This window comes from Pseudomonas sp. P106(2024) (assembly GCF_057480815.1).
In genome coordinates, this window is sequence record NZ_JBLIYU010000003.1 from 1 (window position 1) to 56245 (window position 56245).

General features: G+C 64.3%; 51 protein-coding genes and 2 rRNA genes (1 of these 53 cut by a window edge). 30 read left to right on the forward strand and 23 right to left on the reverse strand.

Going from position 1 to position 56245, the window contains the following annotated elements:
• From AC25M7_RS06135 to AC25M7_RS06165, 7 genes are all read left to right on the forward strand, one after another.
• Positions 1 to 1025: ribosomal RNA gene (locus tag AC25M7_RS06135) — 23S ribosomal RNA — on the forward strand; the annotation flags it as partial.
• 129 nt (positions 1026 to 1154) lie between these two features.
• A 5S ribosomal RNA gene (gene rrf / locus AC25M7_RS06140) occupies positions 1155 to 1270 on the forward strand.
• A 409-nt stretch (positions 1271 to 1679) separates the two neighbouring features.
• The gene (locus AC25M7_RS06145; protein WP_028692242.1) at positions 1680 to 3323 is read left to right on the forward strand and encodes an acetolactate synthase large subunit; all 1644 of its coding nucleotides are present in this window, start codon (positions 1680 to 1682) and stop codon (positions 3321 to 3323) included.
• A 163-nt stretch (positions 3324 to 3486) separates the two neighbouring features.
• The gene (locus AC25M7_RS06150; RefSeq protein ID WP_062363504.1) at positions 3487 to 4041 is read left to right on the forward strand and encodes a UPF0149 family protein; all 555 of its coding nucleotides are present in this window, start codon (positions 3487 to 3489) and stop codon (positions 4039 to 4041) included.
• 162 nt (positions 4042 to 4203) lie between these two features.
• Positions 4204 to 4833, forward strand: coding sequence for a glutathione S-transferase family protein (locus AC25M7_RS06155; protein ID WP_486970843.1), 630 nt, complete (start codon positions 4204 to 4206; stop codon positions 4831 to 4833).
• Between the two features lie 18 nt (positions 4834 to 4851).
• Positions 4852 to 6867: a pyridoxamine 5'-phosphate oxidase family protein gene (locus tag AC25M7_RS06160; RefSeq protein WP_486970844.1), complete on the forward strand. Its 2016-nt coding sequence runs from the start codon at positions 4852 to 4854 to the stop codon at positions 6865 to 6867.
• Between the two features lie 46 nt (positions 6868 to 6913).
• Positions 6914 to 7813 (forward strand): LysR family transcriptional regulator, encoded by a 900-nt coding sequence (locus tag AC25M7_RS06165; RefSeq protein WP_486970936.1) that lies wholly within the window; start codon positions 6914 to 6916, stop codon positions 7811 to 7813.
• A 46-nt stretch (positions 7814 to 7859) separates the two neighbouring features.
• Here the strand turns inward: AC25M7_RS06165 and AC25M7_RS06170 are convergent, their stop codons facing one another.
• The 3 genes from AC25M7_RS06170 to pdxR form a co-directional block, all read right to left on the reverse strand.
• Positions 7860 to 9278: an aminotransferase-like domain-containing protein gene (locus AC25M7_RS06170; protein ID WP_062363498.1), complete on the reverse strand. Its 1419-nt coding sequence runs from the start codon at positions 9276 to 9278 to the stop codon at positions 7860 to 7862.
• 17 nt (positions 9279 to 9295) lie between these two features.
• Entirely contained in the window at positions 9296 to 10726 is a 1431-nt protein-coding gene (locus AC25M7_RS06175; RefSeq protein ID WP_486970845.1) for an L-lactate permease, read from the reverse strand.
• 277 nt (positions 10727 to 11003) lie between these two features.
• Positions 11004 to 12485, reverse strand: a complete 1482-nt coding sequence (pdxR, locus tag AC25M7_RS06180; RefSeq protein WP_486970846.1) for a MocR-like pyridoxine biosynthesis transcription factor PdxR — start codon at positions 12483 to 12485, stop codon at positions 11004 to 11006.
• Positions 12486 to 12843: 358 nt separating this feature from the next.
• Here pdxR and AC25M7_RS06185 point away from each other — a divergent pair, with 358 nt between their 5' ends.
• On the forward strand, positions 12844 to 13314 hold the full coding sequence (locus tag AC25M7_RS06185) for a GNAT family N-acetyltransferase (protein ID WP_486970847.1): 471 nt from the start codon (positions 12844 to 12846) through the stop codon (positions 13312 to 13314).
• A gap of 258 nt (positions 13315 to 13572) precedes the next feature.
• Positions 13573 to 13893 carry a helix-turn-helix domain-containing protein gene (locus AC25M7_RS06190; protein WP_069017428.1) on the forward strand — a complete coding sequence of 107 codons (321 nt, stop codon included), beginning with the start codon at positions 13573 to 13575 and terminating at the stop codon, positions 13891 to 13893.
• Between the two features lie 39 nt (positions 13894 to 13932).
• On the opposite strand, the gene AC25M7_RS06195 is transcribed toward AC25M7_RS06190, so the two are convergent.
• From AC25M7_RS06195 to AC25M7_RS06210, 4 genes are all read right to left on the reverse strand, one after another.
• Complete coding sequence (locus tag AC25M7_RS06195; RefSeq protein ID WP_486970848.1) at positions 13933 to 14472, reverse strand: BRO-N domain-containing protein; 540 nt, start codon at positions 14470 to 14472, stop codon at positions 13933 to 13935.
• Positions 14473 to 14892: 420 nt separating this feature from the next.
• A complete protein-coding gene (locus tag AC25M7_RS06200; RefSeq protein WP_486970849.1) occupies positions 14893 to 15696 on the reverse strand; it encodes a hypothetical protein in 804 nt (267 codons plus the stop codon).
• A 61-nt stretch (positions 15697 to 15757) separates the two neighbouring features.
• Entirely contained in the window at positions 15758 to 17008 is a 1251-nt protein-coding gene (locus AC25M7_RS06205; RefSeq protein WP_050704266.1) for a ribonucleotide-diphosphate reductase subunit beta, read from the reverse strand.
• A 637-nt stretch (positions 17009 to 17645) separates the two neighbouring features.
• Positions 17646 to 20525 (reverse strand): ribonucleoside-diphosphate reductase subunit alpha, encoded by a 2880-nt coding sequence (locus AC25M7_RS06210; protein WP_062363798.1) that lies wholly within the window; start codon positions 20523 to 20525, stop codon positions 17646 to 17648.
• 782 nt (positions 20526 to 21307) lie between these two features.
• On the opposite strand from AC25M7_RS06210, the gene AC25M7_RS06215 reads away from it, so the two are divergent.
• Both AC25M7_RS06215 and AC25M7_RS06220 read left to right on the forward strand, forming a co-directional pair.
• A complete protein-coding gene (locus tag AC25M7_RS06215) occupies positions 21308 to 22003 on the forward strand; it encodes a response regulator (protein WP_028690938.1) in 696 nt (231 codons plus the stop codon).
• The gene (locus AC25M7_RS06220) at positions 22000 to 23604 is read left to right on the forward strand and encodes an ATP-binding protein (protein WP_062573114.1); all 1605 of its coding nucleotides are present in this window, start codon (positions 22000 to 22002) and stop codon (positions 23602 to 23604) included. The genes AC25M7_RS06215 and AC25M7_RS06220 overlap by 4 nt, the downstream gene beginning before the upstream one ends.
• Here AC25M7_RS06220 and AC25M7_RS06225 read toward each other — a convergent pair.
• Together AC25M7_RS06225 and AC25M7_RS06230 are read right to left on the reverse strand one after the other, a co-directional pair.
• On the reverse strand, positions 23601 to 24302 hold the full coding sequence (locus AC25M7_RS06225) for a 4'-phosphopantetheinyl transferase family protein (RefSeq protein WP_207851694.1): 702 nt from the start codon (positions 24300 to 24302) through the stop codon (positions 23601 to 23603). The genes AC25M7_RS06220 and AC25M7_RS06225 overlap by 4 nt on opposite strands.
• 124 nt (positions 24303 to 24426) lie before the next feature.
• Positions 24427 to 25218, reverse strand: a complete 792-nt coding sequence (locus AC25M7_RS06230) for a dienelactone hydrolase family protein (protein ID WP_207851692.1) — start codon at positions 25216 to 25218, stop codon at positions 24427 to 24429.
• A 123-nt stretch (positions 25219 to 25341) separates the two neighbouring features.
• On the opposite strand from AC25M7_RS06230, the gene AC25M7_RS06235 reads away from it, so the two are divergent.
• The 4 genes from AC25M7_RS06235 (at position 25342) to AC25M7_RS06250 (ending at position 29788) form a co-directional block, all read left to right on the forward strand.
• Complete coding sequence (locus tag AC25M7_RS06235; protein WP_028690934.1) at positions 25342 to 25947, forward strand: outer membrane protein; 606 nt, start codon at positions 25342 to 25344, stop codon at positions 25945 to 25947.
• 84 nt (positions 25948 to 26031) lie between these two features.
• Positions 26032 to 26709 (forward strand): response regulator, encoded by a 678-nt coding sequence (locus AC25M7_RS06240; protein WP_028690933.1) that lies wholly within the window; start codon positions 26032 to 26034, stop codon positions 26707 to 26709.
• Entirely contained in the window at positions 26706 to 28046 is a 1341-nt protein-coding gene (locus AC25M7_RS06245) for an ATP-binding protein (RefSeq protein ID WP_028690932.1), read from the forward strand. The genes AC25M7_RS06240 and AC25M7_RS06245 overlap by 4 nt, the downstream gene beginning before the upstream one ends.
• A gap of 419 nt (positions 28047 to 28465) precedes the next feature.
• Positions 28466 to 29788, forward strand: coding sequence for a dicarboxylate/amino acid:cation symporter (locus tag AC25M7_RS06250; protein ID WP_028690931.1), 1323 nt, complete (start codon positions 28466 to 28468; stop codon positions 29786 to 29788).
• 107 nt (positions 29789 to 29895) lie between these two features.
• Here the strand turns inward: AC25M7_RS06250 and AC25M7_RS06255 are convergent, their stop codons facing one another.
• Together AC25M7_RS06255 and AC25M7_RS06260 are read right to left on the reverse strand one after the other, a co-directional pair.
• Positions 29896 to 30390, reverse strand: a complete 495-nt coding sequence (locus AC25M7_RS06255; RefSeq protein ID WP_486970850.1) for a SprT family zinc-dependent metalloprotease — start codon at positions 30388 to 30390, stop codon at positions 29896 to 29898.
• Positions 30391 to 30530: 140 nt separating this feature from the next.
• Entirely contained in the window at positions 30531 to 31130 is a 600-nt protein-coding gene (locus tag AC25M7_RS06260; RefSeq protein WP_028690929.1) for a Yip1 family protein, read from the reverse strand.
• A 263-nt stretch (positions 31131 to 31393) separates the two neighbouring features.
• Here AC25M7_RS06260 and ttcA point away from each other — a divergent pair, with 263 nt between their 5' ends.
• Positions 31394 to 32218 carry a tRNA 2-thiocytidine(32) synthetase TtcA gene (ttcA, locus tag AC25M7_RS06265; RefSeq protein ID WP_011532643.1) on the forward strand — a complete coding sequence of 275 codons (825 nt, stop codon included), beginning with the start codon at positions 31394 to 31396 and terminating at the stop codon, positions 32216 to 32218.
• Between the two features lie 4 nt (positions 32219 to 32222).
• A complete protein-coding gene (locus tag AC25M7_RS06270) occupies positions 32223 to 32894 on the forward strand; it encodes a DNA-3-methyladenine glycosylase I (protein ID WP_486970851.1) in 672 nt (223 codons plus the stop codon).
• Positions 32895 to 32924: 30 nt separating this feature from the next.
• On the opposite strand, the gene AC25M7_RS06275 is transcribed toward AC25M7_RS06270, so the two are convergent.
• The 3 genes from AC25M7_RS06275 to arsC are packed head-to-tail and all read right to left on the reverse strand — an operon-like array spanning position 32925 to position 34286.
• The gene (locus tag AC25M7_RS06275; protein WP_028690927.1) at positions 32925 to 33338 is read right to left on the reverse strand and encodes a DUF2069 domain-containing protein; all 414 of its coding nucleotides are present in this window, start codon (positions 33336 to 33338) and stop codon (positions 32925 to 32927) included.
• On the reverse strand, positions 33331 to 33936 hold the full coding sequence (wrbA, locus tag AC25M7_RS06280; protein ID WP_486970852.1) for an NAD(P)H:quinone oxidoreductase: 606 nt from the start codon (positions 33934 to 33936) through the stop codon (positions 33331 to 33333). The genes AC25M7_RS06275 and wrbA overlap by 8 nt, the downstream gene beginning before the upstream one ends.
• A complete protein-coding gene (arsC, locus tag AC25M7_RS06285; RefSeq protein WP_028690925.1) occupies positions 33933 to 34286 on the reverse strand; it encodes an arsenate reductase (glutaredoxin) in 354 nt (117 codons plus the stop codon). Before arsC ends, wrbA begins: the two co-directional genes overlap by 4 nt.
• An 86-nt stretch (positions 34287 to 34372) precedes the next feature.
• Between arsC and AC25M7_RS06290 the strand changes: the two genes are divergently transcribed.
• On the forward strand, positions 34373 to 34840 hold the full coding sequence (locus AC25M7_RS06290; RefSeq protein WP_062363789.1) for a TlpA disulfide reductase family protein: 468 nt from the start codon (positions 34373 to 34375) through the stop codon (positions 34838 to 34840).
• A gap of 119 nt (positions 34841 to 34959) precedes the next feature.
• Here AC25M7_RS06290 and AC25M7_RS06295 read toward each other — a convergent pair whose 3' ends face one another.
• From AC25M7_RS06295 to AC25M7_RS06310, 4 genes are all read right to left on the reverse strand, one after another.
• The gene (locus AC25M7_RS06295) at positions 34960 to 35364 is read right to left on the reverse strand and encodes an META domain-containing protein (RefSeq protein ID WP_062363787.1); all 405 of its coding nucleotides are present in this window, start codon (positions 35362 to 35364) and stop codon (positions 34960 to 34962) included.
• Positions 35365 to 35799, reverse strand: a complete 435-nt coding sequence (locus AC25M7_RS06300; RefSeq protein WP_028690922.1) for a hypothetical protein — start codon at positions 35797 to 35799, stop codon at positions 35365 to 35367.
• A gap of 31 nt (positions 35800 to 35830) precedes the next feature.
• Complete coding sequence (locus AC25M7_RS06305) at positions 35831 to 36820, reverse strand: 2-hydroxyacid dehydrogenase (RefSeq protein WP_486970853.1); 990 nt, start codon at positions 36818 to 36820, stop codon at positions 35831 to 35833.
• A gap of 68 nt (positions 36821 to 36888) precedes the next feature.
• Positions 36889 to 39645: a response regulator gene (locus AC25M7_RS06310; RefSeq protein ID WP_062363783.1), complete on the reverse strand. Its 2757-nt coding sequence runs from the start codon at positions 39643 to 39645 to the stop codon at positions 36889 to 36891.
• Between the two features lie 219 nt (positions 39646 to 39864).
• Here AC25M7_RS06310 and AC25M7_RS06315 point away from each other — a divergent pair, with 219 nt between their 5' ends.
• The 7 genes from AC25M7_RS06315 (at position 39865) to AC25M7_RS06345 (ending at position 48181) form a co-directional block, all read left to right on the forward strand.
• The gene (locus AC25M7_RS06315) at positions 39865 to 40581 is read left to right on the forward strand and encodes a response regulator transcription factor (RefSeq protein ID WP_062363781.1); all 717 of its coding nucleotides are present in this window, start codon (positions 39865 to 39867) and stop codon (positions 40579 to 40581) included.
• Positions 40582 to 40584: 3 nt separating this feature from the next.
• A complete protein-coding gene (locus AC25M7_RS06320) occupies positions 40585 to 41979 on the forward strand; it encodes a histidine kinase sensor domain-containing protein (protein WP_486970854.1) in 1395 nt (464 codons plus the stop codon).
• Between the two features lie 81 nt (positions 41980 to 42060).
• On the forward strand, positions 42061 to 42960 hold the full coding sequence (gene cysM / locus AC25M7_RS06325; protein ID WP_486970855.1) for a cysteine synthase CysM: 900 nt from the start codon (positions 42061 to 42063) through the stop codon (positions 42958 to 42960).
• Entirely contained in the window at positions 42960 to 44318 is a 1359-nt protein-coding gene (gene rlmD / locus AC25M7_RS06330) for a 23S rRNA (uracil(1939)-C(5))-methyltransferase RlmD (RefSeq protein ID WP_088851794.1), read from the forward strand. The genes cysM and rlmD overlap by 1 nt, the downstream gene beginning before the upstream one ends.
• A gap of 99 nt (positions 44319 to 44417) precedes the next feature.
• On the forward strand, positions 44418 to 46658 hold the full coding sequence (relA, locus tag AC25M7_RS06335) for a GTP diphosphokinase (RefSeq protein ID WP_028690916.1): 2241 nt from the start codon (positions 44418 to 44420) through the stop codon (positions 46656 to 46658).
• A gap of 122 nt (positions 46659 to 46780) precedes the next feature.
• A complete protein-coding gene (gene mazG / locus AC25M7_RS06340; protein ID WP_028690915.1) occupies positions 46781 to 47614 on the forward strand; it encodes a nucleoside triphosphate pyrophosphohydrolase in 834 nt (277 codons plus the stop codon).
• Positions 47615 to 47641: 27 nt separating this feature from the next.
• The gene (locus AC25M7_RS06345) at positions 47642 to 48181 is read left to right on the forward strand and encodes a DUF2058 domain-containing protein (protein WP_028690914.1); all 540 of its coding nucleotides are present in this window, start codon (positions 47642 to 47644) and stop codon (positions 48179 to 48181) included.
• Positions 48182 to 48227: 46 nt separating this feature from the next.
• On the opposite strand, the gene AC25M7_RS06350 is transcribed toward AC25M7_RS06345, so the two are convergent.
• The 4 genes from AC25M7_RS06350 to purM all read right to left on the reverse strand — a co-directional run bounded on the left by AC25M7_RS06350 (position 48228) and on the right by purM (position 51025).
• Positions 48228 to 48410, reverse strand: coding sequence for a hypothetical protein (locus AC25M7_RS06350; RefSeq protein ID WP_028690913.1), 183 nt, complete (start codon positions 48408 to 48410; stop codon positions 48228 to 48230).
• A gap of 193 nt (positions 48411 to 48603) precedes the next feature.
• Complete coding sequence (locus tag AC25M7_RS06355) at positions 48604 to 49314, reverse strand: DUF3108 domain-containing protein (protein ID WP_028690912.1); 711 nt, start codon at positions 49312 to 49314, stop codon at positions 48604 to 48606.
• A gap of 8 nt (positions 49315 to 49322) precedes the next feature.
• Complete coding sequence (gene purN, locus AC25M7_RS06360; RefSeq protein WP_028690911.1) at positions 49323 to 49967, reverse strand: phosphoribosylglycinamide formyltransferase; 645 nt, start codon at positions 49965 to 49967, stop codon at positions 49323 to 49325.
• Positions 49967 to 51025 (reverse strand): phosphoribosylformylglycinamidine cyclo-ligase, encoded by a 1059-nt coding sequence (gene purM, locus AC25M7_RS06365; protein ID WP_028690910.1) that lies wholly within the window; start codon positions 51023 to 51025, stop codon positions 49967 to 49969. Before purM ends, purN begins: the two co-directional genes overlap by 1 nt.
• A gap of 342 nt (positions 51026 to 51367) precedes the next feature.
• On the opposite strand from purM, the gene AC25M7_RS06370 reads away from it, so the two are divergent.
• The 5 genes from AC25M7_RS06370 (at position 51368) to AC25M7_RS06390 (ending at position 55862) form a co-directional block, all read left to right on the forward strand.
• Positions 51368 to 52423 carry a DUF2066 domain-containing protein gene (locus AC25M7_RS06370; protein WP_088851795.1) on the forward strand — a complete coding sequence of 352 codons (1056 nt, stop codon included), beginning with the start codon at positions 51368 to 51370 and terminating at the stop codon, positions 52421 to 52423.
• Positions 52424 to 52434: 11 nt separating this feature from the next.
• The gene (locus AC25M7_RS06375) at positions 52435 to 53508 is read left to right on the forward strand and encodes an AI-2E family transporter (RefSeq protein ID WP_028690908.1); all 1074 of its coding nucleotides are present in this window, start codon (positions 52435 to 52437) and stop codon (positions 53506 to 53508) included.
• 208 nt (positions 53509 to 53716) lie between these two features.
• Positions 53717 to 54421 carry a DnaA regulatory inactivator Hda gene (gene hda, locus AC25M7_RS06380; RefSeq protein ID WP_028690907.1) on the forward strand — a complete coding sequence of 235 codons (705 nt, stop codon included), beginning with the start codon at positions 53717 to 53719 and terminating at the stop codon, positions 54419 to 54421.
• Positions 54422 to 54546: 125 nt separating this feature from the next.
• Positions 54547 to 55182, forward strand: coding sequence for a C40 family peptidase (locus AC25M7_RS06385; RefSeq protein WP_028690906.1), 636 nt, complete (start codon positions 54547 to 54549; stop codon positions 55180 to 55182).
• 146 nt (positions 55183 to 55328) lie between these two features.
• Positions 55329 to 55862, forward strand: a complete 534-nt coding sequence (locus AC25M7_RS06390) for a C40 family peptidase (protein WP_028690905.1) — start codon at positions 55329 to 55331, stop codon at positions 55860 to 55862.
• 53 nt (positions 55863 to 55915) lie between these two features.
• Here the strand turns inward: AC25M7_RS06390 and AC25M7_RS06395 are convergent, their stop codons facing one another.
• Positions 55916 to 56245, reverse strand: the 3' portion of a protein-coding gene (locus AC25M7_RS06395) for a hypothetical protein (protein ID WP_028690904.1). The gene runs 249 nt beyond the window's last position; the window shows 330 of its 579 coding nt (coding positions 250-579); its start codon lies off the right edge, out of view; the stop codon is at positions 55916 to 55918.

Here is a 56245-nt window from a genome sequence, read left to right on the forward strand (position 1 = left end):
TCTTGATCGAAGCCCCGGTAAACGGCGGCCGTAACTATAACGGTCCTAAGGTAGCGAAATTCCTTGTCGGGTAAGTTCCGACCTGCACGAATGGCGTAACGATGGCGGCGCTGTCTCCACCCGAGACTCAGTGAAATTGAAATCGCTGTGAAGATGCAGTGTATCCGCGGCTAGACGGAAAGACCCCGTGAACCTTTACTATAGCTTTGCACTGGACTTTGAGCTTGCTTGTGTAGGATAGGTGGGAGGCTTTGAAGTGGGGACGCCAGTTCTCATGGAGCCATCCTTGAAATACCACCCTGGCAACCTTGAGGTTCTAACTCAGGTCCGTTATCCGGATCGAGGACAGTGTATGGTGGGTAGTTTGACTGGGGCGGTCTCCTCCCAAAGAGTAACGGAGGAGTACGAAGGTGCGCTCAGACCGGTCGGAAATCGGTCGTAGAGTATAAAGGCAAAAGCGCGCTTGACTGCGAGACACACACGTCGAGCAGGTACGAAAGTAGGTCTTAGTGATCCGGTGGTTCTGTATGGAAGGGCCATCGCTCAACGGATAAAAGGTACTCCGGGGATAACAGGCTGATACCGCCCAAGAGTTCATATCGACGGCGGTGTTTGGCACCTCGATGTCGGCTCATCACATCCTGGGGCTGAAGCCGGTCCCAAGGGTATGGCTGTTCGCCATTTAAAGTGGTACGCGAGCTGGGTTTAGAACGTCGTGAGACAGTTCGGTCCCTATCTGCCGTGGACGTTTGAGATTTGAGAGGGGCTGCTCCTAGTACGAGAGGACCGGAGTGGACGAACCTCTGGTGTTCCGGTTGTCACGCCAGTGGCATTGCCGGGTAGCTATGTTCGGAAGAGATAACCGCTGAAAGCATCTAAGCGGGAAACTTGCCTCAAGATGAGATCTCACTGGAGCCTTGAGCTCCCTGAAGGGCCGTCGAAGACTACGACGTTGATAGGTTGGGTGTGTAAGCGCTGTGAGGCGTTGAGCTAACCAATACTAATTGCCCGTGAGGCTTGACCATATAACACCCAAGCAATCTGCTACGCAGATTGTGGTGGTGAAGACGAAAGACCCGAAAGTTCGTAAGACCACAAATTCACATATCCGAATTAGCCAAGAGTGTTCCTAAGACATTCTGGCAACAGAATTTCTTGACGACCATAGAGCATTGGAACCACCTGATCCCATCCCGAACTCAGCAGTGAAACGATGCATCGCCGATGGTAGTGTGGGGCTTCCCCATGTGAGAGTAGGTCATCGTCAAGATTCATTTCGCAAAACCCCTATCTGCGCGAGCAGGTAGGGGTTTTGTCTTTTCAGCCCTGGTAAAGAAATCTGACGTGGGAGCGGGCTTGCCCCGCGATGGCGCATGCCCGGATAACATCACGGCCTGATTCGGCCTTATCGCGGGGCCAGCCCGCTCCCACGGTATCTTGTTCCTACACGGCATCCGTTTGCTGACGATCACGCAAATATCCTTTGCTCGTCGGCTACCTCACATCGCCCCGTCGCAGGTGCGACAATATTGCCGTCACAATTACGTGACTTCCCCGTACCTACCCTGCGTCAAGGCTTAGGTTCGGGGCAATCCTGGCACCCGGACCGAGCGATGCCAGCGTACCGTGCTGCGCATTTCTGGACTTTCACCGTCCTATTACTTGAGGTTAGAAGCAAGATGGCCAAGGCCGCCGATGTCGTTGTGCAATGCCTGGAAAACGAAGGTGTCGAGTATGTGTTCGGCATTCCCGGTGAGGAAAACCTCGACTTGCTCGAGTCCCTGCGCAAGTCGAAGATCAAGCTGGTACTGACCCGCCACGAGCAGTCCGCGGGCTTCATGGCCGCCACCTACGGCCGCCTGACCGGCAAGACCGGCGTCAGCCTGTCGACCCTCGGCCCTGGCGCGACCAACCTGGTGACCGCCAGTGCCTACGCCTACCTGGGCGGCATGCCGATGATGATGATCACCGGTCAGAAGCCGATCAAGAAGTCCAAGCAGGGCCGTTTCCAGATCATCGACGTGTGCGGCATGATGGACCCCATCACCAAGTACACCCACCAGTTCGCCTCGGCCGACAACATCCCAGCGCGCATGCGTGAAGCCTTCCGCCTGGCCGAAGAAGAGAAGCCAGGCGCCGTGCACCTGGAGCTGCCGGAAGACATCGCCGCCGAGCAGACCGACGCCTTGCCGATCCCGCGCAGCCTGCACCGTCGCCCGCTGGCCGAGCACGTGGCTATCGAAGCCGCCGTGCAGAAACTGCAGAACGCCCGCAACCCGATCCTGGTGATCGGTGCCGGCGCCAACCGCAAGATGACCGCCAAGGTCCTCAAGCAACTGATCGACAAGACCGGCATCCCGTTCATCACCACCCAGATGGGTAAAGGTGTGGTCGACGAGCGCCATCCGCGCTTCCTCGGCAACGCCGCGCTGTCCTCCGGTGACTTCGTGCACCGCGCCGTCGAAGCCGCCGACCTGATCGTCAACATCGGCCACGACGTGATCGAGAAGCCACCGTTCTTCATGGTCCGTGGCGGCACCGAGGTCATTCACGTCAGCTTCCGTTCGGCCGAGGTAGACGCCGTGTACTTCCCGCAGGTGGAAGTGATCGGCGACATCGCCAACGCCGTGTGGCAGATCAGCGAAGCGCTGACCGACACCAGCCACTGGGACTTCACCCGCCTGATGGCCATCCGTGAAGCGAACGAAGCACAGATCGCCGAAGGCGCCGACGACGACCGTTTCCCGGTCTACCCGCAGCGCATGGTCGCCGACATCCGTCGCGCCCTGCCGTCCGAAGGCATCGTCGCCCTGGACAATGGCATCTACAAGATCTGGTTCGCCCGCAACTACAAGGCCCACAAGCCCAACACCGTGCTGCTGGACAACGCCCTGGCGACCATGGGCGCCGGCCTGCCATCGGCCATGGCCTCGCACCTGGTGTACCCGGATCGCCCGGTCATCTCGGTATGCGGCGACGGCGGCTTCATGATGAACAGCCAGGAGCTGGAAACCGCGGTACGTCTGGGCATGCACATCACCGTGGTGATCCTGCGAGACGACGGCTACGGCATGATCCGCTGGAAGCAGGCCAACATGGGCTTCACCGATTTCGGCCTGGACTACGGCAACCCGGACTTCGTCAAGTACGCCGAAGCCTACGGTGCCAATGGCCACCGCGTGGAAAGCGCCGAAGGCTTCCTGCCGCTGCTCGAGCACTGCATCAAGACCCCAGGCGTGCACGTGATCGACTGCCCGGTGGACTACAGCGAGAACGACCGCATCCTCAACAGCGAGCTGCGTGAGCGCGCGCTGGCGGTCTAAACCGTAGCATTCTCATCGCGGGGCAAGCCCGCTCCCACGTTGTTCCTGCACAACGTGGGAGCGGGCTTGCCCCGCGATCGTTTTATTGGCACGGTGAATGCGTGTACCGCTTTTCCCATGTGTTAGGGTGCTCCCATATTTTGTTTCCTCAGGACTCCTACCCATGCTCCCCGCGCTCAGCGAAAAAGAACTCGACCGTCTCGAAGACCTGCTGATCACCTACGGCAACGATTATTCGGTGCTCAACCTCGCCGAGCTCAACGGCTTCTTCACCGCTTTGGCCAGCTCCCCCAACAAGGTCAACCCTGAGCAATGGCTGCCTTCTGTCGCCGGTGGCAAGGTGCCGAAGTTCAAGAAGCCCGCCCATGAAGAGGCCTACACCGCGTTGATGCTGCGTTACGCCAGCCAGGTGGCGCAAGAGCTGGCCAACGACCTCGAGCACTTTGAACCGCTGTTCGAGGAGAGCGAAGGAGAGGAAGGCCCGGCGATCATTCTCGAGGAATGGTGCTTCGGCTACATGCGCGGTACCCAGGTGGCCGAGTGGAGCGAGCTGCCGCCGGAGCAGGATCGTCTGCTCAAGGCCATTTCCCTGCATGGGCTGGAAGACAATTTCGAGCTGCTCGATTCGATGAGCTTCGATGAGCGCCAGGCCTGTGTGCCGCTGGTGGTCGAGGCGGCGCGGGGGTTGTATCAGTACCAGAAGCAGCACCGTCATTGAGATCGCCATCGCGGGCGCGTGGAAGCGGGCTGGCCGCACGACTGTAATTATTCCACCTACCGTAATACCGAATTGCTCCCAGCACTGATTCTGCTGTCGGGCGATCCAGTGCAGCATGTCCTCCAGCAGCGCCACTCCCGGCGCTGATCCGGAGCCCCGCACATGCCAAGCCCGATCAAACTCTACAACTTCCCCAAGTCCGGCCACGCCCACCGCATCGAGCTGATGCTGTCGCTGCTCGAACTGCCCACCGAGCTGGTCTTCGTCGACCTGGCCAAGGGCGAGCACAAGCAGCCAGAGTTTCTCGCCATCAACCCCTTCGGCCAGGTGCCGGTGATCGATGACAACGGCATCGTCATCGCCGATTCCAACGCCATCCTGGTCTACCTGGCCAAGGCCTATGGCGGTGAGCGCTGGTTGCCTGCGGATCCGGTCGGTGCCGCCCGAGTGCAGCGCTGGTTGTCGGTCGCGGCGGGTCCCCTGGCCTTCGGCCCGGCAGCGGCACGTCTGGTGACGGTGTTCGGTGCCTCGTTCAACACCGATGAAGTCATCGGCCGCGCCCACACCCTGCTCAAGGTGATCGACGCCGAACTGGCCAAGGGCCCGTTCCTGGTCGGTGACCGGGCCACCATCGCCGATATCGCCAACTACTCGTACATCGCCCACGCGCCGGAAGGCAACGTGTCGCTGGAACCGTACCCCAACGTGCGCGCCTGGCTGGCCCGTGTCGAGGCGCTGCCGGGCTTCGTGCCGATGCCACGTACGGTCATCGGTTTGCAGACCACCCTCTGAGTCCCGAGGAATGCCGCCATGCAATCGCCCTGGCATGCAGGTGAAAAACGGCTGCAGGAGCACGTCGGTGTTGCCGAGCGCATGGAGGCGTTCGGGCAGAAGGTCATCCGTGACTTCATGCCCGACCAGCATCGCACCTTCTACCAGCAGTTGCCGTTCATGGTGGCCGGTGCCGTGGACGCCGCAGGCAAACCCTGGGCGACGCTGCTCGAAGGCCCGGAAGGCTTCGTCAGCTCGCCCGATCCACGGCAACTGTTGATCGGCGCCGATCTCGCCAGCGACGATCCGGCCACGCCGGGCCTGGTGGCGGGTGGCGCCATCGGCCTGCTGGGGATCGAGCTGCACACGCGGCGGCGCAATCGCCTCAATGGCCTGATCCGCGGGGCCAGCGCCGGTCAGTTGGCGGTGGTGGTCGAGCAGTCGTTCGGCAACTGCCCGCAGTACATCCAGCTGCGCGAGTACACCCGCGTCGACGAGCCGCCGCAGGCGCGTCGGGATTCATCGGTACTCGATGCCGCGACCCGCGCCATGATCGAAAACGCCGACACCTTCTTTGTCGCCAGTTACGTCGAGCAGGAAAATGGCCAACGTGCCGTGGACGTGTCCCACCGCGGTGGTCGCCCCGGTTTCGTCAGGGTCGAAGGCAATCGCCTGACGATTCCTGACTACGCCGGCAACCTGCATTTCAATACCCTCGGCAATCTGCTGGCCAACCCGGTTGCCGGCCTGTTGTTCGTCGACTTCACCACGGGCGATGTGCTGCAGGTTTCCGGGCGCACCGAGGTGATTCTCGATAGCCCGCTGATCAGCGCCTTCGAAGGCGCTGAGCGGATCTGGACCCTGGACATCGAGCAGGTGGTAGTCCGCCCGGCTGCGGTGTCGTTGCGTTGGGCCTTCCAGGAGTACGCCCCCACCAGCCTGATGACCGGCACCTGGAGTGAAGCCGAAGAGCGCCTGCAACAGCGTGAGCGCCAACGCCAATGGCTGACCTGGCGCGTGCTGCGTATCGAGCAGGAAAGTCGCGATATCCGTTCGTTCTACCTGCAACCCGAGGAAGGTACGGCGGTGGCCTTCGCGCCCGGCCAGCATATTCCCGTGCGCCTGCAGGTGGATGGTGAGGCACCGCTGATCCGCACCTACAGCCTGTCCAGCGCGCCGTCCGATGGCCACCTGCGCATCAGCGTCAAGGCGCAGGGGCCGGCGTCACGCTATTTGCATCAACAGGTGAAGGTTGGCGATCGGCTGGAGGTGCGTCAGCCCATGGGCAGCTTTACCCTGGATCAGCAGAGTGAGCGGCCCCTTGTGCTGATCGGCGCGGGCGTCGGCATCACCCCGTTGATCGCCATGCTCCGCGAGCAGCTGGCCAAAGGGCAGGGGCGGCGCATCCATCTGTTCCATGGCGGGCGCACACTGGCCGACCTGCCGTTCCAGCAGGAGCTTGCCGCACTCCAGCAACACGCCAATGGCTTGCTGAGCATCCATCGTGCCCTGAGCCAGTCCGAACCCCAGGCCGTGCTGGGTCATGACTACCAGTTCGCCAGCCGCCTGGGCATCGAGCAGATCAAGGCCACGCTGGCATTGGACGACTACGACTTCTACCTCTGCGGTCCGGCCAGCTTCACCCAGGATCTGTACGAAGGCCTGCGCGGCGTGCATGTGCCCGACGCCCGCATCCATGCCGAAGCCTTCGGCCCCTCGACCCTGCGCCGCCACACCGATGACAACCAGCCGACGCTGCAGCAGCCCCCACCCGCCAGCGAACCGGTGCCGGTGTACTTTGCCAGCTCTGCCAAGGAAGCGCGTTGGGCGCCGGACAGCGGCACCCTGCTGGAGCTGGCGGAAAGCCGTGGCCTGTCGCCGGATTTCAGTTGCCGAGGCGGCTCCTGCGGTACCTGCAAGACCAAGCTGGTCAGCGGCCAGGTCCACTACCCGAACCCGCCCGCCGAACTGCCCGAGCCTGGCAGCGTGCTGATCTGCTGTGCCATCCCCGCCCAGGCCGAGGGCGGCGTGCAGCCCCTGGTACTGGAGCTCTAGCGTGACCACGGCGATAATCGCCCCACGACAACGCGTGGGGCGCGGCATGGACCAGATCCACCTGATGAAAGTGTTCGTGGCTGTTGGCGAGCTGGAAAGCTTCGCCGCCGCCGCCCGCCGCCTGGCCATCTCGCCGGCGGCGGTGACCCGCGCGGTCACTGCCCTTGAGGAACAGCTCGGGGTCAAGCTGCTGCTGCGCACCACCCGCAGCGTGCGCCTGACCGAGGCCGGCGGGCGCTACCTGCAAGACACCCGGCACATCCTCGCCAGCATCGTCGAGGCCAACGAAGCCGCCGCCGGCATCAACGCCGCGCCCAAGGGCGACCTGGCGGTGACCGCGCCGATCCTGTTCGGCAAGAAGTTCGTCATGCCGTGCATCGTCCGTTACCTGCAGCAGTACCCCGAGGTGGATGTGTCGGCGTACTTTCTCGACCGCGTGGTGAACCTGGTGGAGGAGGGCATGGACGTGGCGGTGCGAATTGGCCAGTTGCCCGATTCGGGCCTCAAGGCGTTACGCGTGGGCAAAATGCGCCGGCTGCTGTGCGCCTCGCCCGAATACCTGGAACGCCACGGCACGCCGCGCCATCCCTCGGAGTTGCAGAAGCACGAAGTGATCGCCGCCGGGACCCTGTCACCGCGCACGGACTGGCGCTTCGGCGCCATTGACGACCCGACGCTGATCCGCATGAAGCCGCGCCTGACCGTGACCAGCAACGATGCCGCCATCGCCGCGGCCAGCGCCGGGCTCGGGATTGCACGGCTGCTGTCGTACCAGGTGGCGGATGAAGTGGCGGCCGGGCGCTTGCAGGTGATCCTGGCCGAATACGAAGAAGCGCCGTGGCCGATCCATATCCTGCATCGGGAGAGCAAATATGGCTCGACCAAGGTGCGGACCTTTATCGATATGTTGGCCGAGCATTTGCGCAGCCAGGCACATCTGGCTTGATTCCGGACCTTGGGGCGCAAAGCGCCCCCAAGTACCTTGAACGCAATCAACACCTCGAAAGCGCCGTACACTCCGCCAGCACCCTCAACCCGCCCATCACCTGCGGCGTAATCACCCGCCCCAGGCACACCCGCAACCCAGTGCCACACTCCCCATCGGCAAAGAACATCCCGCTGGCGCCGACATTGCAGCCACGCTCCGCGGCAAGCCGTTGCAGCGCCACCATGTCCGTCCCTTCCGGCAATTCGATCCAATGGATGAAGCCGCCCTGCGGCGCCGCATACCGCGTCCCCGGCGGAAACGCCGAGCGCACCAGCGCCTCAATCACTCCGGCCTGCGCCGCCAGCCGGCCGCGCAGCTTGGCGCAGTGCTCCTCCATGTACCCCCGGCCGATGAACTCGTCCAGCACCCGCTGGGCCAGGCTCGACACCGCCAGGTTGCGCGAAAACAATTGGGCCAGGATCGCATCCCGATACCGCCCCGCCACGCACCAGCCCACCCGGTACCCCGGCGCCACGGTCTTGGAGAACGACGAGCAATAGATCGTCTGCCCGGTCTCGTCGTAGTGCTTGATCGCCTTGGGCCGCTGCGCCTCATCCACCAGGTCGAAGAAGATATCGTCCTCGATGATCGGCACATCCGCTGCCTGCGCCAACTGTGAGAGCCGTGCCCGCGCTGCGTCGGGCATGATGAAGCCCCGTGGGTTCTGTAGCGTCGGGTTGAGGAACACCACATCGACCTTGCCGCGCTTGAGCGCCCATTCCAGGTGCTCGAGGTCCATGCCGCTGTCGGCGTGGGTGCGGATGGGCAGGGCGCGCATCCCCAGGCGTTCGATGGTCTGCAGGATGCCGTAGTAGGTAGGTGTTTCGATCGCTACCGTGGCGCCCGGCCGGGCTACGGCCTCGAGGGCCAGCTCCAGGGCCACGGTGTCGCCCGAGGTCACCAGGATTTCATCCGGGCCGCAGGCCACGCCGCGCTGCAGCATCAGCCCGGCAATACGTCGGCGCAGCGAGGCCAGGCCAGGCGGGGCGATCAAGCCGGCCAGCGGCTGATCGGCCTTGCTGGCCAGGGTCGTCAGGCATTTGTTCAGCAGCACCTGGGGCGTGAGTTCGTCATGCAGCACCGCCGAGCTTAACGACAACCCGCCGTTGCTGGCGGCCTGAGCGAGCATGGCGACCACCGCGTGGTTGACGTTGACGCTGACACTGGCGAGGTCAAAGCCCTGCACCTGGGCCGCGCCCTTGGCGACGAAGTACCCCACCCGGGGCGTGGCTTGCACATAGGCATTGGCCTCCAGCTCCGCCAGGGCCCGTTGCACCGTGGCCAGGCTGCTGTCGAACAGCCGCGCCAGTTCGCGCACCGAGGGCAGCTGCGTGCCGGTAGGCCATTCGCCGCTGTCGATCTGGCGCAGCAGCCAGGCGTTGACGGTGTGCCAGCGTTTGTCGGGCTTGGGGTTGCGATCCATGGCGGCCTTGTGTGGTGTCAAGCGGGGGCCCCGGAAAGGTAGAGCAAAACCGTGCCCGTTGCAGCCACGATGACGATGTTCAGCAGCACCAGGACGAAGCCGAAGCGGATCAGCCTGTGTTCTTCCTCACGGTCGGCCCCGGCCAGCCCGATGACCAGCGACAGGATCGACAACGAGCCCAACGCGCCATGCCCCGCGGCGCTGTTGGCCATGGCTGCCAGCCAGGGGCCGTGGGCGATGGATAATGCCGCAATGGACGGCATCACCAGCGTGGTGCCGCCGACATTGGAGCCTGTCACGTAACCGGCCAGCCCGGCCAGCAGCGACACCGTCGACGCCAGCGACACACCCGACATTGCTTGCAGCGCGCGTTGCGCCTCGACCAGGAAGCCGGCCTTGACCATCACCTGGGAGAGCAGCAGAAACAGGAAGATCGTTGCCACCGGGAACCGCGCCCGCTTGACCAGCGCCTGCCAGGGGAAACCCGCACCTTGGCGCGCGGCCATCATCAGCACCACCAACAGCAAGGCCAGCCCCGGCGACGCCAGCGGCTTCCACGACACGTTGTTGCCATGCACCACCCACAGCCCGTCCCAGCCCGACAGCAGGAACAGCCCCCGCGAGGCGATGATCACCCCCAGCAAGGCCAGGTATGGCCATGCCGTCTGCGGCCAGCGCACCAGGGCCCCGCGCCGCGCCCAGGAAAGCCCCAGGCCGACGCACACCACCGTCAACCCGGCCAGTACCCCAGCGGCTTCGGGGCCTATCCAACGGTTGATTACATACAGCACCGCGCTGAACAACAGCGAAACCAGCCCCAGGCCAAGCCACGCCTGTACGCTGCGAACCTGTGCCAACGCCAGTGCCACCGCCGCGAGGGCGAGGAACACCGGAGCGCTGACCAGTGCCGAATGGCTGCCCAGCTCCTGCGCCGGCACATGGGCCAGCAGCGCGCCGATCACCGTGGCAAGCCCCAGAGTGCCCCAGGGCATCACCACCATGCCGGCCAGGGCCATCTTCATGCCGACCTGGCGGGAAAACAGTCCCATCAGCAGCGGCACCGTGGCGATCAGCGATACGCCGAACCCGGTCATCGCCTCCAGCAGCGGCGCCAGGCCCAGCACGATGAAGATCACCTGCATCGGCGGCGTCCAGCCCAGCTTCCGCACCCAGGCGCCGATCGCCTGCGGGGCGTTGGCGCGTTCGACCAGGATGACGAAGGCCAGCCCCGGAACGATCACGCAGGCGGTGCTGAGGAACAGGATCAACGTGTCTTGCAGGATGGCGCCGGACACCGCCGCCGACAGCGGCTGCGCGGCGCCCAGCCCCCACAGCAGCAGGACACCGGCCACGCCGGCCAGCGCGGCCTGCACGGGTGGGCGGCGCAGCAGCAGGATCAGGGCGATCACCAGGCCAATGGGGGACATTTGCAGCAGCAGGGCAGCCATGATGCGGGTTCCTTTAGCCATCCAGAGGAGTGTGGAAGGGATGGTGGAGGGAAGGGCGGGACTGCAACAGATACAGGGGGTGGGGGATTTTCAATACAGCCCCTGGCGCGTGGCATTGGAGGCACTTGTTCGCACCACCTCTCACGCCAATGCCTGGATTTCTGGGCGCTGACGGCGATATTGGCTGTTAATGCCTGCAATCCGAGGCATTACGTGGATCGGGCATTCTGGTCGCATTCCGCATGGGTTTTGACCGTACTGCTTGCACGCAGCGTGGCTATCTGGCCAAACCTGCCAGCACCTTCTCCAGTTTCACCACCGCCTCCCTCATCTCAGCGGGTGTCAGTGCCGCAAAGCCCATCAGCAAGCCGGCATCGTTCCTCGGCACCGCGTACAAACTGCCCAGCCCCAACAGATCGATGCCTACCCCGCGTGCCGCCCTGACCACGGCGTCTTCAGACAGGCCCTGCACGAAATGGCAGGGCATCTGCAGCCCGCCGGCGGGCACCTGCGGCACGAGAAACGCCCCCAGGTGCCTGCGCAGCAGATCCGCCAGCACATCCCGCCGCTCGGCGTAGAGCGCGCGCATGGCCCGTACATGGGCGTTGAAGTGCCCGCCTTCCATGAACCGGGCCAGGGTCAGCTGGGCGATGGAGGCGTTATGCCCGTCCTGCAGCGTGCGGGCGGCGGTCATCGGCGCGACGAGCTGGGGCGGCAGCAGCAGGTAGCCGATGCGCAGACCGGCGAACAGCGATTTGGTGAAGGTGCCGATGTACAGCGTGCGGTCGTGTGGGTCGAGGCCCTGCACGCAGGCGGTGGGGCGGCCGGCGTAGTGGAACTCGCTGTCGTAGTCGTCCTCAATGATCCAGGCGCGTTGCTGGCGCGCCCATTCGATCGCCAGCAGGCGCCGGTCCAGCGCCAGGGTCGCGCCGGTCGGGTACTGGTGCGAAGGGGTGAGGAACACCGCCCGGGCATCCGGCGCCAGCCGGGCCATGGCGTCCACCTGCAGGCCGTGCGCGTCCACCGGAACCGGCACGCCTGCCAGGCCGGCGGCGGTGACGGCCTTGCGGGTGCCTTGGTACAGCGGGTCCTCGACCAGCACCTGGTCGCCTGCGTCCATGAGCACCTGGGCGCACAGGCCAAGGGCCTGCTGCGAGCTGGTGAGGATCAGGATGCGCTCGGCGGATGCCTGGGCCCCGCGCTCGAGGTTGAGGTAGTCGGCGATTGCCCGGCGCAAGGGGGCCATGCCCTGCGGCTCGCTGTGTTCCAGCGCCCGCGTGCCGTATTCCTTGTACACCTGCCGCTCCAGCTTCTCCCAGATGGCCAGGGGGAAGTGCCGGGTTTCGGCCACGCCCGGGGCGAAGGGGCGGGGCGACTGGAAGTTGTGGACGCCACCGTTGTGTAACAGCGCTTCACCACGGCGGCTCAACTGCACCGGGGCTTGCTGATGTGCCGGACGCTGGCGCTTGCGCGACGGCAGACAGCGCGCCCGTTGCGACACGAAGCTGCCGCTGCCCACGCGCCGCTCGATAAAGCCTTCGGCGTGCAACTGGCTGTAGGCCGACTCCACGGTATCCCGCGAGACGCCCAGGGACTGGGCCAGCGGGCGCGAGGCGGGCAGCGCCTTGCCCACCGGCAGTGCGCCGTCGAGGATCAACTGGCGGATCGCCCGTTGGATACGCACATGCAAGGCCAGCGCGCCATGGGCGGGGTCGTTGATCCAGGCTTTCACCGATTCCAGCTGCGCGTGTTTGAACATTGGCCTGATTCCCTGGCTGGTAGATTTGATTAATGGCTGCCAATGCCGGGGCCGCTTCGCGCCCCTTTCCGACCGGTCCAGCGCTCCGGCAAGGCCCGCTCCCACAGGCGACCGCGAACCCCTGTGGGAGCGGCCTTGTGTCGCGAAAGGGCTGCAAAGCAGCCCCGGCAATCTCAAGCCTAACGCTCATCCAGAACCCCAAAGTGGTCTGGCCATTACCGAGCAATTGGCAGGTAAAAACCAACCATTTATCCGCTATAAAACCCAAGCCCGCAAGCAACCACCAAGGAAGGCAAGCGCTACGGGCAGGCCGGCCCCTCACTAATTCACGCAGTCTTGTCCCAAAGGGGTTCCAACCATGACCACCACCCAACCACCCGTCTTCATCCGCGAAGTGAAGCAAACCGACCTCCAGCCCTGGCACGACTACTGGTCGCAATACCAGGCCTTCTACCAGGTAGACCTGGGCCCAGCCATTACCGAGCGCACCTGGGCCCGCTTCTTCGACCCGACCGAACCCATGCACTGCGCCGTGGCCACCGACGGCGAACGGCTCTACGGCTTCGTCCACTATGTGTTCCACCGCTCGACCTGGGGGCGCAACGACTTCTGCTACCTGGAAGACCTGTTCGTGTGCCCGAGCGCCCGAGGGCGGATGATCGGCAAGCAACTGATCGAGTTCGTCCAGGACCAGGCCCGGCAGCAGCAGTGCGACCGGTTGTACTGGCATACCCAGGAGACCAACCGGACTGCGCAGCGGTTGTATGACTGGATTGCCGAGAAGCCGGGGGTGATCGAGTACCGGATGCCGCTGGATGTTGCTCACTAGGGCCATTGTGCTAAGTCCATTGTGAGCAGATAAGGGCGTGGGAGCGGGCTTGCCCCGCGAAGGGGAGCACTGGCTTTGCGGTGCAATCTCCTGCGGCGCCGCGCCGCTCCCACGCCCCAGTCATCAGAAATCTTCCTTCGAAATCTGCCTGAGTATTACGGCGTTGTCAGACCATTCAGAAAGATGAACCCCTCCCTGGCAGAGGAATACTTAATCCAATATTTTGTGCCTTAACTGCGATTTATTGAGTTAACACACATGAAGTTGGATTTAAGTCTTACCAAACCCAGCGAACTCATGAGGGCCTTGTGCGAGCGCTTGCGCACCGAGCGGCTCGCTCAACAGATGTCGCAAGCGGAAGTGGCTGCTCGTGCCGGCATCGGCACCAATACCGTGTCCAACCTTGAAACGGGACGAAATGTCGGTTTTGAAAATCTGATCCGAGTGGCGATGGTTCTAGGTCGAAGAAAAGAGCTTGAGGCGCTGTTTTTGCCGAAGGTGGAGTGCATAGCCGACATCGCTCGTTATGAGCTTGGTGCCAAGCGCCAGCGTATCCGGAAGAAGTCAGGGCAGGATTGAACAGGGCTGCATGGCAGCCCTTTCAGTGGATCGCAGGGTTCAATCGCCAACCCCATGCAACCGCAACGCCCGCTGCGCACATTCCTTCCAGCTCAACTTACGCCGCTCGGGCACCACCACGGGCCTCTCCGCCGCCATCACCACCGGCATATCCCGCATCCGTACCCAAGGCTCACTCTGCCAATACAACAGACTCGCCGTATGCCCACCCGGCCAGCACATCCTGCCCAGGCGCGGCAGGTCTTCCAGCGCCGAATCCTGCCCATCGCGCAGCACCGCCACCACCTCATGGGTCAGCCAATGGCGCAGGTGGCGGTTTTCCGGAATGTGATGATGGGCCAGCAGGGTATAGGCACCGGACTCGCTGACCATGGTGGTCTCGCTGTACTGGCCGTAGCGCAGCAACTGCACGGTGCGATGCTGGTCCGGGTCTAGCTTACGGATGCAGTGCTCGTCGAAGAAGCGCCCGGTCATCCGACCGAGTTCGTGGGCGCAGAACCAGGCTTGGGATTCGAGCCAGAGGGTGTGGAGAGGGCGGTTGTGGCGGGTGAAGAGGATGGAATCGTGGAGGTCAGTCATGGCTGGCCTCCGCGGTCCTAGATAACTTGAAATGGCTAGGCGTACGTGCGAGTGGCACGTTATTGCTAGGCTTGATAGGCATTTCCTTTACCTCTACGTGGATTCAGCTTTCTTAGGGCTGGGTGTCGGGAGCTAAGAAATCCCACGTAGCGGACCGGACGTATTCCCCTTGCGGGTCTTGTATTAGTCCGCTCCCGACATAACACGTTTTCTGCGCGCAGGATTAAACCACAGGCAAAAAAATGCCGCATCTGTCGGGGCGGATTGACCGCTACGTGAGGCGTTTCTTAGGCGCCGCTGAGAAAGGTAATTCCATCAGACGAGCCAGTCAAACATAAAAGCTGTAGTCCGTTTCTGAAATTTTTTGTCAGACTTTATTTGTCGTTGTGGTTCTGATTCCTTGGGCGGGGGAGGGGCGGTCTAAGATTCAGTTTCCAAATTAGAGCTGGATGAGCGCTCAATCAACGCCCCTGATCTGCCATATGTAACAAACTCAAAGTTTGCGTTTCCAATCCCCTTGATTTCGGTTTTTGCTCGATCGTCAAGATCCTGTTTGACTAGTGAGTTTACCTTTGCAATTTCAGCCTCAGTCTCATCTATAGTTTTCTTTAAGGCTTCAAAAGCACTGCCTAGAACGGGGATCTTTCCCAGTTCTTGCCACAGATAGTTGTTCAAAAAGCTGGTCACGAAAGCCCAGGCACCGTTGACTGAAAAGTAGGAGCCGCTGCTGCATTTCTTAATTGTAGCTATGACCTTTGCGAGTGCCTCAATCATGCTGCGGCTGTCAACGTCCCCACTATCCTTAATGCTTTCGAGTATTTTTACAATTTCCGAAAATAGCTCGGGTAGCCTGCTTTCTTTTCTGTAAAGCTCGAAAACTCCGTCGAAGTCTATTGCCGAACTTTTATTGTCGTTGAGGCTCCAGGTGTGCCCGTTTAGAGCTGGGAGGACCGGTATTAGGTTGTGCAGTAGTGTAGAACTCCTCCAATTTGGTCCTAACTGTGAGCTGATGAGGTTAATAATGCTCTGTAGCCAGATTGGTAGGTCTGTGGAGGGGATTACGAGTTTAAGATTTTCAGCTGCAGATAGTGCTTCTTGAGCAGCTTTCTTCTTGGTGGCTAAATCTTCGCCTGCCAATGCTTTAAGGAGGAAGGCTACCTTGTTTTGCAGTTCGCTATTTCTTTCGTTGAGTAGCTTTAAAAATAGATCGATCATACCGTTCAAATTATTTGACCTCGATTTATTTTCTCAAAAAAAGGGCTGCCTCTTGGCAGCCCTTTGGATGTTAATCCCAGCTCAACGCCCCACCAGTCTGATACTCAATAACCCGAGTCTCAAAGAAGTTCTTCTCCTTCTTCAAGTCCATGATCTCGCTCATCCAAGGGAACGGGTTAGTAGTCCCCGGATACTCTTCCTTCAACCCAATCTGGGTCAGTCGACGGTTGGCAATGAACTTGAGGTAGTCCTCCATCATCGCCGCATTCATGCCTAGCACGCCGCGTGGCATGGTGTCACGGGCGTATTCGATCTCCAGCTGGGTACCCTGCAGGATCATCTGGGTAGCCTCTTCCTTCATCGCGGCATCCCACAGGTGCGGGTTCTCGATCTTGATCTGGTTGATCACGTCGATGCCGAAGTTCAGGTGCATGGACTCGTCGCGCAGGATGTACTGGAACTGCTCGGCGACGCCGGTCATCTTGTTGCGGCGACCCATCGACAGGATCTGGGTGAAGCCGCAGTAGAAGAAGATGCCTTCCAGGACGCAGTAGTAGGCGATCAGGTTGCGCAGCAGCTCTTTGTCGGTCTCGACGGTGCCGGTGTTGAACTCCGGATCCGAGATGGCGCGGGTGTACTTCAGGCCCCAGGCTGCCTTTTTGGCGACCGACGGGATCTCGTGGTACATGTTGAAGATCTCGCCTTCATCCATGCCCAGCGACTCGATGCAGTACTGGTAGGCGTGGGTGTGGATCGCCTCTTCGAAGGCCTGGCGCAGGATGTACTGGCGGCACTCCGGGTTGGTGATCAGGCGGTATACGGCCAGGGCCAGGTTGTTGGCCACCAGGGAGTCGGCGGTGGAGAAGAAGCCGAGGTTGCGCATCACGATGCGGCGCTCGTCTTCGGTCAGGCCGTCCATGCTCTTCCACAGGGCGATGTCGGCGGTCATGTTGACCTCTTGCGGCATCCAGTGGTTGGCGCAGCCGTCGAGGTACTTCTGCCAGGCCCAGTCGTACTTGAACGGTACCAGCTGGTTGAGGTCGGCTCGGCAGTTGATCATGCGCTTTTCATCGACCGCGACACGGGCCGAGGAGCCTTCCAGCTCGGCCAGGCCTTCAGCGATATCCAGGGCGTCCAGCGCAGCCTTGGCGCGCTTGACGGCGTCGGAGTCGGCGGCGGTGGCGGCGCGAGCTTCCAGGGCGGCGGCACCGCCGGCGCTGTCGAGCTTGTCGAGGGTGGTGGCGGCTGCGGCCTGCGCGGGGGTGTTGCCTTTGGCGGCGACTTCACCGTCTTCTTTGTCGAATTCGTCCCAGCTCAGCATGGTCCTGGCTCCTGCTAGAGGGTTGCGCGGGGCAACCGGTTGGATTTTGAAGTGATGCCTGTACGGCGCTACGCCAACGGGCGCTGCGGCAGGCAGTGAGAGCGGGCTCTCGTCACGTTTGAAGGTGTTCGGGTCGGCGCCTGGCCTGCACTCGGGCGAGGGGGCAGGGCACCTGGAAGCTGTACGGCAACGATAAAACCTGCGGTGTGGCCCCGGGGGCTTGCTTCACGCAGTCGATCATTGGCTCATCCCTTTTTGGGGCCGCGAAGTATACCGGAAATCACTTTGGATCGGGGCGGCGCAGGGGGCGCAGGGCGGTAAATTTTCGACCTGCATTACGTGCTTCCGTTCACTGGATACCGGTGGTTCGTCACGGGGTAAGAGTCTAGCCCTAAATGGGATTAGATCCTATATGTAGTGTGATTTTTTTTGTTTGGCGCTACATATGGTGTTTTGATCTTGGTCAGGGCCTAGGGGGTGTATTGCCTGTAGGGGCCCTATCGCGGGGCAAGCCCGCTCCCACGTGCCGTTCCCACGCACCGCTCCCGCAGGGGGATGTCGGGGCGCAAAAAAATGCCGCCTCAGCCACCCGTGAGGGCGATTGAGGCGGCATGTTCAGCTCAGCGCTGCGAAGGCCTTATTGGCAGGCTTCGCAATCCGGCTCGTCGATGGCGCAGGCCTTCGGTACCGGGGCAGGGCCCGCGGCCTGGACCGGGGCGCTGTCGCCGCCGCTCGACACGGCGTTGAGCTTGCCGGTGTTGATGGTCGACTTCTCGGTGCTGGTCGCGGCCAGGGCACGGAGGTAGTAGGTGGTCTTCAGACCACGGTACCAGGCCATGCGGTAGGTCACGTCCAGTTTCTTGCCCGAGGCGCCGGCGATGTACAGGTTCAGCGACTGGGCCTGGTCGATCCACTTCTGGCGACGGGAGGCGGCATCGACGATCCACTTGGTCTCGACTTCGAACGCGGTGGCGTACAGGTCCTTCAGCTCTTGCGGGATACGCTCGATCTGCTGCACCGAACCGTCGTAGTACTTCAGGTCGTTGATCATCACCGAGTCCCACAGGCCGCGGGCTTTCAGGTCGCGGACCAGGTACGGGTTGATCACGGTGAATTCGCCCGACAGGTTCGATTTCACGTACAGGTTCTGGTAGGTCGGCTCGATGGACTGCGACACGCCGGTGATGTTGGCGATGGTCGCGGTCGGCGCGATGGCCATGATGTTCGAGTTACGAATACCTTTCTTGACGCGCTCGCGCACCGGTGCCCAGTCCAGGCTCTCGGTCAGGTCGACGTCGATGTACTTCTGGCCACGGGCCTCGATCAGGATCTGCTGGCTGTCCAGCGGCAGGATGCCCTTGGACCACAGCGAACCCTGGAAGGTCTCGTAGGCGCCGCGCTCGTCGGCCAGGTCGCAGGAAGCCTGGATCGCGTAGTAGCTGACCGCTTCCATCGACTTGTCGGCGAACTCGACGGCAGCGTCCGAACCGTACGGGATGTGCTGCAGGTACAGCGCGTCCTGGAAGCCCATGATCCCCAGGCCGACAGGGCGGTGCTTGAAGTTCGAGTTGCGCGCTTGCGGCACCGAGTAGTAGTTGATGTCGATCACGTTGTCGAGCATGCGCACGGCGGTGTTCACGGTGCGTTGCAGCTTGGCGGTGTCCAGCTTGCCATCGACGATGTGGTTCGGCAGGTTGATCGAGCCCAGGTTGCAGACCGCGATCTCGTCCTTGTTGGTGTTCAGGGTGATCTCGGTGCACAGGTTCGAGCTGTGGACCACGCCCACGTGCTGCTGCGGGCTGCGCAGGTTGCACGGGTCCTTGAAGGTCAGCCATGGGTGGCCGGTCTCGAACAGCATCGACAGCATCTTGCGCCACAGGTCTTTGGCCTGGATGGTCTTGAACACCTTGATCTTGTTGTACTCGGTCAGGGCTTCGTAGTACTCGTAGCGCTCTTCGAAGGCCTTGCCGGTCAGGTCGTGCAGATCAGGCACTTCCGACGGCGAGAACAGGGTCCACTTGCCGTCATCGAAGACGCGCTTCATGAACAGGTCAGGGATCCAGTTGGCGGTGTTCATGTCGTGGGTACGACGACGGTCATCACCGGTGTTCTTGCGCAGCTCGATGAATTCTTCGATGTCGAGGTGCCAGGTTTCCAGGTAGGCACACACGGCGCCCTTACGCTTGCCACCCTGGTTTACGGCGACGGCGGTGTCGTTGACCACTTTCAGGAACGGCACGACGCCTTGCGACTTGCCGTTGGTGCCCTTGATGTACGAGCCCAGCGCACGTACCGGGGTCCAGTCGTTGCCCAGGCCACCGGCGAATTTCGACAGCATGGCGTTGTCGTGGATCGCGTGGTAGATGCCCGACAGGTCGTCCGGCACGGTGGTCAGGTAGCAGCTGGACAGCTGCGGACGCAGGGTACCGGCGTTGAACAGGGTCGGGGTCGAGGCCATGTAGTCGAAGGACGACAACAGGTTGTAGAACTCGATCGCACGGGCTTCTTTATCTTTCTCTTCCAGCGCCAGGCCCATGGCCACACGCATGAAGAACACCTGCGGCAGCTCGAAGCGCACGCCATCCTTGTGGATGAAGTAGCGGTCGTACAGGGTCTGCAGGCCCAGGTAGGTGAACTGCTGGTCACGCTCGTGGTTGATCGCCTTGCCCATGCGCTCCAGGTCGTAGCCTTTCAGCGCCGGGTCGAGCAGTTCGAACTCGACGCCTTTCTCGACGTAGGCCGGCAGGGCCTTGGCGTACAGGTCGGCCATCTCGTGGTGGGTGGCGCTGTCGGCCACGCCCAGGAAGCCGAGGCCTTCGGCGCGCAGGGTGTCCATCAGCAGGCGGGCGGTGACGAACGAGTAGTTCGGCTCGCGCTCGACCAGGGTACGGGCGGTCATCACCAGGGCGGTGTTGACGTCTTTCAGGGCCACGCCGTCGTACAGGTTCTTCAGGGTTTCGCGCTGGATCAGCTCGCCATCGACTTCGGCCAGGCCTTCGCAGGCTTCGCTGATGATGGTGTTCAGGCGGGCCATGTCCAGAGGCGCCAGGCTGCCGTCGGCCAGGGTGATGCGGATGCTTGGGTGCGGCTCGACCACTGCGTCGGTGTTGGCGCGGGTGGCGCGCTCTTTGGCACGCTGGTCGCGGTAGATCACGTAGTCGCGGGCGACTTTCTGCTCGCCGGCGCGCATCAGGGCCAGTTCGACCTGGTCCTGGATTTCTTCGATGTGGATGGTGCCACCCGATGGCATGCGACGCTTGAACGTGGCGGTGACCTGCTCGGTCAGGCGCGCGACGGTGTCGTGGATGCGCGACGAGGCGGCGGCGGTGCCGCCTTCAACTGCGAGGAACGCCTTGGTGATGGCAACGGTGATCTTGTCGTCGGTGTAGGGGACGACAGTGCCGTTGCGCTTGATCACGCGCAGTTGGCCAGGCGCGGTGGCTGCCAGATCCTGATTGGAATCGGCGGCCTGCGGCGCTTTGCCCTGCGGGTTCTCGCGAGTTGTGTCGGTTTGCATGGGTGGGTGTCTCCACAGTTTCTAGTTTGTTCAGGCGCCTTGTTGGGGCGCCCACCGTTCCGTCCACTTGCTCGATGGCCCGGGCGGGGAGGCGTCATGCACGCGCATACGCCCGCTCGGGCTTACCGACTTCGGGACAGACTCAGGAATAAGGGGCAATAACCTGCCGCTCCCTGGCCGAAGTCAAAGGTTCTGGGCGTACCCAAAATCTGTTGCTGATGAGTGGCGAGGCCCTGCCTGCAACACTCATACCCGAACAAGGCCATCTGCGGCTTGCCTCGGTCGCCCTCCGCAGGAGCGGTTTGGCTGTTGGAATCACGTTAAGTTCAGTCGGTAAATTCGCTTGAATTTGCCAGGCGACTTGTGTTTGTGATTTTGCGCGAAACCCAATATCTAGTGGTTCGCTGCGACAGGGATACAAGATAATGCGGTCTTGGGGGCTTTGCAAGGTGAGCGTCTGTGGATAACTTGTGGGTACTTTGTGAGTGATCCGTGGGTATTCGCTGTAGGCCTTGTCCCAAGAGGTTTGCACTATTTTTTGGCTGTGCTACGTCGCCGCGCAGATTTTTTCGGGCGCGAACCCTATCACAAAAAACGGTTCAGTTATGGGACGTTCTGGGGTGGTTGGCAGGGGTGGGGGCGGGACGTAGTATCCGGGGCTGATGTTGCGCTTTGGTGAAGGTGGATTTTCGCTGGAATCAAAGGGTTGTACTGGCTTGCCCCGCGATGAGGCCGCTACAGCCAACAGCAAGGCCCGACAAAAACAGAAGAAGGGTAAGGCCATGGACCAGCCAATCAACCGCATCCTCATCGTCGAGGACGACCAGCGCCTCGCCGAGCTCACCGCCGAGTACCTCCAGGCCAATGGCTTCGAGGTGGCGGTGGAGGGCGACGGCGGCCGTGCCGCCCGGCGTATCATCGACAGCCAGCCGGACCTGGTGATCCTCGACCTGATGCTGCCCGGCGAGGACGGCCTGAGCATCTGCCGCCGGGTGCGCGGCCAGTACGCCGGCCCCATCCTCATGCTCACCGCCCGCAGCGACGAACTGGACCAGATCCAGGGCCTGGACCTGGGCGCCGACGACTATGTCTGCAAGCCGGTGCGCCCGCGCGTGCTGCTGGCGCGCATCAACGCCCTGCTGCGCCGCAGCGAGGCCCCGGAGCGACGACAGGAGCTGACGTTCGGCCCGCTGCATATAGACAGCCGCCAGCGCGAGGCGCGTCTGAGCGGCCAACTGATCGAGCTGACCGGCGCCGAGTTCGACCTGCTCTGGCTGCTGGCCAGCAACGCCGGGCGGGTGCTGTCCCGCGAGGAGATCTTCACCTCGCTGCGCGGCGTCGGCTACGACGGCCAGGACCGCTCCATCGATGTGCGCATTTCCAAGATCCGCCCCAAGATCGGCGACGACCCGATCACCCCGCGGCTGATCAAGACCCTGCGCAGCAAGGGCTACCTGTTCGTCGGCGAGGCGCCATGAACTCGATCTTCCTGCGCATCTATGGCGGCATGCTCGCGGTGCTGGTACTGGTAGCCGTGCTCGGCGTGCTGAGCCTGCACCTGGTCAACGAGATCCGTGCTGGCCAGCACCGCGAGCGTCTGGCCCAGGGCACCTTTAGCCTGATGGCCGACAACCTGGCGCAGCAGAACGCAGTGGAGCGCACCCGTTCGCTGGTGATCTGGGAGCGCCTGCTCGGCGTGCCGCTGGACCTGCAGCCGCTGTCGGCGTTCACCCTCGACGGTGGGCAGCGGGCGCGGCTGTACCGCGACCTGGTGGTGGTGGAGAAGACCGGCCCGCATGCCGCCCGGGTGTTGCGCCGGGTTGGTCACGAGGACCTGCTGCTGGTGGCCGAGGTCAAGCAGATCAGCGAGCAGTTGGCCCGCGCCACGCTTTACCTGTTGGCCGACGAACTGGTGCGCTATCCGGTGACCGAGCAGCAGGCGCGCCTGGCGCAGCTGCGCCAGAGCAAGGGCTTCGGCTTCGACATCGCCCTGCAGCGTATCGAGCGCGCCGCCCTGGACGACGACCAGCGCCGCCGGGTGGAGGAGGGCGACACGGTGATGGCCCTGGGCCGGGACGGAGATTCGATCCGCGTGTTCTCGGGGCTGTCCGGCTCGCCCTGGGTCCTGGAGATCGGCCCGCTGTACCAGCTCAACCCCTATCCGCCGCAGTTGCTGATCCTGATCGCCTTCCTCGGCCTGTGCCTGATCGGGCTGGTGGTTTACCTGCTGGTGCGTCAGCTGGAGCGGCGCGTGTCGGGCCTGGAGGTGGCGGCCACGCGCATCGCCCAGGGCAGTCTCGACACCCGCGTGCCGGCGGGCGATGCCGACTCGGTGGGGCGTCTGGCCGAGGCCTTCAACGGCATGGCCGAACACCTGCAGCGTTCATTGACCATGCAGCGCGAGCTGGTGCGGGCGGTGTCCCACGAATTGCGCACGCCGGTGGCGCGGCTGCGCTTCGGCCTGGAGATGATCGAGAGCGCCGGCAGCGACGAGGCCCGGGCCAAGCACCTGGCGGGCATGGACGGCGATATCCAGGACCTGGACAAGCTGGTCGACGAGATGCTGACCTACGCCCGCCTGGAGCAGGGCGCGCCGGCCCTGCATTTCCAGGTGGTGGACTTGGACGAACTGCTGGCGCGGGTGATCGAGGAGCTGGCGCCGCTGCGGGCCGAAGTGCGGGTGGTACGCGGAGTGTGCCACGGGCTCGACGGTGGCGACGCCCGCGTCGAGGCCGAACCGCGCTACCTGCACCGGGCCTTGCAGAACCTGGTGCGCAATGCCATGCGCCATGCCGAATCGCAAGTGCGCCTGAGCTATCAGATCGGCCAGCAGCGTTGCCGCATCGATGTGGAGGATGACGGCCCCGGGATTCCCGAAGGGGTGTGGCACCGCATCTTCACCCCGTTCACCCGCCTCGACGACAGCCGTACCCGGGCTTCGGGCGGGCATGGGCTGGGGCTGTCGATCGTGCGGCGGATCATCTACTGGCACGGCGGCCGTGCCCTGGTCGGGCACAGCGAGCAGCTGGGCGGAGCGTGTTTCAGCCTGAGCTGGCCGCGTGAGCAGCCGCGCGACTAGACGCTGATCAGGCTGAGCAGATGGCCGTCCTGCAGGCGGAACTGGCCATCGAGCTCGACGCCGTGGTGCCACTCGGCCGACAGGTCGGTGAGCAGGCGCAGGCGGGCATGCCCGTCGGCGGACCAGGCCAGCAGTTCGGCGTGTTCGAAATAGAAGCGCTGTTTGGTGAGCGGGTAGAGGGTCTTGAACAGACTTTCCTTGAGCGAGAAGGTCAGGGTCACGGCCAGGGCCTGCTGGCTACGGTCCAAACGCTCCAGTTCGGCGGGGGTGAGGATCTCCCCGGCCAGGCGTTCGGCGCGCTCTTCGCTGAGCAGGTTTTCCTGGTCCAGGCCCAGGCCACGACAGTGGCCGTCGGCGGCGACAACCGCGGCGGCCCAGCCTTGGCCGTGGGTGATCGAGCCACGGATGTCGGCGGGCCAGATCGGTGAGCGGTCCTCGTGGGTGGCCGGTACATAATCGCGGCCATCCAGGCGTTGCAGTGCCTCGCGGGCGCAGACCCGACCGGCCAGGTACTCGGCCTGGCGCTTGGCCACCGAGCGTTGCAGGCTGGCGGTCTGCTCGATGCCGGCGCGCAGGAAGTCGTCGGCGGCCAGGCGGCCCGGGTCGAAGGCGCAGCTGACCAGCACCGCGCCGGGGATCGGGCGGGGCAGGGGCCAGTGGTGCTGGAGCGGGGCGCAGCAGGTGGGGAGTCTGTTCATGGTCGGTATTGTGCCAGTCGCGATAGCTGGCGCAAATCACCGGAACGTCATCGCGGGGCAAGCCCGCTCCCACGAATGGCGTTGTTTTCCGGCGTGGGAGCGGGCTTGCCCCGCGATGGGCCCTTCAGTCAAACGCGCTCTTCAAGAACGCCTGCATATCCTTCCAAGAGCTCTCGTCAGCCGCCTTGTCATAGCCGATATCCGGTCCGCCATGCTCGCCATGGCTCAACCGATCCGCATCCGGGTTGGTAAACCCATGCTTGGCCCCCGGAATCCCGACGAACTGGTAGTCGGCCTTGGCCGCATCCATCTCTGCCTTGAACGCCGCCACCTGCTCCGGGGTGACCATGCTGTCGGCCTCGCCGTGCTCCACCAGGATCTTCGCCCGGATCACCCCCGGCTTGGCCGGCGTCTGGGTCACCAGCGCGCCATGGAAGCTCACCACGCCATCGAGCTTCTCGCCCCGGCGCGCCGCATCCAGCACCACCTTGCCGCCAAAGCAGTAACCGATGGCCGCCAATTGGTGCTTGTTGGTGTTGGGCTGGATCTTCAATAGCTCAAGCCCGGCGTCGAAGCGCCGGGCAGCGGCTTTCGGATCCTTCATCGCCGCCGCCATGAACGCCTGGGCGTCGGCCGGGTGCTCGGTGTTCTTGCCGTCGCCATACATATCGATGGCCAGGGCGTTGTAGCCCAGCGCCGCGAGGTCGCGGGCGCGGCGTTTGGCGTAGTCGTTCAGCCCCCACCATTCGTGCACCACCACCACGCCCGGGCGCTTGCCCTCGAGGGCGTCGTCGTAGGCGTAGTAGCCGATCAGGCGGTTGCCGTCGGCATCCTGGTAGGGAATCTCGCGGGTCTGCACCGCCGCCTGGGCAAGGCTGGCGCTGCACAACAAGGCCAGGGCAAGCAGGGTACGCATGGTCGAGCTCCTTGTTCGGTTCGTTCAGCCAAGGTTCAGGCCGGGTTCAGCAGGGGTTCAGGGCGCCCTCCCTACTCTAGCCCCCAGACAGCAACAACGCATCCAACCCGGAGTAACTGAACCATGAAAACCCTCAACACCCTGATTGCCGCCATGGCGGTTTGCGCAGCCGGCCTCACCAGCGTTGCCCAGGCCGATGACAACTTCGCCAGCCTGACCTACGGCCAGACCAGCGACAAAGTGCGCAAGTCCGGCCTGCTGCAACGCAACACCGACGGCCTGAACGCCGACGGCATCATCGGCAAGGACAGCACCTGGGGCGCGCGCCTGGGCAAGATCAACGACCAGGGCCGCTACTACGTGACCTACGACAACGTCTCGGGCGACCACAGCGGCGTCAAGCTGCGCCAGGAGAACCTGCTGGGCAGTTACGACCTGTTCCTGCCGGTGGGGGATACCACCAAGCTGTTCGGCGGCGGCAGCCTGGGCATGACCAAGCTGACCCAGGATTCGCCGGGCGCCCGCCGCGACACCGACTACGGTTACGCCGTCGGCCTGCAGGCCGGTGTGATCCAGGAAGTGACCGACAACACCTCGGTGGAGCTGGGCTACCGTTACCTGCGCAGCAACGCCGCCACCGAGATCGGCGCCCACGGCGGGCCGAAGGACGGTACCCTGCGCCTGACCAGCAGCGCGCAGACCTACCTGGCGGCTACCTACAAGTTCTGAGGTCGCTGTTATCCTGTGCAGGCCTTTTCGCGGGTAAACCCGCGAAAAGGCCTGCACAGGGCATTCCCATAGAAGGAGATCCGCATGAAATTGCTGGTGGTCGAGGACGAGGCGCTGCTGCGTCATCACCTGTTCACCCGCCTGGGCGAAGGCGGTCACGTGGTGCAGGCGGTGGCCAACGCGGAGGAAGCCTTGTACCAGGCCGAGCAGTACAACCACGACCTGGCGGTGATCGACCTGGGCCTGCCGGGCATGAGCGGGCTGGACCTGATCCGCCAACTGCGCAGCCTCGGCCAGACCTTCCCGATCCTCATCCTCACCGCCCGCGGCAACTGGCAGGACAAGGTCGAAGGCCTGGCCGCCGGCGCCGACGACTATGTGGTCAAACCGTTCCAGTTCGAAGAGCTGGAAGCCCGCCTGAACGCCTTGCTGCGCCGCTCCAGCGGCTTCACCCAGTCGACCATTGCCGCCGGGCCCTTGGTGCTCGACCTCAACCGCAAGCAGGCGACCCTGGACGAGCAGCCCTTGGCGCTGACCGCCTACGAATACCGCATCCTCGAGTACCTCATGCGCCATCACCAGCAGGTGGTGGCCAAGGACCGGCTGATGGAGCAGCTGTACCCGGACGACGAGGAGCGCGACCCGAACGTCATCGAGGTGCTGGTCGGCCGCCTGCGCCGCAAACTCGAGGGCGACAACGGCTTCAAGCCGATCGACACCGTGCGTGGCCTGGGCTACCTGTTCACTGAGCGCTGCCGATGATTCGTTCGCTGCGGGTGCGCCTGATGCTGGCGGCGGCCTTGCTGGCGCTGCTGTTCATGCTGGCGCTGCTGCCGGCATTGCAGAAGGCCTTCAGCCTGGCGTTGCAGGAATCGATCGAGCAGCGCCTGGCCTCGGATGTGACCACCCTGATCTCGGCCGCGCGCATCGAGCGTGGCCAGTTGCAGATGCCGGCACTGCTGCCTGACGAGCGCTACAACCTGCCCTACACCGGCCTGCTCGGCTATATCTTCGACCGCCAGGGCACGCTGGTGTGGCAGTCGCGGGCCACCCGTAACCGCAATATCAACTACCACCCCCGCTATGACGGGCGCGGCAACGAGTTCGCCCGTATCCATCAGGACGACGGCGACGAATTCTTCGTCTATGACGTCGAGGTCAAGCTGCTCGGCGGCAAGAGCGCGGCGTTCAGCATCGTCGCCCTGCAGCCGGTACGCGAATACCAGGACACCCTCAATGGCCTGCGCGAGAAACTCTACCTGGGCTTCGGCGCGGCGCTGCTGGCGCTGATGGTGCTGCTCTGGGCTGGCCTGACCTGGGGCCTGCGTTCATTGCGCCGGCTCAGCTCCGAGCTGGACGACGTGGAGAGCGGAGCGCGGGATGGCCTCAGCCGCGAGCACCCACGCGAGCTGCTGCGCCTGACCGGTTCGCTCAACCGCCTGCTGCGCAGCGAGCGCGAGCAGCGCCAGCGCTACCGCGACTCGCTCGACGACCTGGCCCACAGCCTCAAGACCCCGCTGGCGGTGCTGCAGGGCGTTGGCGAGAGCATGGAGCAGGGCGACCGCGAACAGGCGCGGGTGTTGCAAAGCCAGATCGAGCGCATGAGCCAGCAGATCGACTACCAGTTGCAGCGCGCCAGTCTGCGCAAGAGCGGCCTGGTGAAGTACCAGGTCGAGCTCAAACCATTGCTCGACAGCCTGTGCAGCACTTTGGCCAAGGTCTATCGCGACAAGCGCGTCGAGGTCAGTCTCGACATCCCGGCCCTGGCGCGGGTACCGATGGAGCAGGGCGCCTTGCTTGAGCTCTTGGGAAACTTGCTGGAAAACGCCTACCGGTTGTGCCTGGGGCAGGTGCGGGTGAGCCTGCGTCAGTCGCCGGGGCTGCTGGAGCTGTGCGTCGAGGACGACGGGCCGGGCGTGCCACCGGATCAACGCGAGCGGATTCTCGAGCGCGGCGAGCGGCTGGACCGCCAGCACCCGGGGCAGGGGATCGGGCTGGCGGTGGTCAAGGACATCATCGACAGCTATGACGCCGAGCTAAGCCTGGGCGATTCGGCGTTGGGCGGGGCTGCGTTCCGCATCGCTTTCCGGCTCGATTGATTCTGCCTTTCCAGTGCAGGGGGCGGTGCGTGAGAGCGGGCTAGCCCCGCGATACCGGTGAAGCCGGTGCCATCCGGCGCGGTCCTGATCGCGGGGCAAGCCCGCTCCCACCGGGTAGTACCACTGGATACCTCCGAGGCGGATTCCCGCCAACCTACCCTGTACGATTTCCGCCATCGGGCGGAAATCCGCCATTTCCTACCGGCTTTTGCGCCCCGTCCCGGGGCATTCACACCCTGTAATCATTGGCTGTGCACCTCAAGCGGGCACTTTGGCATCGCCCTTGCTATTCAGCTGGCAGAGGCCTGCCCAGGCACTCGCCCACAACGACAAATCCCTCCGGGTACAGGAGGGTTCGCGATTCAGGTGCCCCGACATCCTGGGAAGGATGCGCCGGCCCACTTGAGGAAAAACTAGCCATGACGACTCGTCAGCCGCTGTACAAATCGCTGTATGTCCAGGTGATCGTCGCCATCACCATCGGTATTCTGCTCGGCCACTACTACCCGGAAACCGGTGTAGCCCTCAAACCCTTGGGTGACGGCTTCGTCAAGCTGATCAAGATGGTCATTGCCCCGATCATCTTCTGCACCGTGGTCAGTGGCATCGCCGGCATGCAGAGCATGAAGTCGGTCGGCAAGACCGGCGGTTACGCGCTGCTGTACTTCGAGATCGTCTCCACCATCGCCCTGATCATCGGCCTGGTCGTGGTCAACGTGGTCCAGCCGGGCGCCGGCATGCACGTCGACGTCAGCACCCTGAACGCCAGCAGCGTGGCCGCCTACGCCGCCGCCGGCGCGCAGCAGACCACCGTGGGCTTCCTGCTCAACGTCATCCCCAACACCGTGGTCGGCGCCTTCGCCAACGGCGACATCCTGCAAGTGCTGATGTTCTCGGTGCTGTTCGGCTTCGCCCTGCACCGCCTGGGCAGCTACGGCAAGCCTGTGCTCGACCTGATCGATCGCTTTGCCCATGTGATGTTCAACATCATCAACATGATCATGAAGCTGGCCCCGATCGGCGCCTTCGGTGCCATGGCCTTCACCATCGGCCAATACGGCGTGGGCTCGCTGGTGCAGCTGGGCTACCTGATGGCCTGCTTCTACATCACCTGCGTGCTGTTCATCCTGGTGGTGCTGGGCGGTATTTGCCGCGCCCACGGTTTCAGCGTGATCAAGCTGATCCGCTACATCCGTGAAGAACTGCTGATCGTGCTGGGCACCTCGTCGTCCGAATCGGCCCTGCCGCGCATGCTGGCCAAGATGGAGCGCCTGGGCGCGAAGAAATCCGTGGTTGGCCTGGTGATCCCGACCGGCTATTCGTTCAACCTGGACGGCACCTCGATCTACCTGACCATGGCTGCGGTGTTCATCGCCCAGGCCACCGACACCACCATGGACATCACCCACCAGATCACCCTGCTGCTGGTGCTGCTGGTGGCCTCCAAAGGTGCCGCGGGCGTCACCGGTTCCGGCTTCATCGTGCTGGCCGCGACCCTGTCGGCTGTCGGCCACCTGCCGGTGGCGGGCCTGGCGCTGATCCTGGGTATCGACCGCTTCATGTCCGAGGCCCGCGCCCTGACCAACCTGATCGGCAACGCCGTGGCCACCGTGGTCGTGGCCAAGTGGGTCAAGGAGCTGGACACCGACACCCTGCAGGCGGAACTGGCGTCCGGTGGCTCGCCCCTGGTCGACACCCGTCCGACCGACGACCTGGGCGTGGCCGAAGGTCCGGCGCGTTGATCGACGTGTGAAATGCAAAAAGGCGACCTTCGGGTCGCTTTTTTGTGCCAACTGGCAGAATGCCCGGGATAGTACGCCTACCCCTGTGGGGGCGTTCGGCCCGGCATCTACTCGACCCGGGTCTCGCCGCTGTACACCAGGATCCCCCGACACCGCCGGCACAGGTACCTGCGCCCCTGGCGCACCAGCTTGTGCCGCTGGGCGGTGAACGGAAAGTCGCTCTCCGGGCACGGACAGCGGTAGATGTAGCGCGTCGCCACCCGCCGCTGCACTTCATAGTTGTGGCAACGGTTCGGCGGCAGCTCGTACACCCCGCGCATGATCAACTGCCACTCCTCGCCATGGGCCTGGATGCGGTCACCGAACAGCTGGTGGGCCACCAGATGGGCGACCTCGTGGGCCACGGTCTGGCGCAGGAAGTCTTCCTGGTTCTCGCGGTACAGCTGCAGGTTGAAGCGCAGCAGGTTCTCGTGCAAGTGGGCGACACCGGCTTTCTGGCCGCGCAGCCTGAAGCTGACCTGCGGGCGCGGAAAAGGGCGTTTGAAGAAGGTTTCGGCTTGCTGGTAACAGGTTTCGACGCGTTGTCTGAGCAGCTCGGGCATGGCGGGATGGTTCTCCTGACCGGGTATTATGCCGCAGGCTCAGGCTGGCTGCCGAGCCGCCGGTCAGGCACACGAAACGAAGCCGCCTTGCGGCGGCCTCGGGTGATGCCCCAGTGCTGGTTAGATCTGATAGGTATGCGTCAGTTGGTGTAGACGGGCCCCACGCCCAGTCCCCAGATGATCACGGTCGCCGCCATGATCGCCACCAGTACCACCAGGCCCACCGCCAGCACGGAGCTGGAGAACAGGAAGCCTTCATCCGACGGTATGTTCATGAACGTCGGCAAGCCGACATACAACAGGTACACGGTGTAGCAGATGGCCGCCGTGCCGATCAGCATGCCCAGCCACAAGTGCGGGTACAGCGCCGCGAGTCCGCCGATGAACAGCGGGGTGGCGGTGTAGGTGGCGAAGGCGATGCACTGCGCCATGCTCGGGTTGGCGTCGTAGGTGCGCGCCATCCAGTGGATGAAGGCGCCCATCACCGCGACCCCGGCGAGCATCGCCAGGTACGACATGATGCTCATCCACAGCGCGCTTTCCATGGTCAGCATCACCGCCGGCCGTTCGCCGATCACCCAGCCGACCTGGGTGGTGCCGATGAACGCCGAGACGGCGGGGATCGCCGCCAGGATCAGGGTATGCGTCAGGTACATGTGGCTGATGCTTTCTTCCTCGCCACGGATCTCCCGCCACTCCTGGTCAGGGTGGGTGAACAGCCCAACAACGTGATGAATCATACGGGTCACTCCTATCGTCGTTGCCAAACGCCCCCCGGATGGAGCGCCTATGGCCCGAGGCCAGGACACCAAGTGCTGCGCCAATGTGGCCTTATGTCGCAGTATAGGAAGCCGTTCCCCGCATAAAACCGCGTTTTTAGAGCAAATCGCGCTGTCAGGCGCGGTGCTGATTCCCTTGAAGTCTTTATCGGATTCACCTACTGCACCGTGCGGTTTGTGCGTAAAATAGCCGGCTTTTGTCACACCTCGCGGATCCAAGCGCTATGGGCACCCTCTCGGTCAACCAGAACAAACTGCAAAAACGCCTGCGTCGTCTCGCCGGCGAAGCCATCACCGACTACAACATGATCGAGGATGGCGACAAGGTCATGGTCTGCCTGTCCGGCGGCAAGGACAGCTACACCATGCTCGACGTTCTGTTGCACCTGCAGAAGGTGGCGCCGATCAAGTTCGACATCGTCGCGGTGAACATGGACCAGAAGCAGCCGGGCTTTCCCGAGCACGTGCTGCCGGCCTACCTCAAGGAACTGGGCGTCGAGTACCACATCGTCGAGAAGGATACCTACTCGGTGGTCAAGGAACTGGTGCCCGAGGGCAAGACCACCTGCTCGCTGTGCTCGCGCCTGCGTCGCGGCACCCTGTACACCTTCGCCGACGAGATCGGCGCGACCAAGATGGCCCTGGGTCACCACCGCGACGACATCGTCGAGACCTTCTTCCTCAACATGTTCTTCAACGGCGCGCTCAAGGGCATGCCGCCGAAGCTGCGCGCCGACGACGGCCGCAACGTGGTGATCCGCCCGCTGGCCTACTGCAGCGAGAAGGACATCCAGGCCTATTCGGACATGAAGGAATTCCCGATCATCCCATGCAACCTGTGCGGCTCGCAGGAAAACCTGCAGCGCCAGGTGGTCAAGGACATGCTGGTGGAGTGGGAGCGCAAGCACCCGGGCCGTACCGAGAGCATCTTCCGCGCCTTGCAGAACGTTGCGCCGTCGCAGCTGGCCGACCGCAACCTGTTCGACTTCACCAGCCTGAAGATCGACGAAAGCGCCACCCCGCGTTTCCTCGACGTGCTGAACATTTGAGCCCATGCGCGACTATCAGTGGTTGCATGAGTACTGCCTGAACCGCTTCGGTTCGGCCCAGGCGCTGGAAGCCTTCCTGCCGCAGCCGCGCACGCCCGCGCAGTTGCGCGACATCCCTGACGACCGCTACCTGTCGACCCTGGCCCTGCGCGTATTCCGCGCCGGGCTCAAGCACAGCCTGGTGGACGCCAAGTGGCCGGCGTTCGAGCAGGTGTTCTTCGGTTTCGATCCGGAAAAGGTGGTGCTGATGGGCGCCGAGCACCTGGAGCGGTTGATGCACGACGAGCGCATCATCCGCCACCTGGGCAAGCTCAAGAGCGTGCCGCGCAATGCGCAGATGGTGCTGGACGTGGTTAAGGAGAAGGGCAGTTTCGGCGCGTTCATCGCCGACTGGCCAGCGACCGATATCGTCGGGCTGTGGAAGTACCTGGCCAAGCATGGCAACCAGCTGGGCGGGCTGTCGGCGCAGCGGTTCCTGCGGATGGTCGGCAAGGATACCTTCATTCCCACCGACGATATGGCGGCGGCGCTGATCGCGCAGAAGATCATCGACAAGCCGCCGACCAGTCAGCGTGACCTGGCGCTGGTGCAGCAGGCGTTCAACCAGTGGCATGCCGAGAGCGGGCGGCCGTTGTGCCAGTTGTCGGTGATGCTGGCGCATACCGTCAACCACTGAGATCGCTGGGGCTGCAAAGCAGCCCCGGAATCAGCTTCCTTCGCCGGCCATGCGCCGCTCGAACTGAAACTTCCAGCGCACATACAGTAGCCCGGCCACGAACAACCCCAGGCTCACCAGCACCTCGACCCAGCCGAACAGCGCCCGCGCCGGATCGAACGCCGCCAGCACGCCCTTGATGAAGTAGATGTTCACCACGAAGCAGGTCCAGGCATGTGCCCGGGCGCTGCCCATCAGCATGCCCGGCAGCAGCAGCAGCAGGGGGATCAGCTCGATGGCCATGATCACCTCGACCCGCGCCCCGTGCAGGTCGGCGAACCACAGGTTGTTCACCACCAGCAGGGCGATCAGGCCGAAGAAGCAGGCCAGGCTCAGGGCGCGGGTCAAGCGCACCCGTGGGGCCAGCCAGTCCAGTGGCGGCAAGACCTTGGGCTTTCTAGCCACGTTCGCCACCCAGGGCCTTGGCCGTCTTCGCCAGGCGCTGTCCGAGCGCGCGGCACAGGGCGATCTCGTGTTGGTCCAGCTCACGCTTGCCGTCGGCGCCGGCATGGTGGCTGGCGCCGTACGGCGTGCCGCCGCCACGGGTCTCCAGCAGCGCCGATTCGCTGTAGGGCAGGCCGGTGACCAGCATGCCGTGGTGCATCAGCGGCAGCAGCATCGACAGCAGGGTAGTCTCCTGGCCGCCATGCAGGCTGGCGGTGGAGGTGAACACCGCCGCCGGCTTGCCCACCAGCTCGCCACCCAGCCACAGGCTGCTGGTGCCGTCGAGGAAGTACTTGAGCGGCGCGGCCATGTTGCCGAAGCGGGTCGGGCTGCCCATGGCCAGGCCCGAGCAGTGGCGCAGGTCGTCGAGGGTGGCGTACAGCGCGCCGCTGGCGGGGATGTCCGGGGCCACGGCTTCGCACTCGGTGGAGATCGCCGGCACGGTGCGCAGGCGCGCCTCCAGGCCGGCCATCTCGACGCCGCGGGCAATATGCCGGGCCATCTCGCTGGTCGAGCCGTGGCGGCTGTAGTACAGCACCAGGATGTAGGGTTCGCTCACGGCAGGATCTCCAGGACCTTCTCCGGTGGGCGGCCGACCACGGCCTTGTCACCGGCCACCAGGATCGGCCGCTCGATCAGCTTGGGATGCTCGACCATCGCCTTGATCAGTTGGTCGTCGCTCAGGGCTGGGTTGGCCAGCTCCAGGGCCTTGTATTCGTCTTCGCCGGTGCGCAGCAGCTGGCGCGCGTTGATGCCCAGCTTGCCAAGCAGCTGTTCGAGGGTGGCGGCGTCTGGCGGGGTTTCGAGGTAGCGCACGACGTTCGGCGTCAGGCCGCGTGCCTCGAGCAGTTCCAGGGCGCCGCGGGATTTCGAGCAGCGCGGGTTATGATAGAGGGTCAGATCGGTCATGACGGGTCGCATCCAGCTGGGTGTGGCGGCTATTCTAACCGCAGCGACCGACTTCAATGCTTGAAAACTTCGAGAAGGATTGACCCATGGCAAGGCGTTTGGCAGCTGCACTGGCCATCACCGCGAGCCTGTTGCTCGGCGGCTGCGGTGCGGACTACGGCGTGGACCAGCACGGCAACACGGTAAAGGCCGAACAGATCGACGGGCACTGGCTGGTGCTCAACTACTGGGCCGAATGGTGCGGCCCGTGCCGCACGGAAATCCCTGAACTCAATGCCGCTGCCAAGCAGTGGGAGGCCCAGGGCATTCGCGTGGTGGGGGTGAACTTCGATGGGCTGCAAGGGCCGGACCTGAAAGCCGCCGCCGATACCTTGGGCATCGGTTTCACCGTGCTGGCCCAGGACCCGGCCGAGCGTTACGAGCTGCCGCGCAGCGAGGCGCTGCCGGTGACCTACATCATCGACGACAAGGGCAAGGTGCGTGAGCAACTGATGGGCGAGCAGACGCTCGAAGGGCTGCAGGCGAAGATCAAGGCTTTGAAAGGCGGCGCCTGATCGATCTTGGGGCTGCTTCGCAGCCCTTTCGCGACACAAGGCCGCTCCCACAGGAGAATGCGCTGCCCTGTGGGAGCGGCCTTGTGTCGCGAAAGGGCCGCGCAGCGGCCCCAGGTAGCTCAACCTTCCTCAGGCCAGAACCGCAGTGGCTTGCCTTCAACCGGCCAGAAACGGATCTGCTCGATCGGCGACACATCCCAGCGCTGCACCGTTTCCAGCGCCTGCAGGAAGCGTTTTTCCTGCTCCATCAGCGCCGGCGCGCACAGCTTGCGGGTCTTGCCAACCTTGCCGAAACTGATGCGCTCGCCCTCCAGCGTGTAGGGCGCGAACCAGTGGTTGCAGCCGCCGTTGCCGTAGGCGCGACCATCGCTGGCCAGGGTCAGCGTCAGGTGGCTGTAGTCGATCAGCGGGCGCTCACCAATCCACTCCAGCACGTAGCTCTGCTCCTGCTGCAGCTTCGAGGGTTGTGCGGCGCAGCCTATCAGGCCGCAGGCGATCAGCGCGCCGGTCAGCAGCTGTTTCACTCAACCACGCTCCCGGCACTGTGGGCACAGGTGCTTGTCGCCCTTGCTCGCCCAGCCCAGTTCCTGGATGCGCGCGCTGGCGGCCGGGGCCTGGCCCTTCTTGCCTAGCTTGGCGTCGTTGGCGAACTCGAAGTCCAGCACCGCGTCGCAGCTGTCGCACTTGACCTGCCAGTTGAGGATCTCAAGCTCGTTGAACGCCGGGCCCTGGGCCACGGCGACCCACTGGCCGTGCGGGTTGATCAGGTGGCGCACGGTCTCGACGGTCAGTCGCATGGACAGGTCCTTGCTGCCCTTGAGGGTGACCAGCAGGACGTCGCCTTTTTGGATCGAGCCGCCGTTGCCGGTGACCTGGTAGCGGCCCGGCACCAGTGCGCGGCACTCGATCAGGGTGTGTTGCGGGTTGAAAAGGGTGTAGCGGAAATCGTGTTCGACCATGGGTCCTCCAAAATTGCCGCGTATCCTAGCATCAACCGTTTACAAGATTGTGCGGATTGCCTGCCGCCCAGCGGTTGATGTTGTCCAGGGTGGTCGCGGCGATGGCGTCCAGGGCCTCGCGGGTAAGGAAGGCCTGGTGGGCGGTGACGATCACGTTGGGGAAGGTCAGCAGGCGTGCCAGCACGTCGTCCTGCAGCGGCAGGTCGGAGCGGTCCTCGAAGAACAGCTGTGCCTCCTCTTCATACACATCCAGCCCCAAGTAGCCGAGCTGGCCGCTCTTGAGCGCGTCGATCAGCGCCGGGGTATCGACCAGCGCGCCGCGGCCGGTGTTGATCAGCATGGCGCCGGGCTGCAGCTGGGCCAGGCTCCGGGCGTTGATCAGGTGGCGGGTGTGCTCGGTCAGCGGGCAGTGCAGGCTGATGATGCGTGCCTGGCGCAGCAGCTCGGGCAGCTCAAGGTAGCGCGCGCCGAGGGCGACCAGCTCGGGGTTGGGATAAGGGTCGTAGGCCAGCAACTGGCAGCCGAAGCCGGCCATGATGCGGGCGAAGGCGGTGCCGATCTGGCCGGTGCCAACCACGCCGACGGTCTTGCCGTGCAGGTCGAAGCCGGTCAGTCCGTGGAGGGTGAAATCGCCCTCGCGAGTGCGGTTGTAGGCCCGGTGCAAACGGCGGTTGAGGGCCAGGATCAGGGCCACGGCGTGCTCGGCGACGGCGTGGGGCGAATAGGCCGGGACGCGGACCACGGTCAGGCCAAGGCGCTGTGCCGCAGCCAGGTCGACATGGTTGTAGCCGGCCGAGCGCAGGGCGATCAGGCGCGTGCCGCCGGCGGCCAGGCGTTCCAGCACCGGGGCGTCGAGCTCGTCGTTGATGAAGGCGCAGACCACCTCGAAACCCTGGGCCAGCGGCGCGGTGTCGAGAGTCAGGCGGGCGGGCTGGTAGTGCAGCTCCAGGGGGCCCGCGCTGGCGGCGCGGGTGAAGCTTTCCTGGTCGTAGTGCTGGCTGCTGAACAACAGAGCGCGCATGGTTGGGGTCCTGTCTGAAATGCCACCAGTCTAGCCAAATGGTTGGCCTGGGCGTTGACCTGTGTCGCCTACGCGCTCTGGCGCGCCTGTTCGGCCAAGCGGTTGATGGCCTGGTCCAGTTCGTCCAAGGCCTGCAATGCCTGGGGGCTATCCTGCTTGAGCAAGGTCTCGCTGCGCTGGCAGGCCGCCCGCAACTGCGGCACGCCGCAATAGCGCGAGGCACCGTTTAGCCGGTGCACGCGCTCGATCATCGCTGTGCGGTCGGCGGCTTTGCGCGCGGCCCGGATGGCTTCGCGGTCGGATTCCAGCGAGGCCAGCAGCATGGCCAGCATGTCCGCCGCCAAGTCCGCCTTGCCGGCAGCCAGACGCAGGCCTTCCTCCGGGTCGAGCACCTTCAGCTCGCTGCTGTCGGCCAGGCGTTCGCTGGCGCGTTCCGGTGGCGGCGCGCCCAGGCTCAGGCCGGTCCACTTCATCACCACCTGGGCCAGCTGGCGCTCGCTGATCGGCTTGGTCAGGTAGTCGTCCATGCCGCTGTGCAGCAGGGCGCGCTTTTCGTTGGCCATGGCGTGGGCGGTGAGGGCCACGATCGGCAGGGGCGGGCCGCTCTGGCTGCTTTCCCACTGGCGGATCTGCTCGGTGCAGGCGCGGCCATCCATGCCGGGCATCTGCACATCCATCAGCACCAGGTCGAACGGTTCGTCCTGCACGGCCTGTACCGCGCCGTAGCCATTGTCCACCGCCAGCACCTCGGCGCCCATGCCTTCGAGCAGGGTCTGCACCAGCAGCAGGTTGGCCGGGTTGTCGTCGACGCAGAGGATTTTCGGCATGCGCTGGCCCGTGTGGTTGCGCTGCTCGCACACCGGGCGGCGCGGTTGCACCAGTTCTAGCAGCAGGCGGCGCAGCTTGCGGGTGCAGGTCGGCTTGGCCAGCAATTGGCCGTGGGCGTTGGGCAGGTAGGGGTGGTAGAGCGGCTGTTCGGTGGTCGGGCAGAGCACCACGCACTGGCAGCCTAGGCGCTCAAGCTGCTGGTGGTAATGGCCCAGCTGTTCCGGCGACAGGCTGCCCAGGTTGACCCCGAGCACGGCGAACTCGAAGGGTTGTCCGGCCTGGCTGGCGGCCTGCGCGCCTTGCAGCAGTTGGTCGCAGGACGCGAACACGCTGACCGCCAGGCCGCAGTCCTCCAGTTGGTGTTCCAGCGCCTGTCGTGCCAAGTCGTGGCTGTCGACGATGGCCACGCGGCGGCCGAGCAGGGCCTGGGCGGGCTGCTCCTCGGCGTCGTCGTGAGCCTTGGGCAGGTTGAGGCTGATCCAGAACTGCGAGCCTTCGCCGGGCGTGCTGTCGACACCGATCTCGCCACCCATCTGCTCGATCAGGCGCTTGGAGATCACCAGCCCCAGGCCGGTACCGCCGGGCTGGCGCGACAACGAGTTGTCGGCCTGGCTGAAGGCCTGGAACAGGGTGCGCACATCCTGGGGCGAGAGGCCGATGCCGGTGTCCTGAACGCTAATGCGCAGTTGCACGCTGTCTTCCTGCTCGTCCTCAAGCATGGCGCGTACGACGATGGTGCCTTCGCGGGTAAACTTGATGGCGTTACTCACCAGGTTGGTGAGGATCTGCTTGAGCCGCAGCGGGTCGCCCACCAGCGACAGCGGCGTGTCGCGGTAGACCAGGCTGAGCAGCTCCAGCTGCTTGGCGTGGGCGGCCGGGGCAAGGATGGTCAGGGTGTCCTGAATCAGGTCGCGCAGGTTCAGCGGGATGCTATCGAGCACCAGCTTGCCGGCCTCGATCTTGGAGAAGTCTAGGATCTCGTTGATGATCCCCAGCAGGTTGTCGGCGGACTTCTCGATGGTGCCGAGGTAGTCAAGCTGGCGCGGGGTCAGCTCGCTCTTCTGCAACAGGTGGGTGAAGCCGAGGATGCCGTTGAGCGGGGTACGGATCTCATGGCTCATGTTGGCGAGGAACTCGGACTTGATCCGGCTGGCCTCCAGGGCCTCCTTGCGCGCCATGTCCAGCTCGATGTTCTGGATCTCGATGGTCTCCAGATTCTGGCGCACATCCTCGGTGGCTTGGTCGATGCTGTGCTGCAGTTCTTCGTGGGCGCTGTGCAGGGTCTCGGCCATGCGGTTGATGCCGGCGGCCAGCTCGTCGAGTTCATGGCTGCCCATGGCCGGCAGGCGTTCGTCCAGGTGCCCGTCCTTGAGCTGGTTGACCGCGTGCTTGATGCGGTTGATCGGGTTGTTGATGGTACGGCTCATGCGCAGGGCCAGCAGCGCGGTAAGGCTCAGGCAGGCGAGGATCAGCAGCAGGCTGGTGAACAGGTTGCGGTAGCCGCGCAGCAAGGTGCCGTCGTGGGACAGTTCGATCTCCACCCAGCCGAGCAGGCGCTCGGCCTCGGCGGGAACGGCGTCGGTGGCCAGGTCGCGGTGATGGCCGAACACTGGCATCAGGTAGCGGGTGGCGTCGTTGCCGGTGCGTTGCAGCAGTTGCGTGCCGGTGCCGCCGCTGGGCGGCTGGTTGAGCATGCTCGGACCTGCGTGGGCCAGGCGCGTGCGGTCGGCGGCGAGGAACGCCACGGCGCGCACATCGGCCTGCTCCAACGCCTGGGTGGCGATACGCTCCAGTTGCGCCGGGGCCTGGCGGGCGAGGGCCGGTGCCGCCAGGGGTGCCAGTTGCTCGGCGATCATCTTGCCGCGCTGCAGCAGTTGCGTACGCAGGTCGTTCTGTTGCAGCCAGGTGAAGTAACTGCCCAGCACCAGGGCCATCAGGCTGGCGGGCAGCAAGGCCAGCAGCAGGACGCGGCTGCGGATTCCCAAACGGTCGAGCACACCTGTCTCCTGTCATGTGCTGTTAAAGGCGCAGTTCGCGCATCAGCGGGAACGTTACTCTGCGCTGAGGGGGAATGCACAGGATTTGTAATGGTTTTTGCTTTTCTCAGATGGCAGTGCCGGTGCGACCGCTCTGACCTCGCGCCAGTCGGGCGACGGTTGCCTTGTTCGGACCGCTTGTCCAATAATCGCGCAATTGAGAATTGATGGCAGTTGCCAATGCATCCTGAAGCTATTCGCGCGACCAACATCCTCGCCATCGAGGACGACCCCGTGCTGGGCGCCTACCTGCACGACGAGCTGCAGCGCGGCGGCTTCCAGGTGACCTGGTGCCGCGATGCCCTCGAAGGCCTGGAGGCGGCGGGCCGGCAGGTGTTCGACTTGGTGCTGATGGACATCCTGCTGCCCGGCCTCAACGGCCTGGACGCCCTGGTCAGCCTGCGTCGGTGCAGCGCCACGCCGGTGATCCTGATGTCGGCGCTGGGCGCCGAGGGCGACCGCATCAGCGGCTTCGAGCGCGGCGCGGACGACTACCTGCCCAAGCCGTTCAGCTTTGCCGAGCTGCGCGTGCGAATCGAGGCGATCCTGCGTCGGGTGGCCTTCGAGCGACGCGCTCGGGCGCCGCGGGAGGCGGACACCGGGCAGCTGCATTTCGACGAGCAGACCACCGATGTCAGCTTCGCCGGAGCCCGTGCCGGTCTGACTCCCAGTGAATACCGCCTGCTCGACACCCTGCACCGCAGCCAGGATGAGGTGCTGAGCAAGCCCTTCCTCTACCAGCACGTCCTGCAGCGCGGTTACTCGCGGCATGACCGCAGCCTGGACATGCACGTCAGCCAGATCCGCCGCAAGCTCAAGGCCATCGGCTACCACGAGCGGCAGGTGCGTACCGTGTGGGGCAAAGGCTATGTGTTCGGCGTGGGCGAGGCCGACTGAACCATGCTCGACCGTCACTCGTTGTTCTGGAAACTCACCGTCCTGCTGGTGGGCTTCTGCCTGTTGATGATCGGCCTGAGCTACAGTTGGGGCCGGCACATGGAAACCCAGGATGCCTTCCTGTCCGAGCCGGCGCGGCAGGTCCTGCGCGGTTACGCGGCCGAGGCCGAGCAAGCCTGGCGCAGCGGCGACCGCGAGGGCGTGGATGCCTGGCTGGCCACGATGCGCGAGCGCGAACAGGGCTGGGTGGGCGTGCTCGATGGCGATCTGCAGCCGCTGGGCAGCGCCGACCTGAGCGCAGGCCAGGCCCAGCGCCTGACCCGCCTGCGTGGCGTCGACTGGCCCATGAGTCGGCGCACCATCGGCCAGCCCTGGTTGCGCCTGCCGTTCCCCGGCGCGCCGGAGCAGGGCATGTTGGTGATCGAGCTGCCGGAGCGCTTCAACCCCGGCCAATACCGGTTGTTCTGGCGCATCGTCACCAACGGCATCATCCCCGGGCTGTTCACCTTGCTGCTGTGCGTCGGCCTGTACCGCATGCTGATCGTGCCGCTCAACCAACTGCGTGAGCAGGCCAATGCCTGGCGTGCCGACCAGTTGGCGGCGCGCCTGGACTCGCGCACCACTCGGCGCAAGGACGAACTGGGCGAACTGGCCCGCGCCTTCGACCAGATGGCCGAACGCCTGCAGGGTACCGTGGCCCTGCAGCAGCAGTTGCTGCGCGACCTGTCCCACGAGCTGCGCACGCCGCTCAGCCGCCTGCGCGTGGCCTGCGATGGCGAGACCGACCTGCAGCGCCTGCGCGAACGCCTGCACCGTGAGGTGGATGGCATGCAGCAACTGGTCGAGGACACCTTGCAACTGGCCTGGCAGGACGCCGAGCGCGCGCCGGTAAACCTCGAGCCGATCCAGGTGGCGGCGCTGTGGGATCTGCTCAGCGAGAACGCCTGCTATGAAAGCGGCTGGGCGCCGCGACGGCTGCGCTGCGAGCTGCCGGCTGACTGCTGGGTACAAGGCAGCCTCAATGACCTGGCCCAGGCGCTGGAGAACATGTTGCGCAATGCCATCCGTCATTCACCCGAGGCGGGTGTGGTGCGCCTGAGCGGTTGGCGGGAGGGCGGGTATTGGCGTATCGACCTGGAGGACGAGGGCGGGGGCGTGGCCGAGGAAGACCTGGAGCGGATCTTCGCGCCGTTTTCCCGGCTGGAGGGTTCGCGGCCAGGGGACGGTGGTTTCGGCTTGGGCTTGAGCATCGCCCGCAATGCGATCCGCCGCCAGGGTGGGCGCGTGTGGGCGGTCAATGGCGAGCGCGGCCTGCGCTTGTGCCTGCGCCTGGCTGCGGGGGAGTCGAGACCATTGCGGGACAAGCCCGCTCCAGGCACTTATAGCCACCCGTTATAACATCCAGCAATTGCGTGATATGGCCGCGCTGGGTTTGCCGGTATGATAGGTGCCCCTGCCGTCCGGATTGCGAAAACGCCCATGACCCTGCAGTACCCAACCATCGCCGAGTGCATCGGCCATACGCCACTGGTTCGCCTGCAGCGCATCGCCGGGGACACCAGCAACACCTTGCTGCTCAAGCTCGAAGGCAACAATCCGGCAGGTTCGGTCAAGGACCGCCCGGCGCTGTCGATGATCACCCGCGCCGAGCTGCGTGGCCAGATCAAGCCCGGCGACACCCTCATCGAAGCCACCTCCGGCAACACCGGCATCGCCTTGGCCATGGCTGCGGCGATCAAGGGCTACAAGATGATCCTGATCATGCCGGACAACTCCACCGCCGAACGCAAGGCGGCGATGACTGCCTATGGCGCCGAGCTGATCCTGGTGACCAAGGAAGAGGGCATGGAGGGCGCGCGCGACCTCGCCGAGAAGATGCAGGCCGAAGGCCGCGGCCTGGTCCTCGACCAGTTCGCCAATGGCGATAATCCGATCGCCCACTACAACAGCACCGGCCCGGAAATCTGGCAGCAGACCCAGGGCACCATCACCCATTTCATCAGCTCCATGGGCACCACCGGCACCATCATGGGCTGCTCGCAGTACCTCAAGGAGCAGAACCCGGCGGTACAGGTCGTCGGCCTGCAGCCGATGGAAGGCTCGGCCATCCCCGGCATTCGCCGCTGGCCCCACGAGTACCTGCCGAAGATCTTCGACGCCACCCGGGTCGATCGCGTGGTCGACATGTCCCAGCAGGAGGCCGAGCAGACCACCCGTCGCCTGGCCCGCGAAGAGGGCGTTTTCTGTGGCGTATCCTCCGGCGGTGCCGTGGCGGCGATGCTACGCCTGTCCCGCGAAGTCGAGAACGCGGTGATGGTCGCCATCATCTGCGACCGCGGCGACCGTTACCTCTCCACCGGCCTGTTCGATCCGACCTGATGTCCAGAAAGAAAAACAATACCGGCCTGCGTTTCCAGCCGGCCGGCGGCAACCGTGCCGCACAGGTACCCGTGGGCAAGAAGCAGCGCCTGTCGATCGAGCGCGTGGCCGGTGACGGTCGCGGCATCGCTTTCATCGAAGGACGTACCTGGTTCGTCAGCGGCGCACTGGCTGGCGAAGACGTCGAGGCGCGGGTGCTCGCGGCGCGTGGCAAGGTGGTAGAGGCGCGCCTGGAGCGTGTGTTCCAGGCCAGCCCCGAGCGCCGTGAAGCGCCTTGCCGGCACTACGCCCGCTGCGGCGGCTGCAACCTCCAGCACCTGCCTCATGAAGGGCAGCTGGCGCTCAAGCAGCGCCTGCTTGCCGAGCAGCTGCAACGGGTGGCCGGCGTGCAGCCCGAGGAGTGGGCTGTTCCCCTGAGCGGACCGGAATTCGGCTACCGCCGCCGGGCGCGGGTCGCGGTACGCTGGGACACCAAGGCGCGCCAACTGGACGTGGGGTTCCGCGCCGAGGCCAGCCAGGACATCGTCGGCATCGACGAATGCGCGGTGCTGGTACAACCCTTGCAGTCGATCATGCGCCACCTGCCGACCGTGCTGCGCAGCCTGGCCAAGCCGCAGGCGCTGGGGCACGTGGAGCTGTTCAGCGGCACCGCCGAGGCGGTGCTGGTACGGCATGTGGCGCCCTTGTCCAGTGAAGACCTGGCGCGGCTCGAGGCGTTCTGCCGCGAGGCCGGCGCCCAGCTGTGGCTGCAGGGCGAGGGCGAGCCGGCACCGGTGGATGCCGCGGCGCAACTGGGCTTTGCCCTGGAGCCTTGGGGCATGGAACTGGCCTGGCGGCCGGGTGACTTCGTCCAGGTCAACGCCCAGGTCAACACCTTGATGATTCAGCAGGCCTTGGCCTGGCTGGCGCCCGAGGCGCACGAGCGGGTCCTGGACCTGTTCTGCGGCTTGGGCAACTTCGCCCTGCCCCTGGCCCGCCAGGCGCGCGAAGTGGTGGCGGTGGAGGGCGTGCAGGCCATGGTCGAGCGCGCCGCCGCCAACGCCGACGGCAACAATGTGCATAACGCTCGGTTTTTTCAGGCCGATTTATCGCAGCCTTTGGCGGGCGCCGGATGGGTCGCCGAGGGCTTTTCTGCGGTACTCTTGGATCCACCGCGCGACGGGGCATTCGAGGTGGTGCAAGGCATCGCCCGGCTCGGTGCGAAGCGGCTGGTCTATGTATCGTGCAACCCGGCCACGCTGGCGCGAGACGCGCAGGTGCTGGTCGGGCAGGGGTACCGGTTAAAAAGGGCCGGGATTCTCGACATGTTTCCTCAGACGGCGCATGTCGAGGCCATGGCGTTATTCGAAGTGGGCTAGCCGGGCTGGCCCTCTTGGTGCGGCCTTCAAGGAGTGAGGGGCGCACAGGTGATAGCCAGTGCACCCGCGTGGTGCGCTGTATGGAAAGGTAAAACAAAGATGGTACAGGTGAGAGTGCACCAGCCGGTCAACCACGACGGCAGTATCAATCTCGAAGCATGGCTCGATCATGTGGTGAGCGTCGATTCGCAGCTCGATCGCCCGGGGCTGAAAGAGGCCTGCGAGTTCGCCCATGAGGTCGAGAAAAAAGGCAATCCAGCCAAGCATTCCTGGGCCGACGGCACCTCCAGTTTCCAGGCTGGGCTGGAGATCGCCGAAATCCTCGCCGACCTCAAGCTCGACCAGGATTCGCTGGTCGCCGCGGTGATCTACCGCTCGGTGCGCGAAGGCAAGGTGACCCTGGCTGAAGTCGGTCAGCGCTTTGGCCCGGTGGTGTCCAAGCTGATCGACGGCGTGCTGCGTATGGCGGCCATCAGTGCCAGCCTCAGCCCGCGCCAGTCGTTGGTACTTGGTTCCCAGGCGCAGGTCGAAAACCTGCGCAAGATGCTGGTGGCCATGGTCGACGACGTGCGCGTGGCGCTGATCAAGCTCGCCGAACGTACCTGTGCCATTCGTGCGGTCAAGGGCGCCGACGACGAGAAGCGCCTGCGCGTGGCACGTGAGGTGTTCGACATCTATGCGCCGCTGGCGCACCGGCTGGGCATCGGTCATATCAAGTGGGAACTCGAGGACCTGTCGTTCCGCTACCTTGAGCCCGACCAGTACAAGCAGATCGCCAAGCTGCTGCACGAGCGCCGGCTGGACCGCGAGCGCTTCATCAGCGACGTGATGAACCAGCTTCAGAACGAGCTGCTGGCCACCGGCGTCAACGCCGACATCAGTGGCCGGGCGAAACACATCTATTCGATCTGGCGCAAGATGCAGCGCAAGGGCCTGGAATTCAGCCAGATCTACGACGTGCGCGCAGTGCGCGTGTTGGTGCCGGAAGTGCGCGACTGCTACACCGCGCTGGGCATCGTGCACACCCTGTGGCGGCACATCCCCAAGGAGTTCGACGACTACATCGCCAACCCCAAGGAAAACGGCTACCGCTCCCTGCACACCGCAGTGATTGGCCCCGAGGGCAAGGTGCTGGAGGTGCAGATCCGCACCCACGCCATGCACGAGGAAGCCGAGCTGGGCGTGTGCGCGCACTGGCGCTATAAGGGCACCGACGTCAAGCCCAGCTCCAACCACTACGAAGAGAAGATCTCCTGGCTGCGCCAGGTGCTGGAGTGGCACGAGGAACTGGGCGACATCGGCGGCCTGGCCGAACAGCTGCGTGTCGATATCGAGCCGGACCGGGTCTACGTGTTCACCCCTGACGGTCACGCCATCGACCTGCCCAAGGGCGCCACGCCGCTGGACTTCGCCTACCGGGTGCACACCGAGATCGGCCACAACTGCCGGGGCGCCAAGATCAACGGCCGCATCGTGCCGTTGAACTACAGCCTGCAGACCGGCGAGCAGGTGGAGATCATCACCAGCAAGCACGGCAGCCCGAGCCGCGACTGGCTGAACTCCAACCTGGGCTACGTGACCACCTCGCGGGCCCGGGCCAAGATCGTCCACTGGTTCAAGCTGCAGGCCCGCGACCAGAACGTGGCCGCCGGCAAGACCCTGATCGAGCGCGAACTGAGCCGATTGGGCCTGCCCCAGGTGGACTTCGAACGCCTGGCGGAAAAGGCCAACGTCAAGACTGCCGAGGACATGTTCGCCGCCCTTGGCGCCGGCGACCTGCGCCTGGCGCACATGGTCAACGCCGCCCAGCAACTGCTCGAACCCGAGCGCCTGGAACCGGTCGAGCTGATTCCGCGCCAGGCCCGGGGCATCCGCGCGGGCAAGCGCAGTGACATCCAGATCCAGGGCGTCGGCAACCTGCTCACGCAGATGGCCGGGTGCTGCCAGCCGCTACCGGGCGATGCCATTGTCGGCTATATCACCCAGGGCCGTGGCGTGAGCATCCACCGCCAGGATTGTGCCTCGGTGCTGCAGCTGGCGGGCAAGGAGCCGGAGCGTATGATCCAGGTCAGCTGGGGGCCGATCCCGGTGCAGACCTACCCGGTCGACATCGTCATCCGTGCCTACGACCGCCCGGGGCTGTTGCGCGACGTGTCGCAGGTGCTGCTCAACGAGAAGATCAACGTGTTGGCGGTCAACACCCGCTCGAACAAGGAAGACAACACCGCGCTCATGTCACTGACCATCGAGATCCCCGGCCTGGATGCCCTCGGACGTCTGCTGGGGCGGATCTCGCAGTTGCCCAACATCATCGAGACGCGGCGTAATCGCACCCCTTGAGAAACGGGGCCGCTGTGCGGCCCATCGCCGGCAAGCCGGCTCCCACAGGATCGCGCTGTACCCTGTGGGAGCCGGCTTGCCGGTGATCGAGGGCGAAGCCCTCGCCTAGGAACAGACTTGATATGACCTACACCCTTGAAGACCTGCTGCACCTCATGGCCCGCCTGCGTGACCCGCAATATGGCTGCCCCTGGGACCTCAAGCAGGACTACGCCAGTATCGTCCCGCACACCCTCGAGGAAGCCTACGAAGTCGCCGACACTATCGAACGCGGCGACTTCGAGCACCTGCAGGGCGAGCTCGGCGATCTGCTGTTCCAAGTGGTCTATTACAGCCAGCTGGCCCGTGAAGAAGGGCGCTTCGAGTTCGACGGCGTCGTCGATTCGATCACCCGCAAGCTGATCCGTCGCCACCCCCATGTGTTCCCCACCGGCGAGCTGTACGCGCCGCTGGAGACCCCGGCGTTGAGCGAGGCGCAGATCAAGTCGCGCTGGGAGGAGATCAAGGCCGAGGAGCGCGCCGAAAAAAGCGAGCCCGAGCAGTTGTCGCTGCTCGACGATGTGCCCGCGGCCTTGCCCGCGCTGTCCCGCGCCGCCAAACTGCAGAAGCGCGCCGCCACGGTCGGCTTCGACTGGCCTGAGGCGCTGCCGGTGCTGGACAAGGTCCGCGAGGAGCTCGACGAAGTGCTGCAGGCCATGGCCGATGGCGACAGCGACGCGCTGGAGGACGAGCTGGGTGACCTGCTGTTCGCCACCGTCAACCTGGCCCGGCACCTCAAGCACGACCCGGAAAATGCCTTGCGCCGTGCCAACCGCAAGTTCGAGCGGCGCTTCCGATTCATCGAACAGGCATTGCGCGCGCAGGGCCTGAACATCCAAGATCGTACCCTCGACGAGCTGGACGCCCTGTGGGGCGAGGCCAAGCGTCAGGAAAAGAACCTGCCCAGCTGCGGCTGAGCCGATGCATAAGTGAGTAGAACACCCATGAGCCTTTCCCTTCGCGACCAATTGCTCAAAGCCGGCCTGGTCAACCAGAAACAGGTCTCGCAGACCAACAAAGCCGAGAAGAAACAGAAACGCCTGGAACACAAGGGCCAGGTGGAGGTGGACGACAGCCAGAAACGCCTGGCCAAGGAAGCCATGGCCGAGAAGGCCAAGAAGGACCAGGAGCTGAACCGCCAGGTCCAGGAGAAGGCCGAGCAGAAGGCCCGTGCCGCGCAGATCAAGCAACTGATCGAGGCGACCCGTCTGCCCAAGCTGACCACCGAGGACTACTACAACTTCGTCGATGACAAGAAGGTCAAGCGCATCGCCGTCAACGCCCTGATGCGCAGCAAGCTGAGCAATGGCGCGCTGGCCATCGTCGCCCATGGTGGCGGCTACGAAGTGATCCCGCGCGAGGCGGCGGTGAAGATCCAGGAGCGTGACCCCAACCGTATCCTGCTGCTCAACACCCATGTCGAGGAAGCGGACGAGGACGATCCGTACGCAGCCTACAAGATCCCAGACGATCTGATGTGGTAAGCACGAAAAACCCCGCCTTGGCGGGGTTTTTCGTTGCAGGGCCGGGTCACTGCGCCGGGCGTTGGCGCTCGAGGTATTCAAGCTCCATGCGGTACTGGTGAGCCTGTTGCTCGTCATGGAACATGCCGACCAATTGGCCTTGCTGATGCACGTCCCAGATCCGCAGGCCAGCGGCCTGGCCTTCGTGGGACATTTTCGATTCGTCGCGTTCGGTTACCTGGACTGTCATCGTCAAACTCCACTGCTTGGGTTGGCTGCGGCACTGTGTCGCAGGACTCCTTTATAGAATTTGTTAGCAGGCTAAGTAAATAAAACAGCGATGAAACAAGTTTCATCAAGGGCAACGCATCCCTGTGGGAGCGGTGTGCGGCAAAAAAGAAACCCCGCACAAGGCGGGGCTTCGGGCGTTGCAGGCAGCGGTATCAGTTACCCTTGACCGCCTTGCCATCGACCGTGCCATCCTGCAGCACGATCACGTACTCCTTGCCGTCGGTCTCAACCTGTCGCAGCTGCACCAGCAGGTAGTCCCAGTCCTTGGCGAACCACAGCTCGGTGATGCGCTTGCTCTGGCTCGGGTCGCGCACGCGTTCGACCTTGATCGCGTCGACCTGGCCAGTCTTGGTGGTCACTTTCTCGGTGCCCAGCACGCGGAAGTCGTAGGTGTCGATCTCGTCACCGTCGACCACCTGGTAGGTCATGCTCTTCTTGCCGGCGGCCACGTCATGCTGCAGGGCCAGCTGGTAGGACGACTTGTCCAGCACGCCGCGGTTGAGCGGCAGGTTGATGGCATCGCCACGGTCGCTGCCTGTGATCTTCTTGCCGGCCCAGTCGAAGTTCAGGTCGACCTTCTTTGCCTTGCCCAGGCCGCCACGTTCGAAGTGATACTGCTGCGGCAGCAGGGTGTCGTTGTCGAACTTGAGGGTGCTTTGCTCCGTCAGGCTGGCGATCATCATCGAAGCCTTGAAGTTCAGGCTCCAGGTGCCGTTGGCGTTCTTTTCCAGGCTGCGCGCGGCGGTGCCGCTCATCGGCAGCTGTTTCCAGTCGGCGGTGTAGCTGGCCGCGAAAGGCTTCAGATCAGCTGCCTGGAGGGGCAGGGCGAGCACGGCGAGAGCCAAGAGCAGGGCGCGACGCATAAATTCTCCTAGGATCGAATCAAGTGACCGCTGGCCGCCAGCGGCTGGCCATCCAGTAATGCACCCTGTCCGCCCAGACGCAAGCGTCCTTCGGCGAACCAGCGCACCGCCAGCGGGTAGATCTGGTGTTCCTGCAGGTGCACGCGCTGGGCGAGCGTCTGCGCGGTGTCATCCGTTGCCACGGGCACCACAGCCTGTACGACCAGAGGCCCGCCATCGAGTTCCTCGGTGACGAAGTGCACGCTGCAGCCATGCTCGACGTCGCCCGCCTCCAGCGCGCGCTGGTGGGTGTGCAGGCCTTTGTACCTGGGCAACAGTGACGGGTGGATGTTCAGCAGGCGGCCCTGGTAATGGCGCACGAAATCGCCACTGAGGATGCGCATGAAACCGGCCAGCACCACCAGGTCGGGCTGGAAGCCGTCGATCAGCGCCATCAGCGCCGCGTCGAAGGCTTCGCGCCCGTCGAACCCGGTGTGCGACAACACGGCGGTTTCGATGCCGGCGGCCTTGGCACGTTCCAGGCCGTAAGCATCGGCACGGTTCGAGATGACCGCGCGGATGCGTGCCGGGCTGTCGCTGGCGCTGTTGCTGTCGATCAGTGCCTGCAGGTTGCTGCCGGAGCCCGACAGCAACACGACTACATTGCAGGGCATCAGTGTGCCTTGAGGTTCTGCAGCTCGACCTGGGCGGCGCCTTCGGCGGCCACGTCGATACGGCCAATCACCCACGGTTGCTCGCCTTCGGCGCGCAGCACGTTGAGGGCATTGTCGACCTGGTCCTGAGCCACGCAGATGACCATGCCCACGCCGCAGTTCAGCACGCGGTGCATTTCATGCTCGTCGACGTTGCCTTTTTCCTGCAGGAAGTCGAACACCGCCGGACGTTGCCAGCTGGCCACGTCGACCACGGCCTGGGCGCCCTTTGGCAGTACGCGCGGGATGTTATCCAGCAGGCCGCCACCGGTGATGTGGGCCATGGCCTTGACAGCGCCGGTCTGCTTGATCAGTTGCAGCAGCGGCTTGACGTAGATGCGGGTAGGCGCCATCAGCAGGTCGGCCAGCGGCTTGCCGTCGAGCTGGGTGTTGTCGATGTCGGTGCCGGAAACCTCGAGGATCTTGCGGATCAGCGAGTAGCCGTTGGAGTGCGGGCCGGAGGATGGCAGCGCGATCAGGGCGTCGCCGGTGACCACTTTCGAGCCGTCGATGATCTCGGACTTTTCCACCACGCCGACGCAGAAGCCGGCCAGGTCGTAGTCTTCGCCTTCGTACATGCCAGGCATCTCGGCGGTTTCACCACCGACCAGCGAGCAGCCGGCCAGTTCGCAACCGGCGCCGATGCCGGTGACCACGGTGGCGGCCACGTCGACGTTGAGCTTGCCGGTGGCGTAGTAGTCGAGGAAGAACAGCGGCTCGGCGCCGCATACAACCAGGTCGTTGACGCACATGGCGACCAGGTCCTGGCCGATGCTGTCGTGCTTGTTCAGGTTCAGCGCCAGGCGCAGCTTGGTGCCGACGCCGTCGGTGCCGGAGACCAGCACCGGCTGCTTGTAGCCGGCCGGGATCTCGCAGAGGGCGCCGAAGCCGCCCAGGCCACCCATGACTTCAGGACGTGCGGTGCGCTTGGCGACGCCCTTGATGCGTTCGACCAGTGCTTCGCCGGCGTCGATGTCTACACCGGCGTCTTTGTAGCTCAGGGAGGGTTGCTTGCTCATTGATCCAGGCCTTTAGGAGGGAGGGATTCAGAAAAACGACCGGGACGGCCAAGGCCGGTTTCAGAAACGGCGGCTGCCTGTACGTCACTGGTCTGCGAAGGCGCGCGATTTTATCAGGGTTGCCCCAAGGCGGCCATCCTCAGGCCGACGGGCAGGCGGGAAATCTGGGCAAAAAACCGTGTTTCACCCCCTGTGACTGGTTGGCGCGCCGGTGCCTGTATAAGGTATAGGCATGGCGACCCACGCAACGGGCCGGCAACGCGGAGTATTTGCCGTGGTTGCGCGGTCACAGCCGACAGGCAAGGGCGTGTCGCCCCAAGGTCATCTGGACAGGAATCCTCAATGCGTCTTCTCAATTTCCTCGCTGGCGCCTGCCTGGTTGTGGCCGGCACCGTGGCCCAGGCCGAAACCATCTCTGGCTTGTATCAGGTGCGCGAGCCTGTCGAAGGGCAGGGCAGCGAAGCCCGCGCCCAGGCGACCGGCAAGGCCCTGGATACCCTGGTGCTGCGCCTGACCGGTGATCCCAAGGCGGTGCAGAACCCGGCATTGGCCGCGCTGCGCAAGGACCCGCAGCAGATCATCAACCAGGTCGGCACCGAAGCCGGGCCGCCGGAGTCGGTGCTGGTCGAGTTCGACCCCGGCAGCACCGAGCGCGCCCTGCGCCAAGCTGGCCTGGCGCTGTGGGGCAGCAACCGGCCGTCGATTCTTGGCTGGTGGCTGAATGACAGCGTCGAGGGCAGTAGCCTGGTCGGCGATGGCCAGGCTGTCGCCGAACCCCTGCGCCGGGCCGCCCAGCACCGCGGCCTGCCGTTGCGCCTGCCGTTAGCCGACCTGCAGGAGCAACTGGTGGCCAATGCCAAGCTGCTCGAAGGCAACGACCCGGCGCCGCTGCGCGAGGCCTCCGAGCGCTATGGCGCCGATGCGCTGCTGGCGGTGCATGCCCATGAAGCCGACGGCAAGTGGCAGGGCAAGTGGCAGTTGTGGCTGGGCGACCAGCGCGAGCAGGGCAGCGCCGACGGCGCCGACCAGGCGGCCCTGGCCGACGCCGTGCTGCTGGCGGTGAGCAACCGCCTGGCGCCGCGTTACGTCACCCGTCCCGGCGCCAGCAGCGAGCTAGAGGTGCAGGTCCAGGGCATGAACCTGCAACGCTACGCCGAGCTCAGCCGAGTCCTGGAGCCCTATGGCGCGCGCCTGCAGATGGCCGATGGCGGCACCCTGACCTACCGCGTCAGCGGCAATCGTGAGCAACTGCGCGCGCAGTTAAGTCTGGCCAAGCTCCAGGAACTGCCTGCCGAGCCCGTGCTCGCGACACCTGCGCCAAACACGCAGGACCCGGCCGGCGCCACGCCGCCGGCCACCGCCGCCAAGCCGTTCGACGGCTTGCGTTTTCGCTGGTAAGGAGTGGCTGAATGACTGACCTGCGTCGCTGGATCTGGCTGGGCGCGGCTTTTGTGATTGCCGTGCTGCTGTACTTCCTGCACAACATTCTCTCGCCGTTCCTGGTGGGCATCCTGCTGGCCTACCTGGCCGACCCGCTGGTCGACCGCCTGGAACGGTTCGGCCTGTCGCGCACCTGGGGCGTGGTGGTGGTGTTCAGCCTGTTCACCCTGATATTCCTGGCCCTGCTGCTGGTGCTTGTGCCGATGCTGGCCAAGCAGTTGCTACGCCTGTACGAACTGGCGCCGCAGATGCTCGACTGGCTGCAGCATGTGGCGCTGCCCTGGGTGCAGAGCCGCCTGGGCCTGGCCGATGGGTTCTGGAAATTCGACAAGATCAAGGCCGCCATCGGCGAGCACATGGGCCAGACCACCGACATCGTCGGGGTGCTGCTGTCCCAGGCCACTGCTTCGAGCCTGGCGTTGATTGGCTGGCTGGCCAACCTGGTGCTGATCCCGGTGGTGGGCTTCTACCTGCTGCGCGACTGGGACCTGATGATGGCCAAGCTGCGCAGCCTGCTGCCACGTCAACGCGAACCGCAGGTAGTGGGACTGGCCGGCGAGTGCCACGAGGTGCTGGGGGCGTTCGTGCGCGGGCAGTTGCTGGTGATGCTGGCGCTGGGCGTCATCTATTCCACCGGCCTGATGCTGGTGGGCCTGGAGCTGGGCCTGCTGATCGGCATGCTCGCGGGGTTGGCGGCGATCGTGCCGTACATGGGCTTCATCATCGGCATCGGTGCGGCGCTGGTCGCCGGGTTGTTCCAGTTCGGCGGCGAGCTCTACCCGATGCTGGGCATCGTCGCGGTGTTCATGGTTGGGCAGGCGCTTGAAGGCATGGTGCTGACACCGCTGCTGGTGGGCGACCGCATCGGCCTGCACCCGGTGGCGGTGATCTTCGCGATCCTGGCCGGCGGCGAGCTGTTCGGCTTTACCGGCGTGTTGCTGGCGTTGCCGGTGGCGGCGGTGATCATGGTGCTGCTGCGGCATGTGCATGACCTGTACAAGGAATCGGACATGTATGCCGGGGAGATCGACCCCGACCTATGATCAATCGCGGGGCAAGCCCGCTCCCACGCTACCCTGGCAGAGGCTATAACGTGGGGGCGGGCTTGCCCCGCTATGCTTGTGAAACAGTGCAACTACTTGATTTTACTTGCGCTATTTCCCTCGCCGATTGTGCCGTCCGCGCTGCGGGTATAGACTTTGCACACTGTTCATCAAAGGCCCCCTGTGGTCCCCGCGACCGCCCGCGAGCATGAAACCGATCCAGTTGCCCCTGGGTGTGCGTCTGCGCGACGACGCCACCTTCATCAACTACTACCCCGGCGCCAATGCCGCGGCACTGGGCTATGTCGAGCGGCTGTGCGAAGCCGACGCCGGCTGGACCGAAAGCCTCATCTACCTGTGGGGCAAGCAGGGCGTGGGCCGCACCCACCTGTTGCAGGCCGCCACCCAGCGTTTCCAGCAGTTGGGCCAACCCGCTGTCTACCTGCCCCTGGCGCAACTGCTCGATCGCGGCGTCGAACTGCTCGACTACCTCGAACAGTACGAGCTGGTGTGCATCGACGACCTGCATGTGATTGCCGGCAAGGCGGACTGGGAAGAGGCGATGTTTCACCTGTTCAACCGCCTGCGCGACAGCGGCCGGCGCCTGCTGCTGGCGGCGTCCAGTTCGCCACGGGAACTGCCGATCAAACTGGCCGACCTCAAGTCGCGGCTGACCCTGGCGCTGATCTTTCAGATGCGTGGGATGTCCGATGAGGACAAGCTGCGCGCCCTGCAACTGCGTGCCTCGCGCCGTGGCCTGCACCTGACCGACGAGGTCGGCCACTTCATCCTCACCCGCGGTACGCGCAGCATGAGCGCGTTGTTCGACCTCCTCGAACGCCTCGACCAGGCCTCCCTGCAGGCCCAGCGCAAGCTGACCATCCCGTTCCTCAAGGAAACCCTCGGCTGGTAGCCCTGAGAACACGGTGCCAGAGCATCAAAACGGAAAAGTCACATCTTTTTCGATAAAATTTGCAAATGGGTCCGATAGAAGGCATAGTTTCCCCCTTCTAAAGGACTACAGACACGGTCGTGCCCATGCTGAAGCGCTTCGCACCCCTCGTGCCACTTGCACTTGTCACCCTTCTTTACGGCTGTGCCTCCACCGGCCCGGTCGCACCCTCGCAGGACCACCGCGTGGCCGCCGAGCAATCGGTCAAGGCCAAGGCTTCCGCCTCTTCCGTATTCACCGAGGAAGAGCTGGCCAGCGAAGACGACCTGGACGCCTTCTCCAGCAACGGCAAGCCATACCAGCTGCCTGTGCTGGCCGACAGCATTCTCGAACGCGGCATGGCCCTGATCGGCACCCGCTACCGCTTCGGCGGCACCTCCGAGAAGTCCGGCTTCGACTGCAGCGGTTTCATCGGCTACCTGTTCCGCGAAGAGGCGGGCATGAACCTGCCGCGCTCGACCCGCGAGATGATCAACGTCGACGCGCCCAAGGTCGCCCGTAACAAGCTCAAGCCCGGCGACCTGCTGTTCTTCAGCACCAACGGCCGTGGCCGCGTGAGCCATGCCGGCATCTACCTGGGTGACAACCAGTTCATCCACTCCAGCAGCCGCCGCAGCGGTGGTGTGCGTATCGACAGCCTGGGCGATCGCTATTGGAGCAAGACCTTCATCGAGGCCAAACGCGCGCTCGCCATGGCGCCGACCACGATCTCGCGCAATTGATTTGATATCAAAATGCTGTAACCTCGCACGGCGGCGTAGCTGAAAAGCTCGCCGCCGTGCGCATTTACAGAAAGCGTCTAATCTAAATTCTCAACTCTTTTTACCTTCGGCCGTGGCCGTCGGATTTTCGACAGGACGTTCGCATCATGGCGATGTTGGCGCGCTTCGCATTCTTTTCCCTGGTGGCCCTGCTTGCGGCCTGCTCCAGCCGTGCACCTGCGCCGGCGCCCACGCCCAAACAGCCGATGGTGTTCAATCAGGCGCCTTCGTCACCTGCGGCTGACGATGTATTGTTTCGCGCCATCGGCCTGGTGGGCACACCGTATCGCTGGGGTGGCAATACACCGGATGCCGGGTTCGATTGCAGCGGCCTGATCGGCTATGTCTACCGTGATGCGGCGGGTATCAGTCTGCCACGCTCGACCCGCGAGATGATCGTCATGCGCGCGCCAAATGTGGATATCAATTCGCTGCAGTCGGGTGATCTGGTGTTCTTTGCCACCAGCGGCGGGTCGCAGGTCAGCCATGCCGGCATCTACGTCGGTGAGGGGCGCTTCGTGCATGCACCGTCGACGGGCGGCACCGTGCGCCTGGACTACCTGTCCAACAGCTACTGGGCCAAGGCCTACCTCCAGGCCAAACGGGTGCTGCCGCCGGGGCATCTGGCGCAGAATCCCTGATACCTACCGGCGCGGGCAGGGTATGAACTTGGTCCAGTATTGCCTGGCTGGCATCAAGCCTGTTTGAGCAGAAGCGCCACTCCGGGATAGTACTGCCCCAGTTCGTTGTGCAGCTTGCGGTAGGCATACGGGAAGTACCAGGCAAGCGCACAGGCCGTGTGCTTCTGCAGATCGTCCACCAGGTCCTGCAGTTCCTCGGGGCTGGCATGCTGGCCGGCCTTCCAAGGTGTGACGAACAGTGCCCCGGCCTTGAGTTGGCTGCCATAGGCGATCGGCTTGGCCAGGGCGGCGGTTTCCTGCAGGGCCGCTGTCAGGTCGAGGCGAGCGATGCGCGGCCAGCGCTGGCCGGCGTGCAGGTACAGCGACTCCTCGGCGCTGCTGAT

Coding starts and splice junctions, on each gene's coding strand:
- rlmD (WP_088851794.1), top strand. CDS start 42,960: ATGTCCAGAAAGAAAAACAATACCGGCCTGCGTTTCCAGCCGGCCGGC.
- AC25M7_RS06375 (WP_028690908.1), top strand. CDS start 52,435: ATGACTGACCTGCGTCGCTGGATCTGGCTGGGCGCGGCTTTTGTGATT.
- AC25M7_RS06145 (WP_028692242.1), top strand. CDS start 1,680: ATGGCCAAGGCCGCCGATGTCGTTGTGCAATGCCTGGAAAACGAAGGT.
- pdxR (WP_486970846.1), bottom strand. CDS start 12,485: ATGTTCAAACACGCGCAGCTGGAATCGGTGAAAGCCTGGATCAACGAC.
- AC25M7_RS06345 (WP_028690914.1), top strand. CDS start 47,642: ATGAGCCTTTCCCTTCGCGACCAATTGCTCAAAGCCGGCCTGGTCAAC.
- AC25M7_RS06245 (WP_028690932.1), top strand. CDS start 26,706: ATGATTCGTTCGCTGCGGGTGCGCCTGATGCTGGCGGCGGCCTTGCTG.
- AC25M7_RS06260 (WP_028690929.1), bottom strand. CDS start 31,130: ATGATTCATCACGTTGTTGGGCTGTTCACCCACCCTGACCAGGAGTGG.
- AC25M7_RS06385 (WP_028690906.1), top strand. CDS start 54,547: ATGCTGAAGCGCTTCGCACCCCTCGTGCCACTTGCACTTGTCACCCTT.
- AC25M7_RS06160 (WP_486970844.1), top strand. CDS start 4,852: ATGCAATCGCCCTGGCATGCAGGTGAAAAACGGCTGCAGGAGCACGTC.
- AC25M7_RS06220 (WP_062573114.1), top strand. CDS start 22,000: ATGAACTCGATCTTCCTGCGCATCTATGGCGGCATGCTCGCGGTGCTG.
- AC25M7_RS06205 (WP_050704266.1), bottom strand. CDS start 17,008: ATGCTGAGCTGGGACGAATTCGACAAAGAAGACGGTGAAGTCGCCGCC.
- AC25M7_RS06215 (WP_028690938.1), top strand. CDS start 21,308: ATGGACCAGCCAATCAACCGCATCCTCATCGTCGAGGACGACCAGCGC.
- AC25M7_RS06150 (WP_062363504.1), top strand. CDS start 3,487: ATGCTCCCCGCGCTCAGCGAAAAAGAACTCGACCGTCTCGAAGACCTG.
- AC25M7_RS06175 (WP_486970845.1), bottom strand. CDS start 10,726: ATGGCTGCCCTGCTGCTGCAAATGTCCCCCATTGGCCTGGTGATCGCC.
- purM (WP_028690910.1), bottom strand. CDS start 51,025: ATGAGCAAGCAACCCTCCCTGAGCTACAAAGACGCCGGTGTAGACATC.
- AC25M7_RS06320 (WP_486970854.1), top strand. CDS start 40,585: ATGCTCGACCGTCACTCGTTGTTCTGGAAACTCACCGTCCTGCTGGTG.
- hda (WP_028690907.1), top strand. CDS start 53,717: ATGAAACCGATCCAGTTGCCCCTGGGTGTGCGTCTGCGCGACGACGCC.
- AC25M7_RS06185 (WP_486970847.1), top strand. CDS start 12,844: ATGACCACCACCCAACCACCCGTCTTCATCCGCGAAGTGAAGCAAACC.
- AC25M7_RS06350 (WP_028690913.1), bottom strand. CDS start 48,410: ATGACAGTCCAGGTAACCGAACGCGACGAATCGAAAATGTCCCACGAA.
- ttcA (WP_011532643.1), top strand. CDS start 31,394: ATGGGCACCCTCTCGGTCAACCAGAACAAACTGCAAAAACGCCTGCGT.
- AC25M7_RS06370 (WP_088851795.1), top strand. CDS start 51,368: ATGCGTCTTCTCAATTTCCTCGCTGGCGCCTGCCTGGTTGTGGCCGGC.
- AC25M7_RS06300 (WP_028690922.1), bottom strand. CDS start 35,799: ATGGTCGAACACGATTTCCGCTACACCCTTTTCAACCCGCAACACACC.
- relA (WP_028690916.1), top strand. CDS start 44,418: ATGGTACAGGTGAGAGTGCACCAGCCGGTCAACCACGACGGCAGTATC.
- purN (WP_028690911.1), bottom strand. CDS start 49,967: ATGCCCTGCAATGTAGTCGTGTTGCTGTCGGGCTCCGGCAGCAACCTG.
- AC25M7_RS06230 (WP_207851692.1), bottom strand. CDS start 25,218: ATGCGTACCCTGCTTGCCCTGGCCTTGTTGTGCAGCGCCAGCCTTGCC.
- AC25M7_RS06390 (WP_028690905.1), top strand. CDS start 55,329: ATGGCGATGTTGGCGCGCTTCGCATTCTTTTCCCTGGTGGCCCTGCTT.
- AC25M7_RS06235 (WP_028690934.1), top strand. CDS start 25,342: ATGAAAACCCTCAACACCCTGATTGCCGCCATGGCGGTTTGCGCAGCC.
- AC25M7_RS06195 (WP_486970848.1), bottom strand. CDS start 14,472: ATGACTGACCTCCACGATTCCATCCTCTTCACCCGCCACAACCGCCCT.
- AC25M7_RS06355 (WP_028690912.1), bottom strand. CDS start 49,314: ATGCGTCGCGCCCTGCTCTTGGCTCTCGCCGTGCTCGCCCTGCCCCTC.
- AC25M7_RS06190 (WP_069017428.1), top strand. CDS start 13,573: ATGAAGTTGGATTTAAGTCTTACCAAACCCAGCGAACTCATGAGGGCC.
- AC25M7_RS06315 (WP_062363781.1), top strand. CDS start 39,865: ATGCATCCTGAAGCTATTCGCGCGACCAACATCCTCGCCATCGAGGAC.
- AC25M7_RS06225 (WP_207851694.1), bottom strand. CDS start 24,302: ATGAACAGACTCCCCACCTGCTGCGCCCCGCTCCAGCACCACTGGCCC.
- arsC (WP_028690925.1), bottom strand. CDS start 34,286: ATGACCGATCTGACCCTCTATCATAACCCGCGCTGCTCGAAATCCCGC.
- cysM (WP_486970855.1), top strand. CDS start 42,061: ATGACCCTGCAGTACCCAACCATCGCCGAGTGCATCGGCCATACGCCA.
- AC25M7_RS06165 (WP_486970936.1), top strand. CDS start 6,914: ATGGACCAGATCCACCTGATGAAAGTGTTCGTGGCTGTTGGCGAGCTG.
- AC25M7_RS06290 (WP_062363789.1), top strand. CDS start 34,373: ATGGCAAGGCGTTTGGCAGCTGCACTGGCCATCACCGCGAGCCTGTTG.
- mazG (WP_028690915.1), top strand. CDS start 46,781: ATGACCTACACCCTTGAAGACCTGCTGCACCTCATGGCCCGCCTGCGT.
- AC25M7_RS06240 (WP_028690933.1), top strand. CDS start 26,032: ATGAAATTGCTGGTGGTCGAGGACGAGGCGCTGCTGCGTCATCACCTG.
- AC25M7_RS06210 (WP_062363798.1), bottom strand. CDS start 20,525: ATGCAAACCGACACAACTCGCGAGAACCCGCAGGGCAAAGCGCCGCAG.
- AC25M7_RS06170 (WP_062363498.1), bottom strand. CDS start 9,278: ATGGATCGCAACCCCAAGCCCGACAAACGCTGGCACACCGTCAACGCC.
- AC25M7_RS06255 (WP_486970850.1), bottom strand. CDS start 30,390: ATGCCCGAGCTGCTCAGACAACGCGTCGAAACCTGTTACCAGCAAGCC.
- AC25M7_RS06270 (WP_486970851.1), top strand. CDS start 32,223: ATGCGCGACTATCAGTGGTTGCATGAGTACTGCCTGAACCGCTTCGGT.
- AC25M7_RS06155 (WP_486970843.1), top strand. CDS start 4,204: ATGCCAAGCCCGATCAAACTCTACAACTTCCCCAAGTCCGGCCACGCC.
- AC25M7_RS06305 (WP_486970853.1), bottom strand. CDS start 36,820: ATGCGCGCTCTGTTGTTCAGCAGCCAGCACTACGACCAGGAAAGCTTC.
- AC25M7_RS06250 (WP_028690931.1), top strand. CDS start 28,466: ATGACGACTCGTCAGCCGCTGTACAAATCGCTGTATGTCCAGGTGATC.